Annotated in this window: 50 protein-coding genes (2 of these 50 cut by a window edge); 18 read left to right on the top strand and 32 right to left on the bottom strand. The window is 59.1% G+C overall.

Translation table 11 applies throughout. The features are described from left to right. The 5 genes from IEV54_RS05745 to IEV54_RS05725 form a co-directional block, all read right to left on the bottom strand. Positions 1–677, bottom strand: partial view of an LTA synthase family protein gene (locus IEV54_RS05745; RefSeq protein WP_150276376.1) — the 5' portion only. Its footprint begins 1,399 nt before the window's first position; only the first 677 of its 2,076 coding nucleotides appear in the window; it begins with the start codon at positions 675–677; its stop codon lies off the left edge, out of view. A 129-nt stretch (positions 678–806) separates the two neighbouring features. Beyond that, positions 807–1,715, bottom strand: coding sequence for an SdiA-regulated domain-containing protein (locus IEV54_RS05740; RefSeq protein ID WP_188434335.1), 909 nt, complete (start codon positions 1,713–1,715; stop codon positions 807–809). 160 nt (positions 1,716–1,875) lie between these two features. Continuing rightward, positions 1,876–2,835 (bottom strand): 5-oxoprolinase subunit C family protein, encoded by a 960-nt coding sequence (locus tag IEV54_RS05735; RefSeq protein ID WP_150276374.1) that lies wholly within the window; start codon positions 2,833–2,835, stop codon positions 1,876–1,878. Further along, complete coding sequence (pxpB, locus tag IEV54_RS05730) at positions 2,832–3,539, bottom strand: 5-oxoprolinase subunit PxpB (protein WP_150276373.1); 708 nt, start codon at positions 3,537–3,539, stop codon at positions 2,832–2,834. Before pxpB ends, IEV54_RS05735 begins: the two co-directional genes overlap by 4 nt. Then, positions 3,536–4,288: a 5-oxoprolinase subunit PxpA gene (locus tag IEV54_RS05725; protein ID WP_150276372.1), complete on the bottom strand. Its 753-nt coding sequence runs from the start codon at positions 4,286–4,288 to the stop codon at positions 3,536–3,538. The genes pxpB and IEV54_RS05725 overlap by 4 nt, the downstream gene beginning before the upstream one ends. Positions 4,289–4,370: 82 nt before the next feature. Here IEV54_RS05725 and IEV54_RS05720 point away from each other — a divergent pair, with 82 nt between their 5' ends. Further along, positions 4,371–5,045, top strand: a complete 675-nt coding sequence (locus IEV54_RS05720) for a type 1 glutamine amidotransferase domain-containing protein (RefSeq protein WP_150276371.1) — start codon at positions 4,371–4,373, stop codon at positions 5,043–5,045. On the opposite strand, the gene IEV54_RS05715 is transcribed toward IEV54_RS05720, so the two are convergent. The 5 genes from IEV54_RS05715 to IEV54_RS05695 form a co-directional block, all read right to left on the bottom strand. Further along, complete coding sequence (locus IEV54_RS05715; RefSeq protein ID WP_150276370.1) at positions 5,042–6,097, bottom strand: AbrB family transcriptional regulator; 1,056 nt, start codon at positions 6,095–6,097, stop codon at positions 5,042–5,044. The two genes, IEV54_RS05720 and IEV54_RS05715, sit on opposite strands and share 4 nt — an antisense overlap. Next, positions 6,090–7,598: a tripartite tricarboxylate transporter permease gene (locus IEV54_RS05710; protein WP_150276369.1), complete on the bottom strand. Its 1,509-nt coding sequence runs from the start codon at positions 7,596–7,598 to the stop codon at positions 6,090–6,092. The genes IEV54_RS05715 and IEV54_RS05710 overlap by 8 nt, the downstream gene beginning before the upstream one ends. 2 nt (positions 7,599–7,600) lie before the next feature. After that, a complete protein-coding gene (locus tag IEV54_RS05705) occupies positions 7,601–8,059 on the bottom strand; it encodes a tripartite tricarboxylate transporter TctB family protein (RefSeq protein ID WP_150276368.1) in 459 nt (152 codons plus the stop codon). A gap of 78 nt (positions 8,060–8,137) precedes the next feature. After that, positions 8,138–9,118, bottom strand: coding sequence for a Bug family tripartite tricarboxylate transporter substrate binding protein (locus IEV54_RS05700; protein ID WP_150276367.1), 981 nt, complete (start codon positions 9,116–9,118; stop codon positions 8,138–8,140). A gap of 60 nt (positions 9,119–9,178) precedes the next feature. Beyond that, positions 9,179–10,444 (bottom strand): OprD family porin, encoded by a 1,266-nt coding sequence (locus tag IEV54_RS05695; RefSeq protein WP_150276366.1) that lies wholly within the window; start codon positions 10,442–10,444, stop codon positions 9,179–9,181. 182 nt (positions 10,445–10,626) lie between these two features. Here IEV54_RS05695 and tctD point away from each other — a divergent pair, with 182 nt between their 5' ends. Both tctD and IEV54_RS05685 read left to right on the top strand, forming a co-directional pair. Next, the gene (gene tctD / locus IEV54_RS05690; RefSeq protein WP_150276365.1) at positions 10,627–11,295 is read left to right on the top strand and encodes a two-component system response regulator TctD; all 669 of its coding nucleotides are present in this window, start codon (positions 10,627–10,629) and stop codon (positions 11,293–11,295) included. A 47-nt stretch (positions 11,296–11,342) separates the two neighbouring features. After that, entirely contained in the window at positions 11,343–12,665 is a 1,323-nt protein-coding gene (locus IEV54_RS05685) for a sensor histidine kinase (RefSeq protein WP_373286429.1), read from the top strand. A gap of 35 nt (positions 12,666–12,700) precedes the next feature. Here IEV54_RS05685 and IEV54_RS05680 read toward each other — a convergent pair whose 3' ends face one another. After that, positions 12,701–13,633: an AraC family transcriptional regulator gene (locus tag IEV54_RS05680; protein WP_373286428.1), complete on the bottom strand. Its 933-nt coding sequence runs from the start codon at positions 13,631–13,633 to the stop codon at positions 12,701–12,703. 385 nt (positions 13,634–14,018) lie between these two features. On the opposite strand from IEV54_RS05680, the gene IEV54_RS05675 reads away from it, so the two are divergent. The 3 genes from IEV54_RS05675 (at position 14,019) to IEV54_RS05665 (ending at position 19,833) form a co-directional block, all read left to right on the top strand. Beyond that, positions 14,019–15,170, top strand: a complete 1,152-nt coding sequence (locus IEV54_RS05675; RefSeq protein WP_150276362.1) for an efflux RND transporter periplasmic adaptor subunit — start codon at positions 14,019–14,021, stop codon at positions 15,168–15,170. Between the two features lie 84 nt (positions 15,171–15,254). Beyond that, on the top strand, positions 15,255–18,431 hold the full coding sequence (locus tag IEV54_RS05670) for an efflux RND transporter permease subunit (protein WP_150276361.1): 3,177 nt from the start codon (positions 15,255–15,257) through the stop codon (positions 18,429–18,431). Further along, positions 18,424–19,833 (top strand): efflux transporter outer membrane subunit, encoded by a 1,410-nt coding sequence (locus IEV54_RS05665; protein WP_150276360.1) that lies wholly within the window; start codon positions 18,424–18,426, stop codon positions 19,831–19,833. Before IEV54_RS05670 ends, IEV54_RS05665 begins: the two co-directional genes overlap by 8 nt. Before the next feature lie 235 nt (positions 19,834–20,068). Here IEV54_RS05665 and IEV54_RS05660 read toward each other — a convergent pair whose 3' ends face one another. After that, a complete protein-coding gene (locus tag IEV54_RS05660) occupies positions 20,069–20,944 on the bottom strand; it encodes a BON domain-containing protein (RefSeq protein WP_150276359.1) in 876 nt (291 codons plus the stop codon). A 152-nt stretch (positions 20,945–21,096) separates the two neighbouring features. On the opposite strand from IEV54_RS05660, the gene algB reads away from it, so the two are divergent. The 3 genes from algB (at position 21,097) to IEV54_RS05645 (ending at position 24,904) form a co-directional block, all read left to right on the top strand. Next, a complete protein-coding gene (gene algB / locus IEV54_RS05655; protein WP_150276358.1) occupies positions 21,097–22,443 on the top strand; it encodes a sigma-54-dependent response regulator transcription factor AlgB in 1,347 nt (448 codons plus the stop codon). Further along, positions 22,440–24,215: an ATP-binding protein gene (locus tag IEV54_RS05650; protein WP_150276357.1), complete on the top strand. Its 1,776-nt coding sequence runs from the start codon at positions 22,440–22,442 to the stop codon at positions 24,213–24,215. Before algB ends, IEV54_RS05650 begins: the two co-directional genes overlap by 4 nt. A 92-nt stretch (positions 24,216–24,307) precedes the next feature. Then, entirely contained in the window at positions 24,308–24,904 is a 597-nt protein-coding gene (locus IEV54_RS05645; RefSeq protein WP_373286422.1) for a DUF4136 domain-containing protein, read from the top strand. Between the two features lie 9 nt (positions 24,905–24,913). On the opposite strand, the gene IEV54_RS05640 is transcribed toward IEV54_RS05645, so the two are convergent. Both IEV54_RS05640 and IEV54_RS05635 read right to left on the bottom strand, forming a co-directional pair. Beyond that, positions 24,914–26,404, bottom strand: a complete 1,491-nt coding sequence (locus IEV54_RS05640) for a helicase HerA-like domain-containing protein (RefSeq protein WP_150276356.1) — start codon at positions 26,402–26,404, stop codon at positions 24,914–24,916. Between the two features lie 80 nt (positions 26,405–26,484). Continuing rightward, positions 26,485–27,033 carry a cupin domain-containing protein gene (locus IEV54_RS05635; protein WP_150276714.1) on the bottom strand — a complete coding sequence of 183 codons (549 nt, stop codon included), beginning with the start codon at positions 27,031–27,033 and terminating at the stop codon, positions 26,485–26,487. A 142-nt stretch (positions 27,034–27,175) separates the two neighbouring features. Between IEV54_RS05635 and IEV54_RS05630 the strand changes: the two genes are divergently transcribed. Continuing rightward, positions 27,176–28,717 carry a bifunctional GNAT family N-acetyltransferase/carbon-nitrogen hydrolase family protein gene (locus tag IEV54_RS05630; RefSeq protein WP_150276355.1) on the top strand — a complete coding sequence of 514 codons (1,542 nt, stop codon included), beginning with the start codon at positions 27,176–27,178 and terminating at the stop codon, positions 28,715–28,717. Here the strand turns inward: IEV54_RS05630 and alr are convergent. The 3 genes from alr to IEV54_RS05615 form a co-directional block, all read right to left on the bottom strand. Beyond that, the gene (gene alr, locus IEV54_RS05625) at positions 28,686–29,777 is read right to left on the bottom strand and encodes an alanine racemase (RefSeq protein WP_150276354.1); all 1,092 of its coding nucleotides are present in this window, start codon (positions 29,775–29,777) and stop codon (positions 28,686–28,688) included. The genes IEV54_RS05630 and alr overlap by 32 nt on opposite strands. A gap of 72 nt (positions 29,778–29,849) precedes the next feature. Further along, positions 29,850–30,209 carry a RidA family protein gene (locus IEV54_RS05620; protein ID WP_150276353.1) on the bottom strand — a complete coding sequence of 120 codons (360 nt, stop codon included), beginning with the start codon at positions 30,207–30,209 and terminating at the stop codon, positions 29,850–29,852. Then, positions 30,184–31,482 carry a D-amino acid dehydrogenase gene (locus IEV54_RS05615; protein ID WP_150276352.1) on the bottom strand — a complete coding sequence of 433 codons (1,299 nt, stop codon included), beginning with the start codon at positions 31,480–31,482 and terminating at the stop codon, positions 30,184–30,186. Before IEV54_RS05615 ends, IEV54_RS05620 begins: the two co-directional genes overlap by 26 nt. Before the next feature lie 146 nt (positions 31,483–31,628). On the opposite strand from IEV54_RS05615, the gene IEV54_RS05610 reads away from it, so the two are divergent. Both IEV54_RS05610 and IEV54_RS05605 read left to right on the top strand, forming a co-directional pair. Then, complete coding sequence (locus IEV54_RS05610) at positions 31,629–32,123, top strand: Lrp/AsnC ligand binding domain-containing protein (protein WP_150276351.1); 495 nt, start codon at positions 31,629–31,631, stop codon at positions 32,121–32,123. 61 nt (positions 32,124–32,184) lie between these two features. Then, positions 32,185–33,486: an NAD(P)/FAD-dependent oxidoreductase gene (locus IEV54_RS05605; protein WP_150276350.1), complete on the top strand. Its 1,302-nt coding sequence runs from the start codon at positions 32,185–32,187 to the stop codon at positions 33,484–33,486. 171 nt (positions 33,487–33,657) lie between these two features. Here the strand turns inward: IEV54_RS05605 and IEV54_RS05600 are convergent, their stop codons facing one another. Then, positions 33,658–34,992, bottom strand: coding sequence for a ribonuclease J (locus IEV54_RS05600; protein WP_150276349.1), 1,335 nt, complete (start codon positions 34,990–34,992; stop codon positions 33,658–33,660). 213 nt (positions 34,993–35,205) lie between these two features. On the opposite strand from IEV54_RS05600, the gene IEV54_RS05595 reads away from it, so the two are divergent. Next, positions 35,206–35,481, top strand: a complete 276-nt coding sequence (locus IEV54_RS05595; protein ID WP_188434334.1) for a TIGR03643 family protein — start codon at positions 35,206–35,208, stop codon at positions 35,479–35,481. A gap of 40 nt (positions 35,482–35,521) precedes the next feature. Here IEV54_RS05595 and IEV54_RS05590 read toward each other — a convergent pair whose 3' ends face one another. Next, entirely contained in the window at positions 35,522–36,358 is an 837-nt protein-coding gene (locus IEV54_RS05590) for a PhzF family phenazine biosynthesis protein (protein WP_150276348.1), read from the bottom strand. Positions 36,359–36,460: 102 nt separating this feature from the next. Continuing rightward, complete coding sequence (gene ada, locus IEV54_RS05585; protein WP_150276347.1) at positions 36,461–37,573, bottom strand: bifunctional DNA-binding transcriptional regulator/O6-methylguanine-DNA methyltransferase Ada; 1,113 nt, start codon at positions 37,571–37,573, stop codon at positions 36,461–36,463. Between the two features lie 220 nt (positions 37,574–37,793). Between ada and arsH the strand changes: the two genes are divergently transcribed. Beyond that, positions 37,794–38,510: an arsenical resistance protein ArsH gene (arsH, locus tag IEV54_RS05580; protein WP_150276712.1), complete on the top strand. Its 717-nt coding sequence runs from the start codon at positions 37,794–37,796 to the stop codon at positions 38,508–38,510. Between the two features lie 56 nt (positions 38,511–38,566). Beyond that, positions 38,567–39,607, top strand: a complete 1,041-nt coding sequence (gene arsB, locus IEV54_RS05575; RefSeq protein ID WP_150276711.1) for an ACR3 family arsenite efflux transporter — start codon at positions 38,567–38,569, stop codon at positions 39,605–39,607. A gap of 65 nt (positions 39,608–39,672) precedes the next feature. Here the strand turns inward: arsB and phoU are convergent, their stop codons facing one another. The 7 genes from phoU to IEV54_RS05540 all read right to left on the bottom strand — a co-directional run bounded on the left by phoU (position 39,673) and on the right by IEV54_RS05540 (position 47,455). Beyond that, a complete protein-coding gene (gene phoU, locus IEV54_RS05570; protein ID WP_150276346.1) occupies positions 39,673–40,395 on the bottom strand; it encodes a phosphate signaling complex protein PhoU in 723 nt (240 codons plus the stop codon). A 30-nt stretch (positions 40,396–40,425) separates the two neighbouring features. Next, complete coding sequence (gene pstB, locus IEV54_RS05565) at positions 40,426–41,310, bottom strand: phosphate ABC transporter ATP-binding protein PstB (protein ID WP_373286427.1); 885 nt, start codon at positions 41,308–41,310, stop codon at positions 40,426–40,428. A gap of 19 nt (positions 41,311–41,329) precedes the next feature. After that, the gene (gene pstA / locus IEV54_RS05560) at positions 41,330–42,604 is read right to left on the bottom strand and encodes a phosphate ABC transporter permease PstA (RefSeq protein WP_150276344.1); all 1,275 of its coding nucleotides are present in this window, start codon (positions 42,602–42,604) and stop codon (positions 41,330–41,332) included. Then, positions 42,597–43,985 (bottom strand): phosphate ABC transporter permease subunit PstC, encoded by a 1,389-nt coding sequence (gene pstC, locus IEV54_RS05555; protein ID WP_150276343.1) that lies wholly within the window; start codon positions 43,983–43,985, stop codon positions 42,597–42,599. Before pstC ends, pstA begins: the two co-directional genes overlap by 8 nt. Before the next feature lie 149 nt (positions 43,986–44,134). After that, on the bottom strand, positions 44,135–45,178 hold the full coding sequence (locus tag IEV54_RS05550) for a substrate-binding domain-containing protein (RefSeq protein WP_150276342.1): 1,044 nt from the start codon (positions 45,176–45,178) through the stop codon (positions 44,135–44,137). A gap of 135 nt (positions 45,179–45,313) precedes the next feature. Beyond that, positions 45,314–46,543, bottom strand: a complete 1,230-nt coding sequence (locus IEV54_RS05545) for a spore maturation protein (RefSeq protein WP_150276341.1) — start codon at positions 46,541–46,543, stop codon at positions 45,314–45,316. Positions 46,544–46,570: 27 nt separating this feature from the next. Then, on the bottom strand, positions 46,571–47,455 hold the full coding sequence (locus IEV54_RS05540) for an N-acetylmuramoyl-L-alanine amidase (RefSeq protein ID WP_150276340.1): 885 nt from the start codon (positions 47,453–47,455) through the stop codon (positions 46,571–46,573). Positions 47,456–47,730: 275 nt separating this feature from the next. Here IEV54_RS05540 and IEV54_RS05535 point away from each other — a divergent pair, with 275 nt between their 5' ends. Beyond that, entirely contained in the window at positions 47,731–49,017 is a 1,287-nt protein-coding gene (locus IEV54_RS05535; protein WP_188434332.1) for a DASH family cryptochrome, read from the top strand. A 6-nt stretch (positions 49,018–49,023) separates the two neighbouring features. On the opposite strand, the gene IEV54_RS05530 is transcribed toward IEV54_RS05535, so the two are convergent. From IEV54_RS05530 to IEV54_RS05515, 4 genes are all read right to left on the bottom strand, one after another. Beyond that, the gene (locus IEV54_RS05530; protein WP_150276338.1) at positions 49,024–50,796 is read right to left on the bottom strand and encodes a GGDEF domain-containing protein; all 1,773 of its coding nucleotides are present in this window, start codon (positions 50,794–50,796) and stop codon (positions 49,024–49,026) included. A gap of 70 nt (positions 50,797–50,866) precedes the next feature. Next, entirely contained in the window at positions 50,867–51,697 is an 831-nt protein-coding gene (locus IEV54_RS05525) for an endonuclease/exonuclease/phosphatase family protein (RefSeq protein WP_150276710.1), read from the bottom strand. 57 nt (positions 51,698–51,754) lie between these two features. Next, positions 51,755–52,399: a thiol:disulfide interchange protein DsbA/DsbL gene (locus tag IEV54_RS05520; RefSeq protein WP_150276337.1), complete on the bottom strand. Its 645-nt coding sequence runs from the start codon at positions 52,397–52,399 to the stop codon at positions 51,755–51,757. Positions 52,400–52,554: 155 nt separating this feature from the next. Continuing rightward, complete coding sequence (locus IEV54_RS05515) at positions 52,555–53,163, bottom strand: c-type cytochrome (RefSeq protein WP_150276336.1); 609 nt, start codon at positions 53,161–53,163, stop codon at positions 52,555–52,557. Positions 53,164–53,437: 274 nt separating this feature from the next. Between IEV54_RS05515 and yihA the strand changes: the two genes are divergently transcribed. Further along, positions 53,438–54,103: a ribosome biogenesis GTP-binding protein YihA/YsxC gene (gene yihA / locus IEV54_RS05510; RefSeq protein WP_150276335.1), complete on the top strand. Its 666-nt coding sequence runs from the start codon at positions 53,438–53,440 to the stop codon at positions 54,101–54,103. A gap of 225 nt (positions 54,104–54,328) precedes the next feature. Here the strand turns inward: yihA and polA are convergent, their stop codons facing one another. Next, entirely contained in the window at positions 54,329–57,070 is a 2,742-nt protein-coding gene (polA, locus tag IEV54_RS05505; protein ID WP_150276334.1) for a DNA polymerase I, read from the bottom strand. 82 nt (positions 57,071–57,152) lie between these two features. On the opposite strand from polA, the gene IEV54_RS05500 reads away from it, so the two are divergent. After that, positions 57,153–57,399, top strand: partial view of a DUF2782 domain-containing protein gene (locus IEV54_RS05500; protein WP_150276709.1) — the 5' portion only. 35 nt of this gene lie beyond the right edge of the window; only the first 247 of its 282 coding nucleotides appear in the window; it begins with the start codon at positions 57,153–57,155; the stop codon falls past the right edge of the window.

The raw sequence follows: 57,399 nt of genomic DNA, 5'->3' as shown, positions 1-57,399 counted from the left end.
GTGGTGTAGGCATCACCCCAGCGTAGCGGTGGCCCCTGACGCAGCGTGCCACGCATGGCCACTACGGTCACCAATAAGCAGAGTACAAATACGCCCGCGCGCATGCCCCAGGTATTCAACCATTCCCTTTTGTGGAGCGTTGGACATTCACGTGTCGATCGGTCAATGACAGAAAAAAACCACCACCAGAGAAGGGTCAGCCCTGCCCAGGCCAGTAGCAGTTTGGCTACCGGGAATCCGTGCCAGAGCATACTGATGACAGTTGCGGGGTCCTCGCGTAGATACTGGAAGACCAGATTGTTCAGCCGTTGGTGAAACTCGCGGTAGAAGTCCAGTTCCAGGATACCCAGCAGTGCAATCAGTGACGCTGCGAACGTCAGCCAGATACGCTGCCATGTGCGCTGAGCCATCAGCCAGGGACTGAGGATGCTCAACAGCAGGGGTATCGCCACGTAGCCGGCAACGCGCAGATCAAAGCGCAAACCGTTCACAAACGCCTCTTGCCAGTCCGCCAAAGGCGTATCGCCGATCAGCTCGTGGTTGTAGGCAAGCAGGCTGATCCGGGACAGCAGCATCAGGAGCAGAATGAAAAAAATGCTGCCCGTCAGAAATGCCAGATGTTCCATCAGCCTGGGCTGGCTTGCGCTGCGGGCTGCAGAGATTGGATTGATGCTCATGAATGGGATACGTCTCGGAAAGATTAGGCGGAAAGCTTTGTTGGTTGGTGAACCGCTAGATGAGAATACGGGCGAGCCCTTTGCCGCCCTTGAGGGGGCTGGCGCTATTGCACTTATGGATGTGTGAATTCATGGGGTACCTGAAGTGGCTGATTGCGATTCGGTAGGCTTTGCAAAGGAATAAAACAGGTTGGGTTCACTCACCATGAACATATTTCCCTGGGCATCCAGGGTGATCCCCTCCGGGTGCGGTGCTGACTGATCAAGGTCGCTGGTCCAGCTGGAAAAACTGCGATAGCTGACAAGCTCTCCGGCGCTATCAAGCTCAATTGCTAACCTGGATTCCTCGCTGAGTAGCAGCAGATGTCCGGTTTGCTGGTCGAAATGCACCGAGGACAGATCGGTACCGAAAAAACCGTCAATCCAGGTACTCAGGTCAGTGATGTCAATTGCCAGCCCAGTGCCCAGGCTGGCAACCAGGCCGGTGATCACCAGGAGCTGCATCGGATCCCGCTCCTTCACAATGAATAGCCGATCGCTCGCCGGGTCAAAGGCGATACCCTCGTAGCCCTTGTTGCCGTTCAGGTTGATGCCAATGCTGAAGTGTTGCGCCTGGTCGGCGTTGATGGGGCCAGGGTTGTCAGGCAGCCGGACGATGTTCAGCCGGTGGGCTCGCTCCTCCACCAGAACCAGTAGCCCGGCACCGAGGTAGGTAATGGCCTCGATGTCGCCAAAACCCTGAAGGGGATAAGTCGCCAGGGTATTACCTGATTTATCCAGCGATATCAGGGATGCCGGGCCATTGGATACGGCCAGCAGGCTGTCCGCGTCCCAGTCATGCACGATCGACGACAGGTTCCGGCCTATACCTGCTACGGTTTTACCCTGCGTCACTACCTGATAGTAAGAGAGCCACACTCCCGGCGCCCTGGTTTCTGCCGCACTGATGGCAGCCTTGAAATGGAAATACAGCCTGCGGTCCCATTGTTTGTAATCGGCCAACACGATCAGCGCTAACAGCAGCAATAAACCTAGCACCGTACTTGCCCGCGGGCCGGGAAATCGCAGTCGCACAAATTTGAGGTTGCGAGGCCTGTGGCGGTATGAAATCTGATGCAACTGAATACCCTCGGACGTTCCCGGTCGCTTTTCAGGCGGGGAATCAAGCGGCTGAGGCCAGGAACATATCGGAGAAAACTTAACGGAAGCTTAAATGCTCAACACGATATGGCATTAGCGGTGCGCCGAATTGGTTGAGGAGCTCAAGATGTTGACGCTGGGCCTGCTCCACGCCAATGGCTCTAAACGTCAAGTACGCGCCCACCGGACATTGCGCGAGACGCGCTACGGACTCAGGTGTCAGGGTGCCAATGCACGGATAGCCGCCGATGGTCTGGCGGTCGTTGAGCAATATGATGGGCTGGCCATCAGGTGGCACTTGAATCGCGCCAAGGGGTATACCTTCGGACACTAAGCTTGCCCCCTGGTAGCGCAGTACCGGGCCCCTAAGGCGAACCCCCATGCGGTCGGCGCGGGGGTCGACCTGCCAGGGGCGGTTGAAAGCATCAAACAGGCTGCGGCCGGAAAAGCCGGCAAGCCGTGAACCGGGCAATAGCTCGAGAACAGCCGGCCGGGAATAATCCGGTAGCAGCGCTTCCGGCACCCTGACCAGCGGGCGAACATCCCCAGCGAACTCCAGACGATCGCCCGGCCTCAGCGGCTGACCTTCTCCGCCAAATCCGCCGAGCTTCTCACGGCCAACGGTGGATCGCGAGCCAAGCACTTGCGGTGCAGCAAAGCCACCCGGTGCCGCCAGATAGCCACGCACTCCGCTAAGCGGTGGATTGAATGTCAGCTGCTGGCCGCGCTGTACCGCAAAACTCTGCCAGGCATAAACGGGTATGCCATCGAGGGTCGCCGCCAGGTCCGCCCCGGTAATGGCCAGGGTGCTGTCCTGCTCGCAGCGCAGGGTCAGACCACCCAGGGGTATTTCCATTACCGCACAATCGGGGCTGTTCCCTAACAGGTGGTTGGCCCAGTGCGCTGCCACCCAGTCCAGCGCCCCGCCCTGGGTAACGCCAATATGCCGTACGCCGAAGCGGCCGCGGTCCTGCAGTTGTGCTAGCCCGAGCGTGTGTTCGACGAGTAGCCCGCTCATGCGTCAGCCTTCACGGGTGTGTCATCACCGCCTTGGCGAATAAACTCGCCGCGGTCTATCGGTACAAAGCGGACGGAGTCGCCCGGTTGCAGGAGGCTGTAGCCATCACGGTCCGGATCAAACAATCGGGTTGCGGTTCGCCCCAACAGATTCCAGCCACCCGGTGATACCAACGGGTAGATGGCTGTCTGCTGTTCGGCAATGCCGACGCTGCCCGCCGGCACGCGCTTGCGAGGGGTATTCAGACGTGGTGCCGCCAGTTCGGCATCAAGCAATCCCAGATAACCGAAGCCCGGAGCAAATCCGAGGGCGAATACCCGATAGTCGCGGCTGCAGTGGGCCTGGATCACAGCGGTTTCACTGATACCTTTGAGTGTGGCGATGCGAGGCAGATCCGGGCCGACGCTGGGGTCGTACCATACGGGCAGCTCATGCCGGGAGCCCTCGCCCTGCGCTTCCTGCGGCTGCAGGTCTTGCATCGCGCGGTGCACCCTTTGTCGTGCGGCGCGCTCGTCCAGTTGCTCCATGTTGTAGTGCAGCATCAGGGTGGTATAGGACGGCACCAGGTCGATCAGACAGGTACCGAACTCCCTGCGCAGATGGGTCGCAGCGCCAAGCAGCCAGGGTATGTTGGCTTCCTCAATTTTCTCGAAAAGGCGCAACAGCAGCACATCCAGCCCGACGGTCTCGAGACGATAATTCATCTGCCAGGGGCAGTCTGCATGGCGGCGCGGATCTGTTGTATCGCGGCGAGTGCGGCCGGGTTGTCGCCATGCACACAGAGCGTGTCGGCCTGCAGCACAAGCGGGCTGCCGTCGGCTGCAATTATGGGCCGCTCGGCAGCAATACTCAGTGCCTGGGCAACCACGGTTTCGTGTGTGAGATGGACTGAACCGGGCAGTTGGCGCGAAACAAGGTGACCCTGGGCGTCGTAGGCACGATCCGCAAAGGCTTCAAACAGCAGGCTCAGGCCGTATTCGTCGGCCATGGCCTGCGCTTCGCTATTGTCACGGCGGGCCAGCAACACCAGTTGCAGATCCCCTTCGTGTGCAGACACGACACGCATGATTGTTTGCAGCAGCTCGGCGTCACGCATCATGTCGTTGTAAAGCGCGCCGTGGGGTTTGACGTAGGTCACCCGCGCGCCCTGGGCGCGGCAGATGCCATCCAGCGCACCGATCTGGTAATGCAGCAGATCCGCTATTTCCTGCGGCGAGCAACTCATCGAGCGTCGGCCGAAGCCGGCCAGGTCGGGGTATGCCGGATGGGCGCCAATGCGCACGCCATGCTGGACCGCAAGCCTGACGGTGCGGCGCATTACGCCCGGGTCGCCGGCATGGAATCCGCAGGCGATGCTGGCGCAATCGATATGCGGCATGACCTCTTCGTCCATACCCATTTGCCATGCGCCAAAGCTCTCGCCCATGTCACAGTTGAGCAGTAACGTCTTCATACATGTGTCCTTGGTAGAGCTGAACAAACTACCCCAGAATGGGTCGAACAGCTACAGTCAACAAACCCGCGGAGGGAATGACATGAAGATACTTATGGTACTGACATCGCACGATCAACTGGGTGATACCGGTAACAAGACCGGCTTCTGGCTGGAAGAGTTTGTGGCGCCCTATTACGTGTTGCGCGATGCGGGTGCCGAGGTGGTGTTGGCTTCCCCGGCTGGTGGTCAGCCGCCGCTGGATCCCAAGAGCGACGAGCCCGATGCGCAAACCGATGCAACCCGTCGTTTTGCCCAGGATCAGGAGGCGCAGGCGCAACTGGCCAGCACTCACCGGCTGACCGAAATAGAGGCAGCGGATTACGATGCGGTTTTCTACCCCGGTGGCCACGGCCCCATGTGGGATCTGTATCGTGATATCCACTCGGTTGCGCTGCTGGAGTCTTTCCTCCAGGCGAACAAGCCGATTGGTGCGGTATGCCACGCCCCAGCGGCATTGCTGCAGGCCCGCACGGCCAGCGGCGAACCCTTGGTCAAGGGTCGTCAGGTAACTGGCTTTTCCAATTCGGAAGAAGAAGCTGTGGGTCTGACCAAGGTAGTGCCTTACCTCCTTGAAGACGTATTGCGCGAGCGCGGCGGGTCCTACAGCAAGGGTGACGATTGGGCTCCCTACGTTAAGGTCGATGGCAAGCTGGTTACCGGGCAGAATCCCGCTTCCTCGGAAGAGGCCGCCAAAGCGCTACTCAAGCTGCTTTAACTGAACGGCCCGTTCCAAGGCTGCAGCCGGTTCCATAAGCGGTAAACCGGCTCAGCCAGGAACATCACCATAAACAGCCGCAGGACCTGCAGGGCGGTCACCAGCGCCACCGATAGTTGCAGGGCTTCGGCGGTCAGGCACAGTTCGGTAATCCCTCCGGGCATCATGCCCAGCATCAGACTTGTGTCATCGACCTCGGCAAACCAGCTGAGTATTTCCGCGCCCAGTGCCGCAGCGATCATCGCCAGCAGGGTGAACAGCCCTACTCTGAGCATGAAGGCAGGCGCACTGCGGAAGAACTTGCGATCGAAATGACAGCCCAGCGCGCAGCCAATCAGCCATTGGCCCAGCTCGCCCCCGCCGGCTGGCAGTGCTATATCCAGATCAAACCACAGGCTGGCAGCAGCGCAAACGATCAATGGGCCGAGCATCCATGGATTGGGTTGACCGAGCCGGCGCCATAGCATGGCCAGGGCCGCGCCCAGGGGCATCAGCAGCGCCAACCAGCCCCAGCTTGTCGTCCCCGGCTCGGGGGCCTGGGTCTCCGGCAAGCTGAAGGTGAACAGCGCGGGGATGATCAGCACCACCATCAACAGACGCAGGCTGTGCGCAGCGGCAACTTTGGCCGGCTCTGCCTGGTGCCGCAGGGCGAGCACCACCATCTCGCTGGCGCCGCCCGGCATGCTGGCGAAATAGGCGGTAGCGCGATCCACACCACTGCGCCTGAGTACGCCAATGCCGATCAGGCAGAGCATCACGGTCAGACAAGAGCCGAGAATGATGACCCACCAGTAGCCGAGGATTTGCTCCAATACCGGGGCGGTAAAGTGCAGGCCAATGGAGCTGGCGACTATCCATTGCCCGGCCTGACGACCGCCCGGCATTTCTACCAGCATCCAGCCGGTGCAACGCACCAGAATGACCGCGAGTAGGGAGCCGACCATCCAGGGTAAGGGCCAGTCAGCCAGACTGGCCAACCAGCCTCCCACCAGACCTACCAGCGGCGTGGACCAGAGCTTTGCCCGGTCCAATAGCGTTGCCGTGTCAGGCATCGGGCAAGGGAACCGCGCGGCGTCCGCGGTAAGCGCGCCAGAAGGGTAGCGCCACCATGAAAACCACCAGAACCCACAGCCCCAGAGTGATCGGGCTATTCCAGAGAATGCCCAGATTGCCGTCGGATATGGACAGCGCGCGGCGCAGGTTGCTCTCCATCATGCCGCCCAGAATGAAGCCCAGCAGCAGTGCCGACAGCGGAAAGTCCAGTTTGCGCAGCACATATCCGAATACACCGATTGCGGTCATCAGAAACAGATCGAAGGTGGTGGCATGCACCGCGTAAACACCGATCGAGGTGATGATGGCAATCGCCGGTACCAGCGTCCAGTTGGGTACCGAGAGAATGCGGGTGAACACGTTGATCATCGGAATGTTCATGATGATCAGAATCACGTTGGCAACGAACAGCGACGCGATAAGGCCCCAGACGATCTCCGGCTGGTTCTGGAATAGCAACGGGCCCGGTGTGATGTTGTATAGCGTCAGCGCGCCAAGCATCACCGCCGTGGTGCCCGAGCCGGGAATACCCAGGGTCAGCATGGGAACCATGGAGCCACAGGCCGATGCGCTGTTGGCGGTTTCCGGCGCAGCCAGACCGCGCAGATCGCCATCGCCAAAACGCCCGTCGCTACCGGCAATGCGTTTTTCCGACATATAGGCGACCGCGCTGGCCAGGGTGGCGCCGGCGCCGGGCAGGATGCCGAAAATGAAGCCGAGCAGACCGCTGCGCAGGTTTGTAGCGAAGACCGAGGCACCTTCCTTGAAGTTGAACAGCATCCGCCCGCTGGCCTTCACCGCCGTCTGACCGTGGTGGGTGCGCTCCAGCAGCATCAGTATCTCACTGATGCTGAACAGACCCAGTACCAGCACGACAAACTGAATGCCGTCGGACAACCCGAGACTGCCGAAGGTAAAACGATAGACGCCGCTGTTGGCGTCGATACCTACACAGGACAGCAGCAGACCGATCAGCACAGCGATTGCGGTCTTGACCGGTTTGTCGCCGGCCATCCCGGCCAGACAGACAATCGCAAAGACCATCAACATGAAATATTCAGCCGGGCCAAACGACACCGCCCAACTGGCCAGCAAGGGTGCGAAGGCGACCACCCCGATGGTGGCTATCATGCCGCCGATAAACGAGCTCCAGGCGGAGATGGATAGCGCAATGCCGCCCTTGCCCTGGCGTGCCAACGGGTAGCCGTCCAGGGTGGTCATCACTGCCGAGGCCTCGCCGGGAATGTTGAGCAGAATCGAGGAAATACGACCGCCGTATTCGCAGCCCAGATAAACCGAGGCAAGCAGAATCAGTGCGGTTTCCGGTGGCAAGCCCAGCGCGAATGCCACTGGAATCAGCAAGGCGACCCCGTTGATCGGGCCCAGGCCGGGTAACAAGCCGACGATGGTGCCGAGTGTGGTCCCGGCCAGCGCGGTAATCAGATTGTTCGGGCTCAGGGCTACGCCAAAACCCTGTCCGAGATATTGCAGCGTTTCCATGATCAGTTCTCCAGTGCGGCCAGCACGCCCATGGGCAGCGGGACGTCAAGAATGCGGTCAAACAGGAAATACAGGCCGAGGGCCAATACGAGGGCGAGCACTGCACTGGGCAGCCAGCGGCCACCAAAGAGCCGCGCCATGCCGAAACCGAACAGAGCGGCAGTGACGATAAAGCCGACCCGTTCGAACAGCGCAGCCAGTGCCAGCAGCAGCGCCAGGCAAATCAGGATCTTGCGCAGCATTTCGGGGACTATCTTCGGCTCGGTTTCACCGCCAGTTTCCAGGTCGGGTTTGAACACCAGTAGCAACGCTCCGGCACCGAGCAGCATCAGCAGCATCAGCGGGTAGGCGCGGGGCCCGACCGGTTCGTAGGAGTAGGGCGCGTGATAGCCCCAGGCGGTGATGCCAAGGCCGATGCAGGCCAATAGCATGCACCCCGCAAACAGGCGGTGATACAACATGGTGGAGTCCTCGCAGGCGCAGGCCGGGGCATTGCGCCGCCGGCCATCGGGGTCAGATTGCTGTCAGGGTTGGTTGGTTTACTGCGTCAGGCCGAATTCGCTGGCCAGTTGCTTGTACTCGGCTACGCGTTGTTTCACGTAGGTATCGAGTTCATCACCGGTCATCGAGAAGGGAAAGAGTTCACGCTGTTCACGCAGGGTGGCGTATTGCTCGGAGGCGAGGATCTCTTCGAAGGTGCCTTTCCACCAGGCGTAATCTTCGTCGCTGACATCCGGCCCCATGTAGAAACCGCGAATCACCGGCCAGCTCACGTCGTAGCCTTGTTCTTTGGCTGTGGGAATGTGGGCCACCGCATCGCCTGGCAGGCGCTCGTCGGACAACACAGCCAGAATCCGGATGCCGCCGCTTTCAATATGCGGTACCGAGTCGGAAATGTCGGTGCTGGCTACATGAATATGACCACCGAGCAGTGAAGTGGCCAGCTCCCCACCCCCTTCCATGGCGACGTAACGCAGATCCCGCGGATCGATACCCGCGGTGCGGGCCACCAGGGCGGTTTGCATCCAGTCCTGGCTGCCGACAGTACCGGCGGAACCGATGACTACCTTGGACGGATCTTTCTTCATGGCCGCGATCAGATCATCCAGGGTCTTGAACTCTGAGTCGGCGCGCACCGCAATAGCGCCATAGCTGGAGCCTACCGCAGCCAGCCATTTCACCGCGCTCTCATCGAAGCGGCCGAACTTGCCCTGGGCCAGGTTGAGCAGCGAGCCGCTGGAAAAAGCAGTAATGGTCCCACCCTCCGATGCGCGCTGGGCAACAACGGAGTTGTAGGCGACGGCGCCAATGCCGCCGGGCATGTAGGTCACGCGCATCGGTCGACTGATCTTGTTGCTGTCGAGCAGCGCGCTCTGCGCCAGCTTGCAGGTCAGGTCGAAACCGCCACCAGGGGCAGCCGGGGCGATACATTCGGGCCGGCTGGGTTCGTCGGCCAGGGTGTAGGTGGCCAGGCCCAGACAGGCGATGACCAGCAGGGTAGAACGAAGTGCTGATTTCATGGGTAGATCCTCGTGTTCTTATTCTAGGCGATATCTTTATCGTGGCTGGCGCAAGCCCAATTACAGCAGGGGCAGGCTGTAGCTGACGATCAGACGGTTTTCATCTACATCACGGGCGTAACTGGAGCGGTAGGACGCATTGCGCCAGCGCAGACCGAGGTTTTTCATCGGGCCAGCCTGAACCACATACATCAGTTCCGTGTTGCGTTCCCAGTCAGAGCCTTCACCACCGGCTACCAGTTCGGCCTGATCGCCCTTGGTGTACCGGCTCATGAAGCTCAGGCCGGGTAGTCCCTGTTCGGCAAAGTTGTAGTCGTAACGCACCTGCGCAGAGCGCTGGCCGGCTTCGGCGAAATCGTTGATCTGTACAAAGTTGGCCAGGGTCGGGTTGCTGCCATTGATATACGGGAAGGCATTGTCGCCGCGCATTTTCTGCAGGTTGAAGCCGAAACGATGACCGCCGATGGCGTAGCTGAGCAGAGCCTGCCAGGCCTGGTTGTCGATGTCGCCAGCCTTGGCGGTGCCTTGCTCGCTTGAATCAGCGACACGTAGCTCGCTTTTCAGGCTGCCTTCGCCCAGTGCTAACTGATGGCTCAGGCCGATAAAGTGTTGGCGGTAGATATCATCCAGTTGTGCCAGATGGTAACTGCCCGCCAGGCTGGGCATGAACCTGTAGTCCAGCCCGACCCAATCGAAATGATCTGATGTGAACGAGCCGCCGAAGCGTCTGTTCTTGTTGTTCGAGGTCAGGTCCTCGGCGTCGGTGGAGTTGCGGTACTTGGTTTTGGTCAGACGGCCCATGCTGATGCTCAGGTCGTCAATTTCATTGATCGTGGCCATGCCGCCCTCAAACGTCTGCGGCAGAATGCGGCTGGTGTTCGGGTTCAGCGTGGGCAGCTTTGGCAGCAGGCTGCCGACCAGCAGTGTGGACTCAGAGACTCGTGCCTTGGCGGTCAGATTCAACTTGCTGTATTCGCTGGGTGCGCGGCCATCATCGTTTACTGGCAACAGGCCGGTACCGGTACGATCGGGGCTGGAATCCAGCTTGAGACCCAGCATGGCCATCGCGTCGATGCCGAAGCCAACAGTACCTGGGGTATAGCCGGATTTTACATTCAGGATGAAGCCGTGTGCCCATTCCTCGCGTTTGGATTGGCCTGCGCCGTCGCGGAAATCACGGTTGAAATAGATGTTGCTGGTGCTCAAGGTGGCAGTAGTATTATCGACGAATCCCGCCGCCGAGACACCTGGCGCTACGAAAACAGGTGATGAAGCCAGCAATAGTGCTGCCGGAATACGGCGCGTGAAGTGCAATCTTGTCTGCATCAGAGTAACTCCATTGTTGTTGTTCTACGGGCGATCTTTGCGCCCTGAGTCCTACTGCACCCGGGTGTTGGGTGAGCATGGACAGATCCTAGAACGTGAACCTTTCGCCAACCTTTCATGCTCATCGCAGCGTTTCGGCGGTGTACACTCTTCTAAAAAGCGGTCATTGAAGAGGCCCGGCATTGCGCATTCTGCTGGTAGAAGACGATCCTGAATTGGCTGATAGCCTGACTCGCACGCTCAAGTCGGGGGGTTGGACCGTGGACACCCTGCATGACGGGGTAGCCGCCGATCAGGCATTGCGTAACGAGGACTACGCGCTGGCGATACTGGACGTCGGCTTGCCGCGCATGGATGGATTCGAGGTGTTGAGGCACCTGCGCGAACGAGGCCAGAACCTGGCGGTACTGATGCTGACCGCCCGTGCTGAAGTAGCCGATCGGGTGCGCGGCCTCAATCTCGGCGCCGATGACTACCTGGCCAAGCCCTTTGAGCTGAGTGAATTGGAGGCGCGCGTCAATGCGCTCCTGCGCCGCAGCTTGATGGGTGGCGAGCGTCAACAGCATTGCGGCGTTCTGGTATATGACCTGAATGACCGGCGGTTCACGCTGGATAGCCAGCCGCTGCAATTGCCTTCAAGGGAGCATGCCGTACTGGAAAACCTGATCGCGCGTCCAGGCCGGTTGATGAGCAAGGAGCAGCTGGCCGGCAAGGTCTTCGGGCTGGACCAGGATGCCAATCCGGAAGCCATCGAGATCTACATATCCCGCCTGCGCCGCAAGCTCGAAGGAAGCTCGGTGCGTATTGTCACCTTCCGCGGCTTGGGCTACCTGCTGGAATCCAGCCCGTGAGCGCTGCTGGTAGTCTGCGCGGCCGCTTGCTGCGCAGATTGGCGCTGATGCTGGCTATCCTGCTGGTACTGGCCAGCACTGCAGCTTACTGGAATGCCCGCCGGGCGGCGGATACTGCCTATGACCGCTCCTTGCTGTCTTCGGCCAGGGCCATTGCCGAGCGGCTCCATGATGAAGATGGCAAGCTGGTTGTCGAGGTGCCTTACATAGCCCTGGACAACTTCGCCTATGACATCACCGGGCGCCTCTACTATCAGGTTCTCAATCTGCAGGGTGAGTCCATTTCCGGCTATGAAGATCTGCCCGCTCCCGATGAGTCCGTGCAGATGACCCTCGACTACCCTGCCCTGGCCCGCTTCTACGACGCTGATTATCGGGGTGCCGGTGTGCGCCTGGTAAGTCTTCTGCAGCCCATCAGCGGTGCGACCAGTCGCGGAATGGCCGAGATCCGTGTGGCGGAAACCCTGGAGGCGCGGGAGCGTATGGCCAATACCCTGCTGCGCCAGTCTTTGATCAATCTGGGGTTATTGGCCATCAGCGCCCTGCTTCTCGCCTGGCTGGCTGTTAGCGCGGCATTGCGGCCGCTGCGGCTTTTACGTGAAGAGGTGGCCGGCCGCGCCAATGATGATCTGCGGCCGATCAGCACCGATGGTCTGCAGCGTGAGGTGGCGCCATTGGTGGACTCCATCAATCATTTCACCGGCCGTCTGCGCGAGAATTTCGAGCGTCAGCGGGACTTTATTGCCGAAGCCTCCCATGAACTCCGCACCCCACTGGCAGCACTCAAGGCGCGGATCGAGCTGGGCCTGCGGTCCGCCGAACCGGATGCCTGGAAACGGGCACTGAATGAAGCGGAGCAAAGCACTGATCGCACCATCAAGCTGGCTAACCGCTTGCTCTCCATGGCGCGCATCGAGCGGGGCGCACGGGCCGTGGCTGAAGGCAGTGCCGAGCGCATTGCATTGCAACCGCTGGTCAAGGAGTTGGCTATCAGTATGGTGCCGCTGGCCTACGCGCAGGGTATCGAGCTGGTGCTGGAGGACGAGCAGCCCTTCGATGTATGGGGCGAGTCAACCCTGTTGCAGGAGTTGATCAGTAACCTGATTACCAACTCACTGCAGCACACGCCATCCGGTGGGCAGGTTGTATTGCGGCTCTGTGCGCCGCGCAGACTGGAAATTGAAGACACCGGAAGCGGCATCCCCGAAAGCGAGCGGCAACGGGTATTCGAGCGCTTTTATCACCGCGGTCAGGGAACCGGACTGGGATTGTCGATTGTGGGTGAAATCTGTCGCGCCCATCGTGCCGACATCAGCCTGCACCAAGGCTACCTGGGCGGGCTGTTGGTGAGGGTCGAGTTTCCCGCCTGACCCCGGATTATTTTTCCGGCCCACCCTGTGGAGTCTCAGGCGGGCACATGTATGCGAGTTTCCCCGCGCAACTTGATCACATCTGCCCGCGGTGAGGCGCCGAACATGCGGCTGTACTCGCGGCTGAAATGCGAGGGGCTTTCATAGCCGACGCGGTAGCTTGCGGTGGCCGCTTCCAGGCCCTCGCTGAGCATCAGTCGCCGTGCCTCGTGTAACCGAAGCTTCTTCTGGAACTGCACCGGTGACATGCGCGTTACCTGTTTGAAGCTGTGGTAGAGGGTCGACTCGCTCATGTTCACGTCTTCTGCCAGCTCGCGGACTCGAAGCGGCTCGGCGAATCTGTCCTTCAGCACTGAAATCACCCGGGAGATGCGGTGGGATTGACTGTCCGCGGACACGAACTCGCGCATGCGTGCGCCCATTTCACCAACCAGCGCGCGGTAGATTATTTCCCGTTGGATCAGCGGCGCCAGAATGCGCACGTCGGTTGGAGAGTCGAGAAGTCGCACCAGCCGCGTCATCGCATCTAGGATGCCCAGATCAACCTGGGCAACGTAGAGCCCGCAGGCTGAGTAGGGGCAGTCGATCGGCCCCCGGGGCGCAGTTTCGCCCAGTTGTAGCACCAGTTCAGCGACTTCGGCCGGGTCAATATTGATCTTCACTGCAAGAAACGGGTTGTCGGGGGATGCATCCACCACCTGACCATTTACCGGCAGGTCGACGCTGGAAACAATATAACTGAGCGCGCCATAAACGATTTCCCGGTCACCGAGTTGTACCACCTTGCGGCCCTGGGCAATAACGCAGAGCGACGGTTCATACACCGTGGACATACAGGGTGTGGGGGTGTCGACGCGAAACAGATCCAGACCCGGAATATCCGTTTCGTAGACGCCCTCCTGAGTCACTCTGGCAGACACCAGGTTCGCGAGCTCCAGGCATGCTGGTGCGCAGTAGTGCGGAGTCATGCAGTTCGGTTGAGCTTCAGATACGGGGGTAGATTGGTCGAGTGTATGCATGATTGACCTCCAGGGGCGTGCCAGCAGTATATACAGGATTAGGTAAGGAATATGACGCCCGCATGACGTTTGCAGGATTAGGCAATAAACCAGCAGAATCGCGCAAACCTTGCTATTACAGGTGCTTTAGGGGTGCGTTCGCTTGAACAAATGCCCTATATTGGTACGCAGTCTTACAGCTATTATTTCGGCGTTTACAGAATCAGGCAATCATGCGGCAGTAATACGCTACCGGATACGAGAGAGCTGGCCCTATCGTGCAGCATTGCCGAAGACGCCCCGCGACTTCGGCTGACCACCAGACCAGTGATCCTCAACGGAAAGCGAGAGCCACATGCATACACTCACATTCAAGGACGCCAAAGTGACCCTGCTTGGCGCCCTGCTGCTGGCCATGATGGTCGGTTGCGATGCTCAGGGGCAGGACAACACCGCTGCTCCCCCACCGCCAGAGGTTGAAGTTGCCGAAGTTCATGCTGAACCGGTAACCCTGTGGGGCGCCTTCAGCGGCCGCGTCGAGGCGCCGCAAACCGTGGAACTGCGGCCGCGCGTCAGCGGCTATATAGATAAGGTGGGGTTTGAAGAAGGCGAGCTGGTCAGCGAAGGCGATGTGCTTTTTGTCATCGACCCGCGTCCTTACAAAGCCCGTGAGCAGCTGGCCCAGGCCGAGCTGGCGCGTATGCGTAGCCAGTTGACGCTGGCCAGTAGCGAGGCCGCGCGGTCCGAGCAGTTGTGGGAGCGCCGGGCCATCTCCCGCGAGGAGTTCGAACAGCGCAACGCCGCCAGAACCATGGCTCAGGCAGCGGTCAATGCGGCGGCTGCGGCGCTGCAGAGCGCGCAATTGAATCTGGAATATACCCAGGTCAAGGCGCCGGTCAGTGGCCGTATCGGTCGTGCCCAGGTCACCCGCGGCAACCTGGCCACGGCAGACACTACCTTGCTTTCAACCCTGGTATCGGTCGACCCGCTCTACGTTTACTTCGAAAGCGACCAGCAGACCGTGCAGGACAACCCCCACGGCCAGAGCGTGCCGGTGCGTATCGGGCTGGCGGGTGAGGATGACTTTCCCTATCAGGGCAAGCTGGACTTTATCGACAACCAGTACAACCCCCGGACCGGCACCCTGCAGTACCGCGCTCAGGTGGCCAATCCCGACGGGGCTTTGCGCCCTGGCCAGTTTGCCCGGGTAGAAATGCCGGTGGCCGCAGCCAGTGCCGCGTTGCTGGTCGACCAGAAAGCGGTGATGACCGATCAGGATCGGCGCTATCTGTATGTGCTGACTGACGACAACCACGCCGAGCGGCGCATCGTCGAAACCGGACGCCGCGTCGATGGCTTGCTGGTGATTACCGATGGCCTGGCTGCAGGCGAGCGTGTGGTGGTCAACGGCTTGCAGAAGATCGCGTTCCCCGGCATTGAAGTGGTGCCGCAGCCGGTTGATATGCGCCGCACCCTGAAGCCGGTGGTCGTCGCGACGGCGCCGTGAGGCAGTAGCGCTTTTTATAGCTTTATTTCCTTTCTCTGACTGATACGGGCGCGTCTTCCGGACGCGTTCCGGGAGGCTGTTGCCGTGAACTTTTCGCGTTTCTTTGTAGACAGGCCGATCTTTGCGTCGGTGCTGTCGATCATTATCTTCGTCGTCGGGCTGATCAGTATTCCGATGCTGCCGGTCAGCGAGTATCCCGAAGTGGTGCCGCCCAGCGTGCTGGTCAGTGCCAGCTATCCGGGCGCCAACCCCAAGACCATATCTGAGACCGTGGCGACGCCATTGGAAGAAGCCATTAACGGCGTCGAGGACATGATCTTCATGAAGTCGGTCGCCGGGAGTGATGGCAGCCTGGCGCTGACCGTGACCTTTGCCCTGGGCACTGACCCGGATCAGGCCCAGGTGCAGGTACAGAATCGGGTCTCCCAGGCGCTGCCGCGTCTGCCCGAGGATGTGCGCCAACTTGGCGTGACCACCCAGAAGCAGTCGCCGAACCTGATGATGGCGGTGCACCTGACCTCGCCGGACGACAGCCTGGACGCCACCTATATCCGCAACTATGCGGTACTGCATATTCGTGACGAGCTGGCGCGCATTCCCGGTGTGGGTCAGGCTGGCCTGTTTGGCTCCGGTGACTACGCAATGCGGCTGTGGATAGATCCGCAGCGCGCTGCTGCGCTGGGCGTAACAGCGGGCGATATCAGCGCTGCAGTACGTGAGCAGAACATTCAGGTGTCGGCCGGTCAGATCGGTGCTCCGCCGATGCCGGAGGGCTCGGACATGTTGATTTCGATCAACGCCCAGGGCCGTCTGGAAAGTGTGGAGGAGTTCGAAAATATCGTCCTGAAGACCGGTGAACAGGGCGAGATGACACTGCTCAAGGACGTGGCTCGGGTCGAACTGGCGGCCTCGCAGGATGCCCTGCGCGCGCTGCTGAACAATCGCCAGGCGGTGGCATTGCCGATCTTTCAGGCCCCCGGCTCCAACTCCCTTGATGTGTCAGCCGCGGTACGGGCAAAAATGGCCGAGCTGGAAGCGGATTTTCCGAAAGGGTTGAGCTGGGAAGTGGCTTACGATCCTACCGTCTTTGTCAGCACGTCGATCAAGGCCGTGATCATCACCCTGCTGGAGGCGGTCGCTCTGGTGGTGCTGGTGGTGATCCTGTTCCTGCAGACCTGGCGTGCGTCGCTGATTCCGCTGTTGGCTGTGCCGGTGTCGATTGTCGGTACCTTTGCAGTCTTGCTGCTGATGGGCTTTTCGATCAATACCCTGACGTTGTTTGCCATGGTGCTGGCGATTGGCATTGTGGTGGACGATGCCATCGTCGTGGTGGAAAACGTCGAGCGCAATATCGAGCAAGGTCTGGCGCCACTGGCGGCAGCGCATCAGGCCATGCGTGAGGTGAGTGGGCCGATTGTGGCGATCAGTTTGGTGCTCTGCGCGGTCTTTGTGCCGATGGCGTTTCTGGATGGCATTACCGGTCAGTTCTACCGTCAGTTCGCTATGACCATCGCCATTGCGACGGTGATTTCGGCAATCAACTCGCTGACCCTGTCGCCCGCGCTGGCGGCGGCATTGTTGAAGCCGCACGGTGCAACACCGGATCTGCCGGCACGCATCATCAATCACCTGTTTGGCTGGATATTCCGGCCATTCAACCGTTTTTTCCTGCGCAATGCCCAGCGCTATGAATCTCTGGTCGGCCGCAGCCTGAGCCGGCGCGGGTTGGTGTTCGGGGTCTATCTTCTGCTGCTGGGCGGCACCGCGCTGATGTTCACCCAGGTGCCCGGCGGTTTTATTCCGACCCAGGACAAAACCTATCTGATCGGCAGCATCCGTTTGCCCGAGGGTGCATCGCTGGATCGCACCGAGGCAGTCGCGCGCAGGGTCAGTGAGCTGGCGCTGAACACCGAGGGGGTTTCCGATGCGCTGGCTTTTGTTGGTTTCAACGCCTTGCAGGGTACCAATACGCCGAACGTGGGTACGGTCTTCGTGGTTTTCGATGATTTCAACGAACGCGATCGTACGGCGCAGACGATTTCCGATGATCTCAATGCCCAGCTGGGCGGCATCAACGAAGGCTTCGCGATTACCTTCATGCCACCGCCGGTATTCGGTCTGGGGGCGGGATCGGGTTACTCGCTGTATATCCAGGATCGTCGCGGCGCTGGTTATGGCGAACTGCAGACCGCGACCAACGAGCTGGCCCAGGCCCTGAGCCAGACGCCAGGCATGTTCTACCCGTTCAGCTCCTACCAGGCCAACGTGCCACAACTGGATGCTGATGTGGATCGCATGCAGGCCAAGGCGCAGGGCGTGCAGCTGGATGATCTGTTCGCCAGCCTGCAGCTGTACTTCGGCTCGCAGTACATCAACGACTTCAATCTGTTCGGCCGTACCTATCGGGTCATGGCCCAGGCGGATGCGCAGTTCCGCGATAACCCCAGTGATATCGACCACCTGTATACGCGTAATGCGAATAACGAGATGGTCCCACTGAATACCATGGTCACGCTGCGCGAAAGTTTCGGGCCGGATCCGGTGATCCGCTACAACGGGTATCCGGCGGCCGACCTGATTGGGCAGTCCGATCCGTCCGTACTTTCTTCGGCGCAGACGCTGGCCTCGGTGATGGCCGTGGCGGATGAAGTGTTGCCGGCCGGCATGACGCTGGAATGGACGGATCTGAGCTTCCAGCAGGTGACCCAGGGCAATGCCGCGATGGTGGTATTCCCGCTGGCATTGCTGCTGGTATTCCTGGTGCTCGCTGCATTGTACGAAAGTTGGGTGATGCCGCTGGCGGTGATTCTGATCGTGCCGATGTGTCTGCTCGCCGCGCTATTTGGTGTGTGGATGGTCGGCGGCGACAACAATATCTTCGTGCAGGTCGGCTTGGTGGTGTTGATGGGCCTGGCGTGCAAGAACGCGATTCTGATCGTCGAGTTTGCCCGTGAGCTGGAGCAGCAAGGTCGCGACACCGTCAGCGCCGCGCTGGAAGCCAGCCGTCTGCGGCTGCGCCCGATCATCATGACGTCTGTGGCCTTTATTGCCGGCGTGGTGCCGCTGGTCATCGCCTCCGGGGCCGGCGCTGAAGTGCGCAACGCCATGGGTATCACGGTGTTTACCGGGATGATCGGCGTCACCCTGTTCGGCCTGCTGCTGACACCGGTGTTTTACGTTGCGTTGAGAACGCTGGCGAAACGCTTGGCAGCCAAGTCAGAAAAGTCCGAAGTAGAACTGAGTGGAGAGCCACATGAATAAGCTGGCGGGTATTTTTACCCTGGCGGCGCTGTTGAGTGCCTGCGCAGTAGGGCCGGATTACCAGGCGCCGGAGCCGGCGCCACTGGATCAATTCGTCCACGACCAGACGGCCACTGGCGCACAGGTCAAACGCGCTGCCGACAACGAGCAGCTGTTCTGGCACGGCTTCGAGGATCCGCTTCTGGCTGAGCTGATTGAACAAACCCTGGCCGAAAACCAGAGTTTGCAGGCGTCGCTGGCGCGTTATCAACAGGCCGAAGCACTGCTGCGCGGGGCTCGCCGCGACCAGCTACCGAGTGTGACAGCGGGCGCCGGGGTATCAGGACAACGGCTGGCGGAGGTCGAGCGCATTGATCCGGCCCAGGAGCGCGTCGAGTTTTACCAGGCGGGTCTGGGTTTGAGCTGGGAACTGGATCTGTTCGGGCGGTTGCAGCGGGCGGCCGAGGCAAGCGAAGCAGAGCTGCAGGCAGCCGGTGCGGACCGGGAGACATTGCAGGTTGCGCTGGCCGGCCAACTGGCCAGTAGCTACTTCCAGTTGCGCGGCCTGCAACAGCAATTGCGGGTAGTGGAAGAAAACGTCAGCTTGCAGCGGGCATCGCTGGACATTGTCAGCGCAAGGCTTGAGGCCGGCCGTGGTACGTTGTTTGATCAGGTTCGGGCGCGGGCCCAGGTGGACGCCACGCGAGCAGTGATTCCCCAGTTGAAAGCGGATATCGGGGCAGCCATGCACCGCATCGGTGTATTGACCGGTCAGCCACCCACGGCGTTGGTACCACTGCTTGGTGAGCCAGCTGAGTTGCCGCGAAGCCGTCCGTCAATTGCCGCGGGCAGTCCTGGCGATGTGTTGCGTCGACGGCCCGATATCCAGGCCGCGGAACGACGGTTGGCGGCCGCCAGCGCGCGTATTGGTGTGGCCACGGCGGATCTGTTCCCACACTTTACCCTGGAGGGTCTACTTGGCTCGCTGGCCGGTAGTGGCTCGGACCTGTTTACCGGCGGGGCGCAGACTGGACGGGTGGCGCTGGGAATCGACTGGAGTTTTCTCGACCGAGCGCAGGTAGAGGCGCGCATCGATGCGGCTGATGCCCAGTCTGCCGAGTTGCTGGCTGACTATCGGCAGACGGTGCTGCTGGCCCTGGAAGAGACTGAAACCTGGCTGCTGCGCTACCAGCAATCCCATGAGCGCGCGGCCTTGCTAAAAAGTGCCACCGATGCGGCTATCCAGGCAGTGGAACAGGCACGTGATCGTTATGATCAAGGGTTTATCGGCTATTTCGAGCTGCTTGCTGCAGAGCAGGAGTTGACCTCCATGCGTGACAACCTGGTGCAGAGCCGGACCGAAATGGCCCTCGCTATGGTTAATGTCTACCGTTCACTGGCAGGCGCACCGCCCATGGGCTGAGAGCAATGCGGAGCCCATCCACGCAAAAACCGCCACCGGAGGGCAGCGGTTTTCGTGGCGCGATTAGAGCTTCTAGTTCTTGGGTCGTCGGCCCATGACCAGTGCCTCCTCGAAGGCGTGCAAGATACGATCTTCGGTCTTCTCCAGCGTGCTCACGCGCACTTCTGCACCGGCTAGCTCGCTGAAATGCTGTTATTGACCAGTGATGGATGTTCACATCCTGTTTCCATGCATGTCACATCTGGCCCTCATTTGAGGATTCAGTTGCGCTGGTAACCTTGAGCGCCCCTGCGTCTACCGAGGAAACGCCGCGTATATTGCGCGCCGTCTCGATCGCCAGTTGTTTGCGCGCCTGGCTGTCTACCTGTCCGCTGAGTGTCACTTCGCCGTTTCGAGACATTACCGAAATATCCGTGCCATCGAGATTGCGACTGAATAACAGGCTGGATTTGACCTTGCTGGTGATCCAGACATCGCTGACCACATCTGCCGCCTCATCCGCAGCCTGGGCTGCGGCGTCCTGGGCCCGCTTGGCAGTCCCCGCCTCGCCCGTGACCGCTATTTGATTGAGAACTTCCCGTACGCCCTGGGTATTCTCGGCCAACCGTTCGGCCAGTTCCCGAGCGGCTTCGCTGTCGGCCTTGCCGCTCAAGGTGACGACGTTGTTCCTGGTATGAACGTCGATATCCAGCCCCTGGGTATGGCGGTTCCACAGCAGTTTGGATTTCACTGTCGCGGTGGTGGTGGCATCGTTGAGGCTGTTGGCAAGACTGGTACGCTCGGCATCGCTGTCACTGGCATCGGAGTCTACCGTCAACTGGTTATCGATCTCGTCAATGCCCTCAATGCTCAGTGCGACCTGTCCGGCGAGGTCGCGGTTGACTCCGTTCTCGACGCTACCGGTCAATATGGCGGTGCGGCCCTGAACCCTTACCTGGATGGGGTCGGAGTTGAGATGCCGATTCAGAGCGAAGGCGGTAGCGACCGAGCCCTCCATACGGGCGTTACTCACGTCCGATTGGGGTGTTTCCTGGGCCAGGGCGGGCATGGGTGCCAGGGCCAGCACTCCAGCGGCGGCAGTGGCGCACGCCAGCATCTTGAACTTGTTCATCAGGGGTCTCCATTGTGTACGTTTGGGCTTGAGCTTAGACCAGGGAGGTGAACATGGCTGTAACTGTTGTGTTTAATTGGATAAGGCGCAATACGTGCAATTTGCATGAGTGATACACTGATTCCGGCAATATTCATTCCGGAGCGGGCAGCATGGAAACGGCAGATCACAATAGTGGGCGCATTCTTCTGGTAGACGATGAAGCGGCGATTCTGCGCACTTTTCGTTATTGCCTGGAAGATGAGGGTTATGAGGTAGCGACGGCGAGCAACGCAGCCAATGCGGAAACCGTTCTACGCCAGCAGGTTTTTGATCTGTGTTTCCTCGATCTGCGTCTTGGCGAGGACAGCGGTCTGGAGCTGCTTGCCACCATGCGCACCCAGGCCCCATGGATGGTGGTGGTGATCGTCACTGCGCATTCGGCCATCGACACCGCCGTGGATGCTATCCAGGCGGGTGCGTCGGATTATCTGGTCAAGCCCTGTAGTCCCGATCAGTTACGCATGAGTGCGGCCAAGCAGCTCAAGGTACGGCACCTTGCTGCTCGTCTGGAGTTGCTCGAAGGCCAGATCGGCCAGCCAGAACATGTAATTGAATCTCACTGCCCGGCCATGATGACCGTGCTTGATACGGCGCGTCAGGTAGCCATGACGGATGCCAATATTCTCATTCTTGGTGAGTCCGGAACGGGTAAGGGTGAACTTGCGCGGGCGATGCATGGCTGGAGTAAACGGGCGAAAAAGAACTTCGTGACCATCAACTGCCCCTCTCTTAGTGCAGACCTGATGGAGAGTGAGCTGTTCGGTCACACCCGCGGCGCCTTTACCGGGGCGAGCGAAAATACCCTGGGGCGCGTCAATCAGGCCGATGGTGGAACGCTATTTCTGGACGAGATAGGGGACTTTCCCCTGGCACTGCAACCCAAACTGCTGCGCTTTATTCAGGACAAGGAGTACGAGCGGGTGGGTGATCCGGTGACCCGTCGCGCCGATGTGCGGATTCTGGCTGCGACCAACCGCAACCTGCCAGAGATGGTCAGCGCTGGCGAGTTTCGTGAGGATCTGATCTACCGGTTGAATGTCATCACCCTGACCCTTCCGCCTTTACGCGATCGTCAGGACGATATAGTGCCCCTGGCAGAACGTTTTCTGTCGCGCTTTGTCAAAGATTACAGCACGCCTGCCAAAGCGCTCAGCGATCAGGCCAAGGTGGCGCTGCGCGGCTATCCCTGGCCGGGCAATGTAAGGGAGCTGCGCAATGTCATGGAGCGGGCGAGCATCATCTGTCCGGAAAAGCTGGTCGGGGTCAATCATCTTGGCTTTACCGGGCAGTCTGTCACCAATGCGCCACGAATCGGGGCAGAAATGAGCCTGGAGGAACTGGAAAAGGCGCATATTGCCAACGTGCTGGCCAACAGTGAGACGCTGGACCAGGCCGCCAAAACCCTGGGCATCGATGCTTCGACGCTGTATAGAAAGCGTAAGCAGTTGGCTTTGTGAAATTACGCAGCCGGCTATTTCTCAGCATCAGTGGCCTGGTGGCCGTCGCGTTGCTGGGTCTTGTGCTGGGGCTCTACAGCGTGCTGCATCTGACTCAAACCCAGAATGACGAGATGACCAGAAATCTGGGGGTCATCGAGAACAGTCAGGGTCTGGGTCACGAGTTGAGCAAACAGGTGACCCTGTTGCTTGCCGAGACCCTCGACCGGTCGGCATTGACCGCATCGGATGAGGCCTTTCAGCGGTGGCTCGACACTGCCGCCAGCAGCGCGACGAATCAGAGCGATCAACAAGCTGTCGAGGCGATTCGGCGTGACTACAGCACGTTCAGACGAATTCTCGACAGACCTTTTACAGAACGTAGTGCGTTGCTGCGCGATGATGAGCTCAGTGCCGCGATTGCGGCCATGCGCAGTCACATCAGTTCGGTGCAGACGCGCTATGTAGAGGGATTCCACCGTGACACTACCAAAACTGAGGATCGCGCGACCCTGATTGCCACCTTGCTCGGCCTGGTCATTGTGGCGGTATTGCTCATCGGGCTGATTACCGCCAATAGCATTGCCCAGCGTGTCGGCCGTCCGATCGAGGCGCTGGCCAGGGCGGCGGACCGGATAGGGCGGGGTGATTTTCGGGTCATGCTGCCGATTTCTCCGATTGCCGAGCTGGGTATCCTGAGCAGGCGCTTCGGATTGATGGCTGACTCGCTGCAGGAGTTCAGGAACAGCGATGTGGCCGCATTACAGGCTGAGCGCAAGCGTCTGCAGGCAGTGCTCGACAGTATGGATGGCGGCCTGCTGATATTTAATTGCAACGCCGAGTTGGAGCACATCAATCCGGTGGCACGCCGGCAGCTGGGTTGTGATGAGTCGCATCTCGGTCAGCGCCTGGGTGCGGTACTCGAATATCCGGAACTCGACGAGCAGTTGTCACGGGTGGTTCAGGGTCAGACACGTGAGGAGGGGGAGCAGGATCTGCAGGTAGTGGCCGGGGGCGAAACCCGGGTGCTGAGTTACAGCCTGTCCTCGGTCAGCAACGATGAAAGCCAGGTGATCTGCGCGGTGATGGTATTGCGCGATGTCACTACGCAGCGGGCATTCGAGCGGGTACGTAGCGAGTTCGTACTGAGAGCCTCCCACGAGTTGCGGACTCCCGTGGCCGGCATGCATATGGCCTTCGCCCTGCTACGCGAGCGCCTGAAGCTGCCAGCCCAGGGCCGCGAGGCAGACCTTGCCCAGACGGTGGATGAAGAAATGCGCCGGCTGGTATGCCTGATCAACGATCTGCTGAATTTTTCGCGCTATCAGAGCGGCTTGCAGAAGATCGAGCCGGGTACCTGCGATATCGAATCCCTGCTCCTGCAGTCTCATCACCGCTTCGCTAGCCAGGCGCTCGATCAGGAGGTGGATTTGCAGGTAGAACTTAAGGGGCCATTACCCGAGCTGGAAATGGATCAATTGAAGATCAGCCGCGTGCTGGACAACCTGATCGGCAACGCGCTGCGGCATACCAGCCCTGATGGACATATCAAGTTGCAAGCCGTACGCAGGGGTGAGCGATTGCTGATCCATGTCGAAGATGACGGCGAAGGTATATCCTACAGTCAGCAGTCCCGGGTTTTCGAGCCCTTCGCCCAGGTAGGCAACAAGCGCGGCGGGGTTGGTCTGGGTCTGGCCCTGTGCAAGGAAATCGTGCAGCTGCACGGTGGCACCATTGGCATGGAGTCGACTCCGGGCAAGGGCACCAGATTCACCATCTCCCTGCCGATATAGGGCCATCACACCCAGCACCAGGGGTGTGGAGGCACGAACCAACCAGGGGAATCCGGGTCTAAAGATTTATTCCGTCAACCGAGGAAACGCTCATGCAGTCCATGCAAGTACCTGCTTTCCGCCCCCTGGCACATCTCTTTCGTCATGCCCTTCTGGCAGGCTCTGCGTTGCTGCTGATCGCCTGTCAAAGCACGCCGGTGGAGCGTGATTACGATACCAGCCGGGATTTCAACCAATATCGAACCTGGGACTGGGCGGAGCCGGCCGTGACCTTCACGCCGCAGAATGATCCCCGGGTCAGTAGTGACCTGACACGCCAGCGGATTCTTCAGGCGGTCAGCGAGGGGCTGGACGCCAGAGGGCTGCGTACGGCTGATGATGCTGACCTTGAGGTTCAGGTAGACGTCATCAGCGAGGAAGAAGAGGATGAGGTAACCACGACCTTCGGCGGCTCTATCGGTTATTGGGGCTGGGGTTGGGGTGGTGGGCCCGCCTACACCCAGTCACGCTCGGTGGATTATCAGGTGCTGACCTTGCAGGTGGATCTGCGCGATGCGCGGGATGGCCAACTGGTATGGCGTGGCAGCGATCAGCAGCAGCTGTGGGACACCGCCGTGCCTCCGGCTGAACGGGAGCAGCAGATCCGCGAGATGGTCAATCGCATCCTGTCTGCTTATCCCCCCTATTGATGCCGCGCGCTAGCGACCTTTGAACGAACCCAGCAGGCCGCGCACGATGGCCCTGCCCAGTTGACTGCCGAGCGTGCGCATCGCGCTGCGCCCTACCGTCCCGGCCATGCTCTCCAATCCCGACTTGCGTCGGGAACGGGCGGGACGCTGTTCTTCCCGGGCCTCCTGCTGGGTCCTGGTCCTGGCGGTTTTTTCCGATAACGCCTGCTCTGTCTGGCGTAGCAGGATTTCATAGGCCGAGTCGCGATCCAGCTCCTGATCATAGATCCCCGCCAGAAAGGATTCATTGAGCAGGCTGTTGCGCTGGGGGTCGGTAATGGGGCCCATCTGACTGGCTGGCGGCCTGACCATGACTTTTTCCACCGGAGTGGGCACACCCTTGTCGTCCAGAACCGACACCAGTGCCTCGCCGACACCGAGTTCAGTGATTACCTGTTCGGTATCCAGCCCTGGGTTGGCCCTGAAGGTTTGTGCTGCGCTGCGGACCGCCTTCTGGTCGCGGGGGGTGAACGCACGAAGCGCATGTTGCACACGGTTGCCAAGCTGACCAAGGATCGCCTCTGGCACATCCAGCGGACTCTGAGTAATGAAATACACGCCCACACCCTTGGAGCGGATCAGCCGGACTACCTGTTCGATCCGGTCTGTCAGGCTCTTTGGCGTGTCCTTGAATAGCAGATGCGCCTCGTCAAAAAACAGTACGAAGCGTGGCTTTTCGGCATCGCCCACCTCCGGCAACTGCTCGAAGAGTTCCGATAGCAGCCATAGCAGAATGCTCGAATAGGCGAGCGGCGTATCCCGGTAGAGCCTGGCAGCGTGCAGGATATTTACCACGCCGCGACCCTGGTCGTCGGTCTGCAGAAAATCCTCCAGCGTTACCGCCGGCTCGCCAAACAGGCGCTCTCCGCCCTGGCCTTCAAGATTGAGTAATGAGCGCTGGATCGCCCCGATGCTGGCGGGCGAGATGTTGCCGTAGCGTGGACCGATCTCTGCACGATGCTGGTTGAGATGCGACAGCATGGCACGCAGATCCTTGAGATCCAGCAGCAACCAGCCGTTATCGTCTGCGACCCTGAAGAGAATCTGCAGTACACCGCTCTGAGTCTCGTTGAGGTTTAGCAGGCGCGCCAGCATGATCGGCCCGAAGTCGGCCATGGTCAGGCGTAGCGGGTGGCCGTGCTCGCCATAGACATCCCAGAATACCGTGGGCGCGCCACGCATCTGCAGGTCATCAAGACCAACTCGGGCAGCGCGTTGAGCCAGTTTGTCGCTCATCTTGCCAGCCAGGGCGATACCGGAGAAGTCACCCTTGATGTCGGGTACCAGCACAGGCACACCGAGATCGGAAAACCCCTGGGCGAGAACCTGCAAGGTGATGGTTTTACCGGTACCGGTAGCGCCGGCGATCAAACCGTGGCGATTGGCCATTTTCGGGCTGATGGCAACCGGTCGCTCGGCACTGGCTCCAATGAGCAGTTCAGGTGTGGCATGCCCGGACATGATTCAGCCTCCGATGGCCAGGGTGAAGAAAAACCGGTGCGACACACTTTTTACAGCCGCGCCGGCTGACTGTTTGGCGGCTAGAAATTGGCCGGGGTAGTAGCACTGACCAGTACGCAGGGTACTTCGAAGGGGTTGCGAAAGCGATGCGGTTGGCTGCTGTCGAAGTAGTAGCTGTCACCTGTATCAAGCACAAAGATTTCGCTGCCCACGGTGACCTCCAGCTGGCCCGCCACTACCGTGCCAGCCTCTTCCCCTTCGTGGTTGAGCATGTCCGGGCCGGTATCCGAGCCGGGCGGGTAGATCTCGTTGAGGAATGAAAAGGCCCGATTGGGATGGCCCTTGCCTACCAGCTTCATGGTGACTTCGCCGGAACCGATATCCAGCAGCTCGTCTGCGCGGTAGATCACCTTGCGTGGGCTGTCCTCATCAACCTCGAGGGAAAAGAAATCCACCAGGGACATGGGGATACCTGACAACACTTTTTTCAGCGAGCTGACCGAGGGGCTGACGCTGTTTTTCTCGATCATTGAGATAGTGCTGTTGGTGACACCAGCGCGTTTGGCCAGCTCACGCTGCGACAGGCCCTTGAGCTTGCGAATTGTTTTCAGGCGCGCACCTACGTCCAATAGCGGATCCTCCGGATAATTATCGTGGCAATAAATGAACCAAATCATTGCATGACTGTTCAGAATTTACAACGGACCCAAAGGGATGGTTGAACACCTGTTATGCTTGACCCAATGACAAATGAAAAGAGAGGCACGCAATATGGATCTTGAAGACCTGCATTTGACCTTGCGGACCCTGAAACCCAGCGATTACCCGCAGCTCAAGGTTTTGATGGACAAGGTCTACGACGACATCGGCGGTGCCTGGCCGAAAAAGACCATTAACCGCTTGATCAAGGACTTTCCCGATGGCCAATTGGCCATTGCCGATGGCAAGAAGCTCATTGGTGTGGCACTCAGTGTCATGGTCGATTACGACGTGTTTTCCGATCCGCACAAGTACGCCGATCTGATTGGTCAGACCGAGATCATTCCGAACAAGGAGGACGGCGATGCGATCTATGGTCTGGATGTGCTGATTGATCCGGAGTATCGCGGCCACCGTCTGGGCCGCCGACTTTACGAGGCGCGCAAGGAGCTGTGTCGGTCGCGTAATTTGCAGGCGATTCTGGCTGGCGGGCGTATACCGGGCTACCACGAGCATGCCGACGAGCTCAAACCGACCGAGTACATCGAGGCCGTGGACCGCAAGGAAATTCATGATCCGATTCTGTCCTTCCAGTTGGCCAACGATTTTCAGGTCAAGCGTCTGATGCGTCGTTATCTGCCCGAGGACAAGAAATCCATGGGCTACGCGACCTTGCTGGAGTGGAGCAACATTCTTTACGAACCCGAGGAACGGCTGCTCCAGACCAACCGTAACCAGGTACGAGTGGGTGCGGTGCAGTGGCAAATGCGTCGGTTCTCTTCGGTGGAAGCTGTACTCGAACAGGTCGAGTACTTTGTCGATGCGCTGTCGGACTACCAGAGTGATTTTGCGGTATTTCCGGAGCTGTTCAATGCCCCGCTGATGGGCCTGCGCGATCAGTCCGACGATATCGAAGCCATTCGCTACCTGAGCAGCTTTACCGAGCGTTTTCGCACGGAAATGCTGCGCATGGCGGTCAGTTACAATATCAACATCATTGCCGGCTCGATGATCGAGGAAGGTGAAGATGGCCGTCTGTACAACGTGGCCTATCTGCTGCGCCGTGACGGTACGGAAGAGCGTCAGGCCAAGCTGCACATAACACCCCAGGAGCGTCGTGACTGGGTCATCGAAGGGGGCGATGATCTCGCCGTGTTCGAGACAGACGCCGGGCGTATTGGGGTCCTGATCTGTTATGACGTGGAATTCCCCGAGCTTGGCCGTCTGCTGGCCGATCAGGATATGGATTTGCTGTTCGTGCCCTTCTGGACCGATACCAAGAACGGTTATCTGCGGGTGCGCCACTGCGCCCACGCAAGGGCAATCGAGAATGAATGCTACGTGGTGCTTTGCGGCAGTGTCGGCAACGTGCCCTCGATCGAGAACCTGGGGATCCAGTACGCGCAGTCAGCGGTATTCTCGCCCTCTGACTTCCCCTTCCCCCACGATGCGGTGCTCAACGAAACCACGCCGAATACGGAGATGATCTTCTTTTCGGACCTGGACTACACCCGGTTGAAGCTGGTGCGCAACGAGGGTTCGGTGACCAATCTCAAGGACCGTCGTACCGACCTGTTCAGCCTCAAGTGGCGGAAGCAGAAAAAGAAGAAGTGAAGCGCCGCGGTACACGGTTGAGATTGCAGAAAAGCTGATAGGCGATGGTGCCGGCCTGAGCCGCCACTTCGCTCGCATTCAATCCCGTGCCCCAAAGCCGCACCGCGCTTCCCAGTCCGCTGCCTGGCAGGTCAGTCAGATCCACGGTGAGCATGTCCATGGATACCCGGCCGATCAGTTGGCTGCGCTGGCCATCGATGAGTACTGGTGTGCCGTCCGGCGCGTGTCGCGGATAGCCGTCGGCATAACCCATGGCAACTACACCCATGCGCGTCGGCCTCGCCGTTATAAAGCGCGAGCCATATCCGATAGGCTCGCCCGGGGGCAGCTCTCTCACAGCAATGACCCTGGACTCCAACTGCATGACTGGCTGTAGCCGGTCCGCGTACTCCTGCGGAAAACCGAAGGGCGTGGCCCCGTAAAGCATGATGCCTGGGCGCAGCCAGTCATTGTGTGCCTGGGGCCAGGCCAGTACGCCCGGAGAATTGCACAGGCTGGCGGGCCCTTTGAGGCCTTCAGTGGCACGCATGAAGGTCGCCAGCTGTTCTTCGGTGCGACCGGTGTCCGGCTCGTCGGCCCGGGAAAAGTGGCTGATCCTGGTCAGGCTTGCAACCTGGGCGCTCGACGCTAGCTGGCGCCAGACCTTCGGATACTCTTCAGGTGCAAAACCAACTCTATGCATCCCACTGTCGAGCTTCAGCCAGATATGCAGCGGCTCAGTCAGCGTTGTGGTTAACAGGTTCTCTATCTGCCATTGGTCGTGAACCACCGCCCAGAGGCGATGCTCGGCGATCAGCGGTAGCTCACTGGCTTCAAACCAGCCCTCGAGCAGCAGAATGGGTTGGCTGATGCCGGCGGCCCGCAGCTCCAGCGCCTCCTCGATGCAGGCCACGGCGAACGCGTCAGCCTCGGGGGCCAGAGCCTGGGCACACTCCAGCGCGCCGTGGCCATAGGCGTTGGCCTTGATCACAGCAAAAACACGGGCATCTGACAGGCCCTTGGCGAGTCGGTAGTTATGCCGCAGGGCGTCAAGATCGATGAGAGCGTGGGCAGGGCGCATAGGGAGCTTCTTGTCGGCAGTCGCGGGGCTGGCCAGCCCCGCCAAAGGTGTAGATTATCAGACCCGGGTAGCTTACGGCACGGCGGCAATAACGGACATTTCGACGAGTATCTCCGGCTCACACAGCTTGGCCTCGACGGTGGCCCGTGCCGGCGCTGTGCCTGCGGGTAACCACTGGTCCCACTCGGTGTTCATGGCCTCGAAGTCAGCATCGATGTCTTTCAGGTAGATGGTGACTGACAGAATTCGGGTCTTGTCAGTACCTGCCGCGTCCAGCAGCTTCTCGATTTCGCCGAGTGTGCTCCGGGTCTGGGCGCCGGCATCCCTGTCCAGATAATCGTCGGCAGCTACCTGGCCTGCCAGATAGAGGGTGTTCTGATGAATGACAATCTGGCTCATGCGCTTGTTAGTGTGCTGACGCTGTATCGACATGCCGGCGAATCTCTCTGTTGGGTGTGTAACGGAAAAGGCCCAGCCCTTCAGTGCTGATGGCCGGTGTGCGTGCGCTGACCAGGTCTGCCAGTAATTGGCCGGAGCCGCAGGACATGGTCCAACCCAGTGTGCCATGTCCGCTGTTGAGAAACAGGTTGCGCCGCGGTGCGGCGCCGATTACTGGGGTGCCATCGGGTGTCATCGGTCGGAAACCAGTCCAGAACGTGGCCTCCTCGAGGTGGCCGCCGCCGGGGAACAGGTCACTTACCACCATCTCCAATGTGGCCCGACGCTTGCCTTGCAGGCTGGCGTCAAAGCCGGTCAGTTCGGCCATTCCACCCACGCGAATGCGGTCGGCAAAGCGGGTCATGGCTACCTTGTAGGTTTCATCCATCACGGTGGAAACGGGTGCCTTGTCGGCGTCGGCTACCGGCAAGGTCAGGGAATAGCCTTTGACCGGATAGACCGGTAGGGCAATGTTCAGCGGCTTGAGCAGCTGGGGCGCATAGCTGCCAAGGGCCAACACATAGCTGTCGGCGCGCATGATGCCGTGGCCCGTTGCCACACCGGTGATGCACTCACCATCGTCGAGTAATCGGTTGATCGTGCAGTCGAAGTGAAACACCACGCCCAGCTCCCGGCATTTGTCGGCCAGCCGTGTGGTGAACAGATGGCAGTCACCAGTCTCGTCGTTGGGTAGCAGCAACCCACCGACGATCTTGTGGGCGCTGTTTGCCAGTCCGGGCTCATGGGCTACACAGCCAGCCCGGTCGAGCAGTTGATAGGGTACGCCGCAGTTCTCCAGCACCTGAATATCCTTGCTCACCGCATCCAGTTGCTGTTGAGTGCGAAACAGCTGGAGTGTGCCCTGCTCCCGGTGCTCGTATTCCACGCCGGTATCACGGCGCAGTTGCACCAGGCAGTCGCGGCTGTATTCGGCCAGGCGCATCATCCGGCTTTTGTTGACCGCATAGCGCGCCTGGGTGCAGTTGCCCAGCATCTGCATCATCCAGCGGTACTGGTGTGGGTCTGCAGTCGGATTGATGGCAAGGGGCGCGTGTTTGGCGATCATCCATTTCAAGGCCTTGACCGGGACGCCGGGCGCCGCCCAGGGGGACGAATAACCAGGGGAGATCATGCCCGCGTTGCCGAAGCTGGTTTCCAGGCCGGCGCCGGGCTGGCGATCGATCACCGTGACCTGATGCCCGGCGCGCGCCAGATACCAGGCGCTGGTAACCCCGATTACGCCGCTACCCAGAACCATTACGTGCATGTCCGCCTCCTGTCCCACCGTCAAATAGTCATTGTCCACATGGACGATATTGCTATTCTAGGGGCATCAACCTGCAGGCTTGGTTCGAATAATCATGAGTTTGCAGAGTAATATTCTGTCTGACACCTCAATAACAGGAATTAATCTTGAAAACACGCAGAGCCTCCAGCCGGGAGCTGGACAAGATCGATCGGCATATCCTGCGTTTGCTGCAAAACGAGGGGCGTATGTCCTATGTGGATCTTGGTGAGCGTGTGGGTTTGTCCACCACGCCATGCATGGAGCGGGTAAAGCGGCTTGAGCGGGAGAAATTCATTCTCGGTTACGGCGCTCGTCTTAATCCGCAAAAGCTCGAAGCGAGCCTGCTGGTGTTTGTCGAGATCAGCCTGTCTTCGAAGTCGGCGGATATTTTCGATGAGTTTCGCCGGGCGGCTATCAAACTGCCCCACGTGCTGGAATGCCATCTGGTGTCAGGCGACTTTGACTATCTGATCAAGGCCCGGATTTCCGAGATGGCGTCCTATCGCAAGCTGCTGGGTGACATTCTGCTCAAGCTGCCAGGGGTGCGCGAGTCCAAGAGTTATATTGTCATGGAAGAGCTTAAGGAGAGCCTGGCGATCCCTGTACCTGACGCCGATTAGTGTTTATGCTAGTGTCAATTTTAATTTACATTATTTCGTAATATATCAAACGGACGCCGCCATGCTCTCCCAATCGCCGCAACTCACTCCAGTCCCTTCCTGGTATCGCGCCACTACCAATGTCGACCTGACCTGCCCGCCACTCGCCGGTGCGGTAGAGGCCGACGTCTGTATCGTGGGTGGCGGCTTTACCGGGGTCAACACTGCAATCGAGCTGGCCGAGCGCGGGCTCAGCGTGGTGCTGTTGGAAGCCAGCCACATCGGTTGGGGCGCCAGTGGTCGCAATGGTGGGCAGCTGATCCGCGGCGTGGGCCACGGGCTTGACCAGTTCACCAATGTGATCGGCGCCCAGGGCGTGCGCGACCTCAAGCTGATGGGCCTGGAGGCGGTGCAACTGGTCAAGGGCCGGGTCGAGCAGTACGCCATCGACTGCAATCTGGTCTGGGGTTATTGCGATCTGGCCAACAAGGCCCAGCATATGGATGACTTTCAGGCCGACAAGGAGGAACTCAGGTCCCTGGGCTACCAGCATGAGATGCGCCTCATTGCCCGTGAGGATATTCGCCAGGTGGTAAATTCGGATTTCTATGTCGGTGGCATGACCGACATGGGCTCGGGGCATCTGCACCCGCTCAATCTGCTATTAGGTGAGGCCGCGGCTGCCCAGCAACTGGGCGTGCAACTGTGCGAAAACTCTCGGGTCACGCGCATCGAGCATGGATCGCGGGTCAAGGTACACACCGCGGGCGGGACGGTAACAGCCGGCCAACTGGTGCTTGCCGGCAATGCCTACCTGGGTGATCTGCAGCCGCAACTCAGTGGCAAGGTGTTGCCTGCGGGCAGCTACGTGATCGCCACCGAACCCCTGGGCGAAGACTTGGCCCGCAGTCTGATCCCGCAGAATATGGCGCTGTGCGACCAGCGTGTCGCACTGGATTATTACCGGTTGTCTGCAGATAACCGGCTGATCTTTGGCGGCGCCTGCCACTATTCGGGGCGCGACCCCAAGGACATAGCCGGCTATATGCGGCCCAAGATGCTGCGGGTCTTCCCTCAGTTGGCGCAGACAAGAATCGAATACCAGTGGGGCGGCATGATCGGCATCGGTGCCAACCGCTTGCCACAGGTCGGCAAACTCGCTGATCACCCCAACGTTTTCTACGCCCAGGCCTATGCAGGCCATGGTATCAACGCCACCCACCTGGCTGCCAAACTGCTTGGCGAAGCAGTGAGCGGGCAGGCCAGTCATGGCTTCGAGCTGTTTGATCGGGTGCCGCACATGACCTTTCCCGGTGGCAAGCATTTGCGCGCACCCTTGCTGGCGCTGGGTATGGCGTGGGAGCAGATGAAAGAGGTGTTCTAGAGCAGCGGCAAGCGGCAAGCGGCAAGCCTCAAGCTAAAAGCTGGAAGCTTAAAGCAGTCCGAGTCCATCCGATTTTTTTGTAGCCGTAGTGGGGCAAGTTCTTGACGGCCATGCCCCCAACGCGATCCTGTTAACACTTGCAGCTTGCAGCTTGCAGCTTGCAGCTTGCAGCTAGCGCTGTATTTCCACCAGCCCCCAAGGCAGGGTTCCGATCTTGCGCGGCTGTCCGCTCAGGTCGATCAAATCGCCATTGGAGGGCAGCAGGCCCTGCAGGCCCAGGCTGCGGCCGAAATCCAGATGCGCCTGTTGGTGATAATTCTCACCATGCACAGGCAGCAGATACCTTGCCTTCAGCCAACCGTATAACTGACGCAGATCTTCCTGGGGCGGATGGCCGGAGGCATGGATCGGCGCCATATCGTCGTCGATTACGTTCACGCCCTGGGCTTTCAGGCCCGCCTTGATGCGTGCCAGGGCTTCCTCGTTGCCGGGAATCAGACGCGAGGAAAACAGCACGGTGTCGCCGGGATCGAGGGTCAGGTGCGGGTGGTTACCGCTGGCCAGCCTGGCGAGTGCGGCGGCGGGTTCGCCCTGACTGCCGGTGCAGATCCAGAGCTGTTGCTCACGGGGCAGATAACCAAGCTCCCAGGGTGAGATGAAACCCGGGCGGGTTTCCAGGTATCGTTCTGCACGCCCGGCCGCTTGCATCGTGAGCAGGCTGCGGCCCAGCAAGGCGGCATAGCGTCCGGCGTCGAAAGCAATATGGGTGAGACTTTGCAGGCGGGCGAGATTGCTGGCGAAACAGGTGACAATTACACGCTGGCTGCAGGGGCGGATCGCATCCTGAAGTCCGTTCTGCACCTCGGCCTCGGAGCGGCTGGCACCCCTGTTGGGCGCGTTGGTAGAGTCACCGATGATCACATCCACCCCTTCACGGCCCAGGGCCTGGAGCCGGGCCTGGGCCGTGAGCTCGCCAACCAGCGGCTTGGAGTCGAGCTTCCAGTCGCCACTGTGATAGAGGCGCTTGCCGGCCACATCCAGAACGATGGCGTTAGATTCGGGAATCGAGTGTGTGACCGGAATCCACTCTGCCTGGAAGGCACCAATACCGACAGGTTCCAGAGGCTTGATTTCATGCAGGCGCGGCCATTGCTGCTTCGGGTCGAGCTTGTTACGAATCAGTCGGGCGGTAAATCGGGTGGCGTAAAGGGGGCAGTCGAGTTTTTGCCAGAGGTGCGCGATAGCGCCAATGTGATCTTCGTGACCGTGGGTAATCAGCAGTGCAGATAACGTGATGTCGTACTGCTCCAGCGCTGCCAGGCTGGGCACTGAAACCATGTTGTTGCCCCCGGGTGCAGCTGAGAGAGCAAAACCGCAATCTACGGCAATCCACTGGCCTGCAGAGCCGAAAAGGTAGAAGTTGGCGCCAAACATTCCGGCCCCACCCAGTGCCAGAAAGAATGGACCGGGCTGACGGTGCAGTTGGTCAAAGGTGGGGCTGGGCATTGAGTCCTCCGCTGGGGCATGTGCATTGAGCTTAACAGCCTCGGGCGATGGCAGGCCAGCGAAGGGCGGCACGATTGCGGCAGGATTTTTCACTGCCAACAATCGACAGGTTTCAGCGCTTGGGTATGTAGCCTTTTGACATATCTTGGCGTGGCGTATCTGGGCCTTTGGTGATTCAATCCTACGTAGTCAATCCGTGCCTTGAGAGCCACAATGTCGCAGTCTGCAGAACCAATTACCAGATCATTCGAGCCCGCTGATTCTTCCCGCATCATCGAAATGGCCTGGGAAGACCGCACACCCTTTGAAGCCATTGAAACCCTCTACGGGCTCAACGAGTCGGGCGTCATACGTCTGATGCGACGCGAGCTCAAGCCCGCCTCATTCCGACTCTGGCGAGCCCGCGTTGGTGGCCGTGTCACCAAGCATGCGGCGTTGCGTGACCCCTCCGTCAGCCGCGCTTATTGTCCTACGCAATACAAGCGCTGATTCATCCACGCCTGTTGCAAGGTGGCTTGCGTGGCGACTATCAGATGCACACCGCGCCGCTAATGATCGGCTGAACCTGCCCGCCTACCCAGGTGACTTCCGCTTCGCGCTCTATCCAGACTCGGCCGCGCCGCCCAATGACCGTTCCCTGGCTGGCGCTATAACGTGCCGGTAGTATCCCCTCGGGGATCAACCACTGGGCGAGACTGGCGTTGAGGCTTCCAGTGACCGGGTCTTCGGCGTATTCGCCGCCCATGAATGCACGTACTTCGACGTCGGCTTCTGCATCCGCGCCGCCCCAGGGTCCTATGACGCCGAGATTGAGCCCGTCCAGTGTAGGGTAATCTGCGCGCAGACTCAGTACCTCGTCCCGTGACGAAAGCATTATGGCGACCCAGCCAGGGCCATTGTCTACCCAGTTGCTGGCAATAATGCGTGCCTCGTCGATACCCAGCCCCCGGGCGATCTGCTGCAAAGTGGAGCTATCGACAGCCCCGCTACGGACCAGCGGCGGGGCGGCGAACGCCAGGCGATGATAGTTATCGCGGATCTCTACCAGCCCGGCAGCGCACTCCTGAATGATCCGGTCTCCGTGCGGTTTGCCGCCGTCACTCAGCCACACATGGCAGGAACCCAGGGTTGGATGGCCCGCGAAGGGCAGCTCGCGTTGAGGAGTGAAGATCCGTACTCGATAGTCAGCCTGCGTTGTGGTTGGGCGCAGCAAAAAAGTCGTTTCACTCAGGTTGGTCCAGCGTGCGAAGGCCGCCATCTGGGCGTCGGTCAGATCATCGGCATTGCTGACAACAGCCAGGGCGTTGCCTTCCAGCGGCTTTTCAGCGAAGACATCGACCTGTTGGAAAGGAAAAGAGCGGGGCATGCAAGTCACCTGGTTGGTTTGCTTCTGGCCTGCGATCATAGCCAGGCCGGGCGCGCCACGTACAGGTACAGATCACCGATAAAACACCGAGCGCTGGGGTCTTCAGGTCCCTGATGGCGCCTCTGGAGCACCGGATGAGGAGGCATAATCTGTCTCGCGTTCCAGCAGCACGCGCTTGCGCTCAATACCCCAGCGGTAGCCTGATAAACCACCGTCCTGGCGGACCACGCGGTGACAGGGTATGGCAAGAGCGATAGCGTTGGCACCGCAGGCCCGGGCGACCGCCCGTGCCGAGGTGGGCTGGCCGATATCGCGGGCCACCTCCGCATAGCTCATTGTCTGGCCACATGGAATGGCGCGCAGAGCCTGCCAAACGCGCTGCTGAAAGGCGGTGCCGCGCACGTCCAGGGGCAGATCCAGGCCTTTTGCCGGGGCTTCTACCAAACCCACTACCTGGGCCACAACGCGTTCATAGTCTTCGTCCGCACCAATCAGGCTGGCTGCGGGGAAGCGATCCTGCAGATCGCGGATCAGTTGCTCGGGGTCATCACCCAGCGTCACGCAAACAATACCTCTGGCACTGGAAGCCACCAGAATCGCTCCGAGGGAGGTGTCACCGACCGCAAAGTGCAGTTGTTCACGGGGGCCACCGGCGCGATAGGTCATGGGGGTCATGCCAAGAGCTCTGGTTGATTGTTGGTAGAAGCCACTGAAGGAATTGAAGCCCGCAGCAAACATTGCTTCGGTGACGGATGGAGCCTGTTCGAGCTTCTGTCGCAAGCGGGCTTCACGCCAAGCCCGGGCATAAGCCTTGGGTGTAATGCCGGTGACGGCCTTGAAGGTGCGATGAAGATGGCTGGCACTCATTCTCAACTCGCATGCCAGCTGATCCAGGGTCAATGAAGCCCCACTGCCCTCAAGGAGACGACAAGCTGCGGTGACCAGGGCGCTATCCTGTTGGCGCCGTGTGGGGGCGTCAGGGCTGCAGCGCAGGCATGGGCGACAACCGGTGGCCTTGGCGGCTGCAAGGGAATCATGGATACGCACATTCTGCGGGTTGGCCATCCGTGATGGGCATGATGGCCGGCAGTAGATACCGGTAGTAATTACCGAGTACCAGAACAGGGAGTCAGCCGCGGAATCCCGCGCGAGCACTTGTTGCCATCTGGGGTCGTCGGCGGTGCTGATGGGCCCGCCTGGATGGGGTTCGTTCATTGCGTGAGCAGCCGGTTGCCTGGTGTCAGTTTCATTCTAGCGACCGGGCGAGCAGGAGACATGCCGTTTCTTGCTTTCAAATTGAAAGTGGCATACTGCTGCCCGGTGGCGAGCGTTCGGCAATAGGCAGTTGATGAGTACAATGAAGATCCTCGCCATTGTCCCTGATGAAGTCTTCCGGCTGGCGCAGACGCATATTTATCTGAAAAGTGACCAGAACATGAAAGATCAAAGCTTACCGAACATTGATGCGGAGCATTTCTCGGCGCCCTCGTCAGAGTCTGTATTCGCAGACCGGCCCTCAACGCATCGGCCGCGTATCCTGCTGCTGTATGGATCACTGAGAGCCCGTTCGTTCAGCCGGCTAGCGGTAGAAGAAGCCGCCAGACTGCTGCAAGCCATGGGCGCCGAGACACGTATTTTCGATCCGCGCGGCTTGCCACTTCCAGACGCCGAAGAAGCAACCCACCCCAAGGTGCAGGAGCTTCGCGATCTGGCTCAATGGTCCGAGGGCATGGTCTGGTGCTCGCCGGAGCGGCATGGAGCCATGACCGGTATCATGAAGGTGCAGATTGACTGGATACCCTTGTCCGTGGGCGCGGTGCGACCGACACAGGGCAAGACGCTTGCCCTGATGCAGGTTTCCGGTGGGTCCCAGTCCTTCAATGCGGTGAACCAGATGCGCGTGCTGGGTCGCTGGATGAGAATGGTGACTATCCCCAACCAGTCGTCGGTACCCAAAGCGTTTCTGGAATTTGATGACAACGATCGAATGAAGCCTTCAGCGCTATATGACCGTGTGGTTGATGTGATGGAGGAGCTGGTCAAGTTTACCCTGTTGGTGCGTGATCGAAGTGCCTACCTGACCGACAGGTACTCCGAGCGCAAGGAAAGCGCGGAAGAGCTATCCAGCCGGGTCAACCAGAAAGCCATCTGAGGAGTCATCACGTGGGTAACAATACCGTCACGGAACACGAAAACCCCTCTGCGAGCATGGGGTTCTTTGAGCGTTATTTAACCATCTGGGTGGCACTGGCCATCATGGCGGGCGTGGCGCTGGGGCAGCTTGCGCCGGTAGTGCCGGAAACGCTGTCGCGCTTCGAATATGCGCAGGTGTCGATTCCCGTCGCCATTCTGATCTGGGCGATGATCTTTCCGATGATGGCTCAAGTGGACTTCAGCGCCGTCAAAGGCGTTGGAAGGCAGCCCAAGGGGCTGGTCATCACGACCAGCGTCAACTGGCTGATCAAGCCGTTTTCCATGTTCCTGATTGCCTGGTTCTTCTTCACCATTGTTTTCGCACCATGGATATCCAGCGATTTGGCGAGCCAGTATCTGGCTGGCGCGATTCTGCTGGGCGCTGCGCCGTGCACAGCCATGGTGTTCGTGTGGAGTTATCTGACGAGGGGAGACGCGGCTTACACCCTGGTTCAGGTGGCAGTGAATGATCTGATCATGCTGGTGGCCTTCGCGCCGATTGTGGTGCTGTTGCTGGGTATATCGAACATCAGCGTGCCATGGGACACCGTTATTCTCTCGGTGGTGTTGTACATCGTGATCCCCCTTTCGGCCGGATATATAACGCGGCGAACGCTGATCAAGCGCAGGGGCAAGGACTGGTACGACGGTGTATTCATGAAGCGTCTTGCGCCGATGACGCCTATCGGGTTGATCATTACCCTGGTCCTGTTGTTCGCGTTCCAGGGCGAGGTTATCGTGAACAATCCCCTGCATATTCTGCTCATTGCCATACCCTTGACGCTACAGACCTTTCTGATTTTCTTCATCGCTTACGGGTGGGCGAAGGCCTGGCGTGTGCCACACAAGGTCGCAGCTCCGGGAGCCATGATTGGCGCCAGTAATTTCTTTGAGCTTGCGGTAGCCGCCGCTATCGGCCTTTTTGGGCTTCAATCGGGCGCAGCCTTGGTGACGGTGGTCGGGGTATTGGTAGAAGTGCCGGTGATGCTGATGTTGGTAAGAATTGCGAATGGAACGCGCAATTACTTTCCAGGCGCTACAACAAACGGGGAGTGATCTGGTGGCTACCAACATACCGGCGAGGTCCGCCGGTATGTTGATGCTTCAGGCTATTGCGTTGCTCAACGACCTACGACTTTCTCTGCTTCTTCCACTGGGGTATGGCGTACGTCTTCGCCCTTGACCATGAAGATCACATTCTCGGCGATATTGCAGGCATGGTCACCGACGCGCTCGAGGGCGCGCAGAACCCACATCACCGACATGCAGCGGGATATATTACGGGTATCTTCCATCATGAAGGTAAGCAGGGTGCGGGTAGCAGCCTGGTACTCCTCGTCCACGCGCTTGTCTTCCTTCATGATTCGCAGTGCCTGATTCGAGTCCAGGCGGGCAAAGGCGTCCAGTGCATCACGCAACATGCTCAGCACATGATCGCCTATGTGCCGCACTTCCAGATAGCCCCGGGGTGCCTGGCCTTCGTCAGCCAGCTTGATTGCGAACTTGGCAATTTTCTTCGCTTCGTCACCTACCCTCTCCAGATCGGCGACCATCTTGATAACAGCAATAACCAGACGCAAGTCCCGTGCGGTGGGCTGTCGACGGGCGATGATCAGCGTCGCCTCCTCGTCGATATCCATTTCCATGCGGTCGACGCGCTTGTCACCGGCGCGCACTTCTTCGCCTAACGGTCCATCACCGTTGATAAGTGCCTGGATGGCCTGGTCGACCTGGGACTCGACCAGGCCGCCCATTCTCAGAAACTCGGTTTTCAACTCCATCAGTTCATCATTGAACTTGTTCGAGATGTGATCGCCGTAAACATCGTCTTTTTTATCTGTCATAACGCTCTCCAATGTTTAATCAGCTCAAGCTTAGCCGAAGCGACCAGTGATGTAGGATTCAGTCAGTTGATGCTCGGGAGCAGTGAACACCTTGGTGGTCTCGTTGACTTCCACCAGGTGCCCCAGGTGGAAAAATGCAGTCCGATTCGACACCCGGGCAGCCTGCTGCATGGAGTGGGTAACGATTACGATAGTGAAGCTTTCCGACATCTCGGCGATGAGCTCTTCCACCTTGGCAGTGGCGATCGGGTCGAGGGCCGAACAGGGTTCATCCATCAGGATGACCTCAGGGCTCACAGCGATGGCGCGAGCGATACACAGGCGTTGCTGCTGACCGCCCGACATGCCGGTAGCCATGCCATGCAGACGATCCTTGGCTTCGTTCCACAGGCCTGCCTTGCGCAGGCTGCTCTCGACAATTTCATCCAGATCGGCCTTGCGATTGGCCAGGCCGTGAATGCGTGGGCCGTAGGCGACATTGTCATAGATCGACTTGGGAAACGGGTTGGGCTTCTGGAATACCATGCCCACACGCGCCCGCAGCTCTACAACATCGTTCTTGGAGCGATAGATATCCTCGCCGTCCAGCAGCAGCTCGCCCTTTACCCGGCAAATGTCGATGCTGTCGTTCATCCGGTTAAGGCAGCGCAGGAAGGTCGACTTACCGCAACCCGAGGGCCCGATAAACGAAATCACCTCGTTGCGACCAATGTCCAGGCTGATGTTCTTGATGGCCCGTGCGTCATCGTAGAAAACTTCCACGTTCCGCAGCTTGTACTTCGGGTCATCAGCAAAGGGAGCGCCGACGGTTTTGCCGTCTTCGATAATCGTATCCTGGGGGTTGCTCTTGTCCACTGCGTGTTCCTGTTCGTGTTCCTGTAGAGCAAGTTCGTCAGCTGCAATGCTTGGGTTCATAGTGGTCATGTCTATCTCCTTACCAGCGACGCTCGAGCCGCTTACGCAGCCAGATTGCCATTGCATTCATACTCATCAGGAAGGCCAACAGCACCATGATGGCTGCAGACGCGCGTTCAATAAAGGCCAGCTCGGGGCTGCCTGCCCACAGAAATACCTGAACCGGTAGTACCGTGGATGCATCGAAGAAACCCTCGGGGACTTCCACGATAAAGGCCACCATGCCAATCAGCAGTAGCGGCGCGGTCTCACCAAGCGCCTGGGCCATGCCGATGATCGAACCTGTCAGCATGCCTGGCATGGCCAGTGGCAAAACGTGGTGCAAGGTCACCTGCATCTTGGAGGCACCAATACCTTCTGCCGCTTCCTTGACCGAGGGCGGAACGCTCTTGATTGCCGCGCGGCTGGAAATGATGATGGTTGGCAGTGTCATCAGTGTCAGCACCAGGCCCCCGACAAAGGGTACAGACCGGGGCATGCCGAACAGGTTGATGAATACCGCCAGGCCGAGCAGACCGAAGATGATCGAGGGCACGGCCGCCAGGTTGTTGATGTTGACCTCGATAAAGTCAGTCAGCTTGTTCTGTGGAGCAAACTCTTCCAGATAGATTGCTGCTGCAACCCCAATCGGGAAGGACAGCACCAGAACAATGAACATGGTCAGCAAGGAACCGACGATGGCACTGAGTACACCGGCCCGGGCAGGATCACGTGAGTCGCCACTGGTAAAGAACACGTCATTGAAGCTGCTTTCGATCATGCCCCGTTCCTGCAGGTCATCCACCCAGCCTTGCTGCTCCTCGGTGAGTTTGATCGAGTAGGCACTGTCACCCTGGTGCTTCACGTAAACATCGACGTCGCTGTGGGCCAGAAAGGTGATGGTCTGCGTAGTGCCCATCCACTCGGGATTCTCGGTCAACTCATCACGCAGCTGGTTCGAGGCGTAGGGGTTGACCAGCTTTCGCAGAGCGTTGCGATCTTCGGTGGTCGCCTGGGGAAGTGTTTCGGCCAGAGCCGCAACCAATGGCGCCACGAAATCCGCCATTTGCACCTGCGTAGGATCAGTCGGGTCGTCAAGGAACAACACCTCCGAATCCATGGTGACATCCAGGGTAATGGTGGTTTTCATGAAACCGGTATAGCCCTTGCCGATGATGTCAGCGAACAGGATGAAGAGAAAGGTCAGGGCTATGGCAATCGCGAGGATGCCATAGGCACGGAAACGCATCTCCTTGCGATACCGACGCTTCAACGATTTGCGGACAATGTCCGCCTGGGAGGTTTGATTAGTCATACTGTTCCCGGTATTTGCGGACAATTTTCAGTGCAATGACATTCAGCACCAGTGTCGTGAGGAAGAGCATTGCGCCAAGGGCGAACGCGGCCAGTGTCTTGGCACTGTCGAATTCCTGGTCGCCGATCAGCAGGGTGACGATCTGCACTGTCACGGTGGTTACGGTTTCCAGTGGATTGGCTGTCAGGTTGGCAGCCAGGCCCGCGGCCATGACCACAATCATGGTTTCACCGATCGCCCGTGACACAGCCAGCAGAATGCCGCCCATGATCCCCGGTAGTGCGGCGGGGAAGATCACCTTTTTCATTGTCTCGGACTGGGTAGCACCTAGTGCCAGGGAGCCATCACGCAGGGTTTGTGGTACTGCGTTGATGACGTCGTCCGACAATGAGGATACGAAGGGGATGATCATGATGCCCATTACCAGTCCCGCTGCCAGGGCACTCTGGGATGAGGCTTCAAGCCCGACGGAGGTGGCTACATCGCGAATGAAGGGAGCCACAGTCAATGCCGCAAAAAAGCCGTAGACCACCGTTGGCACACCCGCGAGCATCTCGAGCATCGGCTTGATCACGTTGCGGACATTCTTGTTGGCGTACTCGGACAGATAGATAGCCGACAGCAGGCCCACGGGCACCGCTACCAGCATGGCGATCAGGGAGATAAGCAAGGTACCGGTAAATAGCGGGATCATCCCGAAAGCACCTGCTGAGCCGACCTGGTCCGCGCGCAGCGCTAATTGCGGGCTCCAGGAAGTACCAAGGAAAAACTCCCAGAAGGGTACGCGGTTGAAGAAACGCACCGTTTCGAAGATCACCGAAAATACAATGCCCATGGTGGTCAGAATGGCCACGCCGGCACAGCTGAAAAAGAACCAGCGTAGTGCTGTTTCTACCTGCTCGCGGGCATTCAGCAGCGGGCGAATTCGTACCCAGCCGAGAAAGCCGGCCAGTGCCGCAATCGAGATTACCAGTGCGTTCATATACAGGGTGCTGTTTGCACGCATCTGCAGCAGGACTTCGGCAGCTTCAGCCAGCTCCGGATCGACAAATCCGGCTGGCAGGGCGCCACTGGCCACGTTACTGATCTGGCTCATCATCAGACTGGCCTGGCCCAGGGAATCCGGAATCATTTCCGGGGGCAGGGTGCCGATGACGATCAGTTGGATGACCTTGCCTTCGAAGCCGGCCCAGAGTGCCAATATGATCAGTGCAGGTACGCCGCACCATATGGCTGCCCTGGCGCCGTAGTAAGTAGGCAGGGACTTGAGATGTTTGATACCGCCCAGTGGCTTGGCCAGGGCGCGTGACCTCGTGTAGCCGAGCCAATACGCAATCAGCGCCAGCACACAGGTGAGAATTAGCAGGTTACCGGGTTGCATATCGTTTCCTGTCGACCGTACATGAGTCTGTAAATGCTACCGGCTAACCGGCTTTACAGCACGTGTTTCGTCTTGCATTCAGAACGCAAAAAAGTGCGAGGCCAGCGGCCCCGCACTTGTTCATCGCCAGCAGGCGCCAGCGAGGCCCTTTACTTCAGCTCTTCAAGCTTCAGATTAGGCATGTTTTGCGACTTCTTGTTGAGTTCCACCAGAGCATCACGGGTAGGAACGATCAGACCTACGTCCTTCAGGTAGCCGTTCGGGCCCATGGCGCCGGCACTGACGAACTCGGCAGTGTATTCCTGGATACCGGGAACAACACCAACGTGATCCTTCTTGACGTAGAAGAACAACGAGCGGGCTACCGGATACTTGTCTTCTGCAATGTTGTCCTGAGTCGGCTCGACACCGTTCAGCTTGGCAGCTTGCAGGCGATCGGCATTCTCTTCCAGGAAGCTGTAACCGAACACGCCGTACATGTTCTGGTCGCTGACCAGACGCTGAACGATCAGGTTGTCGTTTTCACCGGCTTCGATGAACGCGCCGTCTTCACGAATGCTCATGCATGTAGCTTCCATTTCGGACTCTTCCATGGCCTTGGCTTCTGGGAGTTCGGCGCAGCCGCCCATCAGGGCCAGTTCGTTGAAGGAGTCACGGGTACCGGAAGTGGGCGGTGGGCCCATTACCTGGATTGCCTTGTTCGGCAGGCTGGAATCAACATCGCTCCAGGTCTTGTTGGGGTTCATGACCCACTTGCCATCAACCGGCACTTTCTCGCCCAAGGCCAGGAACAGTTGCTCCAGGGTCAGGTCCATGTGCTCGGCTTCTTTGGAGCTGGCGATTACGATACCGTCAGAACCGATGCGGAATTCAGTGATGTTGTTCACGCCGTTGCTGGCGCACAGCTCGAATTCGCTGGTCTTCATGCGACGTGAAGCGTTAGTGATGTCGGGGTGCTGAGTACCAACGCCCTGGCAGAAAATTTTCAGACCGCCGCCGGAACCGGTAGATTCCATACGGGGAGTCGGGAAGTCGCTGTTGGCACCAAAACGCTCGGCAACCACGGTAGCGAACGGGTAAACAGTGGAAGAGCCAACGATGCTGATGGTGTCGCGGGCCATTGCAGGGGCAGATACGGCGGCGATGCTAACTGCCAGTGCCGCAGTAGTAAGAGCTGTCTTCAATTTCATCACGTGTTCTCCATTATGACGTTATGTACCGGGTTTGCTTTGCCGATGTGAGAACAGTAATGGCTCTGTGTGACAACTTTGTTACACGGGATAAAATAGTGATTCGTGTTGTCCCGCTGGATAACGCCGGCGCGCGGACTAACCGAAGAACCAGTAGCAGACAGCAATGGCGGTGAGCATCCCGGCCAGATCGGCCAGCAAGGCGCAGCCTAGGCCGTGGCGTATACGGGTAATGCCGACTGCGCCGAAATACACGGCAATCACATAGAAGGTGGTTTCCGTGCTGCCCTGAAACGTGGCGGCCAGCAGCGCCGGGAAGCTGTCGACGCCAAAGTTGTCCATGGTCTCGATCATCATCGCGCGCGCCCCGCTGCCTGACAGAGGTTTGATAAAGGCGGTGGGCAATGCATCGATAAACCGGGTGTCCCAACCCAGGCCTTCGATCATCCAGCGCATACCATCAAGCCCGGCATCCAGAACGCCGCTGGCGCGCAGTGCGCCCACGGCAACCAGCATGGCGACCAGGTAGGGTAGCAGCGAGATGGTAAAGCTGAAACCTTCCTTGGCGCCTTCTATGAATGTGTCGTAGACGTTGACCTTGCGCAGTGCGCCAATGGCCAGAAACGCAATCACGATGCCGAACAGGGTGAGATTTCCAACTAGGCTGGAGGTGGCGGCCAGTGCCTGTGCGGACATGCCCGCCAGCGTGGTCAGCAAGAGCCCGAGTGCCAGCCCGCCACCCAATAGATAGGCCAATACCACCGGATGCCAGAGTTTCAGCCTTTGCATGAAGGCGACGCTGAACAGCCCGACCAGACTGGACGCGGTTGTTGCCAGCAGTATGGGCAGAAAGACGGCTGTCGGCTCCGCTGCGCCTTGCTGGGCGCGGTACATGAAAATGGTCACCGGCAGCAGGGTCAAGGACGATGAGTTGAGCACCAGAAACAGAATCTGGGCGTTGCTGGCGGTGTTCGGGCTGGGGTTGAGACTCTGTAGCGAGTGCATGGCCTTGATGCCGATTGGCGTGGCAGCGTTGTCCAGACCGAGAATATTGGCGGCAAAGTTCATGCTGATATGCCCCAGGGCGGGATGCCCACTGGGTACTTCAGGCATGAGGCGGCGAAACAACGGGTCAAGCACCCGGGCCAGCACACGGATCAGCCCGGCCTTTTCTGCAATCGCGAGAAAGCCCAGCCACAGGGTCATGGTGCCGACCAGCACCAGGATGATCTCGACGCTGAGACGCGCCATGTCGAACATGGAGCCTACCAGCCGGCTGAATACCTCGGCGTCGCCCATGCCGAGCCATTGCCAGAGCGCTGCGGCAAAGGCGGCCAGAAAGAACCCCAGCCAGATTCCGTTAAGCATCTTGCCGCCTGTTGATGCGTCGACCGATCATGGCTGAACAGCTCCGAAGGGGGCGTCGGTGTCACTGCAAAGGGGTAGTTGGTTAGTGGTTGAAGCTGTGAGCGGACGGCACCATAGGGGCGACTGCGTAGCTTCAGGTACCAGTGTGGCGAGAATGGCTGCTGTCTCCGCGTCAGGCTGGCCATTGAACTGGCTCGGCCTGAAGCGCATCTGGAAGGCAGCCAGAACATTGGTTGTGGCTTTGGAAGGCTGGGAGTCGGGCTTGAGCTCATAGCCAAAACGGATGAGGGTTTCAACAAACCACATCAGGGGTGGGGCCTGGCCCGCAAGCGCTGTTTGAGTTCGGGCGACTTTGCTGGGGTCTGGCCAGGTAGCTACACCAGCGGCCGCTAGACGTTGCCACGGAAACAGGGGGCCCGGATCCACCTTGCGTTGCGGTGCGATATCACTGTGGCCCAGAACCCGGTCCGGGGTCAGTTGATGACGCTTCAGCAGATCTTGCAGCAGGGGTATCAGCGCGTCGATCTGCTCCGCAGGCCATGGGTGCCAGATTCGGCCCTCCGGGGTGTCGGTATAGCCCGGATGCACAATTTCAATACCGATCGAGCTGGCGTTCAACCAGGTGCGGCCCTGCCAGGTACTGTCGCCGGCATGCCAGGCGCGACGGTTTTCGTCGACCAGTCGGTAAATGGTGGGTTTCTTGCTGATCAGATAATGACTGCTCACCGAGCCATGGGTCAGGTGTTGCAGGGCTCGGTCAAAGCCTGAAGAGGTGTAGTGCACGACGATGTACTGCACCCGGCTGTCGTGATTTGTAGAAGTGTAACGGGTATCAATATCCAGACTGCGGGTACAGCCTCCCAGCGTTACCAGCAGGCACAGACACAAAAGAGCAATAACGCGGCGCGGCATGGTGACAGGCTCTGCTAGTTAAAAGCAGCAGCCTAGCATGCCGCCTTACCGGTTGCAGCGTATCAATGTCGCGGGGTCTGGGGCTGACGGGTCTGGCCCTTAAAATCGCTTCGCCAGGGTTTGCCCTGACAGTGTCCCCGGTTGGGGCAGTCGGCCTGACAGCCGCGGCAGGGCAATGTGTGGGGAGTTGGCTGATTCACGTTGATGTCCCATGGCAATTAATAGTTATGCAGATTATCATCCTTGTATCGAATTTGTATAGGCGCTGCCCGCATATGACCAACCTGCTGTGGTTCAAACAGGATTTACGTGTAGACGATAACCCGGTGCTGGCTGCTGCCATGCGGGGCACTGATTGCCTCCCGGTGTACTGCCTGGATCCCCGCTGGTTCGAGCCTGATCACCTTGGATTGTTGCCCTGTGGTCCGAGGCGAGCGCAGTTCATCCTGGAGAGTCTCGCCGACCTGAGACGTTCCCTGCGCACGCTAGGCTCGGATTTGCTGGTGTTGCAGGGCAAGCCCGAAGAGCTACTGCCAGCGCTATGCATTGATATGGGCATTCAGGCTGTGTACACCCACGCTGAGCATGCTCCGGATGAACAGGCACTAATGGACAGGCTTCACAGTGCTTTGCCCAACGGCGTTGATCTGCAAGTATTGGAGAGCAACGGGCTCTTTGAGCCTACCGAACTGCCCTTCTCTCTGGAAGCCATGCCAGGCGTATTTACCCGTTTCCGTAACAAGATAGAGAAGCACCCGCCGGCCCATTTGCCAATCTCTGAGACCACCGTCATGGCGCCGCTCCCGGTCGGCGCGCTGGATCTGATCAGGGGCATACCCGGTCCTGCCGATCTGGGTCTGCAGCCCTGCCGCGCGGACCACAGATCTGCTCTCCCCGCTGGCGGTGGCGAGCTGGCGGGTCGCGAATGGCTGGATGACTATTTATGGGGGAGCCAGTCCGTACGACATTACAAGGAAACCCGTAATGAGCTGCTGGGCAAACACTTTTCGTCAAAGCTGTCGACCTGGCTCAGCCATGGTTGCCTTTCGCCACGGCGGGTGGTGCAGGAGCTCAGAGCCCATGAGGTCGAGCACGGCGCCAATGATTCGACCTACTGGCTATGGTTCGAGCTGCTCTGGCGGGAGTTTTTCCGTCTCAGCCTGCGGGTACAGGGCTCAGCCTTTTTCCGTTTTGGCGGTTTGCAGAACGGCACGCCGCCGCGTGGTGCTGATCAGCGTTGGCTGGACTGGCGTGAGGGCAACACCGGTCAGCCCTTTGTAGACGCTTGCCTGCGCGAGCTTAACGCCAGCGGCTTTCTCTCCAATCGAGGGCGTCAGATCGCTGCCAGTTATCTCATACACGATCTGAAACAGGACTGGCGCCTGGGCGCAGCCTGGTTTGAGCAGCAGTTGATTGATTACGACGTTGCCAGTAACTGGGGAAATTGGGCATATATTGCCGGGGTCGGACACGATCCGCGAGGCGGCAGGGCGTTTAACGTCGCGATGCAGGCCGAGCGGCATGATCCGCAGGGAGCTTACGTGGCGACGTGGGCGGAGTGATCCTGCTCAGTCAGCCCGGACCAGGCTGTTGCGACCACTGTCCTTGGCACGGTACATCGCCTGGTCTGCGCGCTCGAAGATCTCCTCCAGGCTGTCACTCTGCCGGAAGTCGGTGTAACCAATCGATATGGTGATGGTTACGCGTTCTTTCTTGAAATGAAACGGGCTTTCCTCGATGCCGGCGCGGAGCTCTTCCAGCACCACCGCGGCGTGTTCGATACTGGTACCCGGCATCAGTATGACGAATTCCTCGCCTCCGAAACGTCCGATAAAGTCGGACTTGCGCAACCGACGCGACAACTGCTGAGCAATCAGCCTCAATACTTTGTCGCCTGCCAGGTGGCCAAATTGATCATTCACGCGCTTGAAGTGGTCCACATCCAGAACCACCAGCAGCAGTTGACCGCCATAGCGTTGCCAGCGCTCGTACTCTTCATTCATCCGCTTTTGCAGTCCGGCCCGGTTGGGTAGCCCGGTCAGGGTGTCGATCATTGCCTGTTTGCGCTGCTCTTCCAGGTGGTTGCGGAACGTGGTCGCTTCTACCTCCATGGTCGCGATACGGTCGACCATGGACTTCAATCGCCCTGCCACTTGCTGCTCGCGATCCAAATGCAAGGTGCGCGATTGCTCGACATTTACCAGCAAAGCGTCCAACTGGCTCTGCACGTTGGCCTTCAGGGTGTCCAGGTCAGTGGCGGAACTCACCTCCCCGTGCAGGTCCTGGACCTGATCGCGAATGGTGCCTTCCAGAGCCCTCCCGACTTCCAGAGACCCGGTGTAGGCATCATGGGCTTCTTCGAGGTTGCCCTGGAACTGGGCAAGCCGGCTGTTGAGCTGCTTGAGGTAGAGCTCGAAATCCTGCTGGCGGTTCTGCTGTGCGCCAAGCACCAGGAGGGCCAGCTCATCGAGAGCTGCCGCCAGCTCATACCAATTCAGCCCGCCGGCAATACGTTCACGAAGTTGTTCGGTCTGGATACGCTGGCTGTCCAGTACCTGAAGTTCCGAGATCAGGTTAAGCAGGACGGTTTCAATGTGAGCTGCGGCCTTGGAGTATTGCTGTTCTTCGCCCCCCAGATTGCCTACCACTGCATCCTCGTCAGGCTTCTCAGCGCTACTGTCAATGCTGTGTTCTTGTTTTGCAGGAAGCTCGGGTATCAGGGCATCAGGTTCTGACTTTACTGTCGAGGTTGCCGGTTGCTCGATAATGATCGGTTCTGGTGTTTCTGGTGTTTCTGGTGTTTCTTGCTCTTCGGCCGTCTTTTTGACACCGGGCGTGCTGCCCGAGCCGAACAGCCGGGCCAGCAAACCGGATGGTGCTTCGCCTGGTGCCGCGTTCAGTACCTGGGCCTGGGAGCTGGCAATGTCGGCAATCAATCTCTCTACGGTCGAGGCGTATTCGATGGGGGCGTTCAGACGCTGGGCGAGTTCCTTGAGCGAGGTGCCAACCTCGCCCGACAACCTGCGCTGCTGCAATTGCTTCACGAGGGTGCGCAGGGAGGCGCCTATGTTGCGCATGCGTTCTTCGCGGGCGCTGTCAGCGGCCAGTACTGCCCTTTCAAGCTCGGGCATCAGCTCGGTCAGTAAGTGAGGCGGGGCATCGTTGCGTAGGGCACTGCGTAGCTCTTTGAGGCGTTTGTCGAGCAGAGGGTCGAGTCCGTCTGCTGCAATACTTACGCGAACCAACCCGCGCCTGAGCAGCTCCTGCTGGTCAGAGGCCCCGGCAGGCGACTTCGTGTCTGCGCTGTCGGTTGGCCGGGAGGTGTTACGAGTATCGATCATGAGTGCTCCTGCACACGGTGATACAGAAGATTATATGGAAAAGGGGGCTTCTGGCCAGAGCCCTATTGAATCAGTTGTCCAGGGGTTTGCGCGATGATGTGCAAATCCCGGGAGGCAAACGGATATGCATTGCTACGGGCAGATGGTCCGAGATGGGGTGGGCAAGTACATCTACCTTTTCGATGCTGAGACTGGAGCTGATAAGAATGTGGTCCAGGACCCTGGCGGGCTTCCAGCTGGGGTAGGTGCCGGGCAGCGTGGCAGTATGCAGCTTGCTGCCTTTGAGCGGCGAGTGATCGAGCAGATCCTCGGCATGGGTATTCATGTCGCCCATGAGCACCACGTGCTTGTGATCGGCGATGCGGTCACGTATGTAGGCCAGTTGATTGGCCCTGCCCTTGGTACTCAGTGCCAGGTGCATCATGACCACAAGCAGAGAATTTTGTCCCTCACCAAAGCTGGTCAGTATCGCGCCGCGGCCAGGCAGAATGCCGGGCAGCTTGTGATCTTCAAGGTAGTCGGGGGCAAAGCGGCTAAGCAAACCGTTGGAGTGTTGAGCAAAGCGCCCCAGGTTGCGATTGAGCTGTTGATACCAGAAGGGGAACTGACCCTCGCGGGCCAGATGTTCGACCTGATTGACGTAGCCGGAGCGAATGCTGCCACCGTCAACTTCCTGCAGGGCGACCAGATCAAAGTCACTCAGCACCCGGCTGATCTGCCCGAGTACATTGTGCCGGCCGGTCGCTGGTAGCAGGTGTTGCCAGCTGCGAGTCAGATAGTGGTGATATTTCTGCGTGTTGATGCCCACCTGAATATTGAAACTCAGGAGCTTGAGCACCTCCGGCAGCCCTATCGCCCCGGCTGGGCATAAGTCATTGGTCTGCAGGTTTCCCGGCAGCATCTGGCCGTGCAGCGAACGCCGGCGAGTCTGGATGACTGGCTTGGCCTCAGGCATGCTTCAGCGTGCCTGACGCTCTTGGGCGATCAGGTAGTCTGCCACCTCGAGCATGCCATCAAAGCCACCTACCATGCCGCCTTCAATCCGGTATTTACCGTTCACGATCAGCGTTGGAACCCCTGTTGCCCGGTAGGCTTTGGCCAGACGGCCCGCCTCGGATATCTTGCTGCGTACGCCAAATGAAGACCAGGCCTTCTCGAACTGCTCTTCGCTGATGCCGTATGGCTCAAGGAACTCGATCATCTCGGCTTCGTTGGCCAGCCGGAGTTTCTCCACATGGATCGCATTGAAGATGGCCTTATGCGTTTCTTCCAGCTTGCCCAGGCTCTGTACGGTGTAGAAAAGTTGCGCGTGGGTATTCCAGACGCCACCGAAGAGGGCGGGTACTTCACGGAAGCTGACATCTTCAGGTAGCGTTTTTTTCCAATCCTGAAGCACCGGCTCGAACTGGAAGCAATGGCCGCAGCCATACCAGAACAGCTCGGCTACCTCGATCTTGTCGGGATCCTGGGTAGGGGCTGGTGTTGTGAGCTCTATGTAATGTTCTCCGGCCTTGAAGTCTGCCGATGGAATGGCCTCCTGGGCCTGAGCAGCATTCAGGCTGCCAAGCAGCCATACCAGGGTTGCAGTCATCAATACGCGCATGTTTTTTCCCTAATGAATTTAGTGTGTAGCCAACCCACTTGGAACAGGTAAGCTGGTTAAAAGTTCCCTGAGCGGCAACATGTGCCAACCAATAAAAAGGGTGACCTAAGTCACCCTTGAAATGAAGCTCGAGAAATGCCTGGCAACATAATGACCTAACGCAGGCCCTGAATATAGTTGGAAACGGCCTCGATGTCCTTGTTGCTCAAACGTCCGGCGATAGTACGCATGATCATGCCTTCGCCATCATTGTCGCGCACGCCCTCACGGAAGTTCGTCAGCTGCTTGGCAGTATAGGCAGCATGTTGACCAGCCAGACGTGGATAGCCTGCCGGATCGTTGCCCTTGCCTGTTGGCGAATGGCAGCCGGTACATGCCGGCAGGCCGGTAGCCAGGTTGCCGCCGCGGTAGATTTCCTCGCCACGGGCAGCAAGATCTGCATCGGCTACGCCCATCGAGGGAACCTGAGCGTCGTAGTAGGCGGCGATGTCCAGCAGATCCTGATCGCTCAGCGGATCCAGGATGCCAGTCATTTCGACAATCACACGGCGGCCTTCCTTGACGTCGAGCAGCTGCTTGTACAGATATTTCTCACCCAGGCCGGCCAGCTTGGGAAAACTGGGCTGCGCGCTGTTACCATCGCCACCATGGCATGCGGCACAGGTTGCAACTTTGCCAGCACCGGCTTCAGCATCACCCTGCGCTGCATGGACCGAACCGGCCATGCCGAGAGATAACACCAGACTAATGAGTAATTTATTCATCGGCTAATCCAATTACGGCTGAAAGAGGGGCCTGGTCTGTCCTTCCGGCGTTATCGCCGTGTTATGCGGAACAGCCTGCCTCGTTTATCCCGAAGACAACACCTGGAGATCGCACTTCGGACCTGGTGGCCCATGCTAGCCGTCGCCTCGGGGCGATGCAATGTCCAAAATGTCGCAGTAAGCTTTCGCGATATAAAACCGCAGCAGTATATACTAAGGTGACGGTCAAGGTGAATGTCATCGGCCAATCGACAGTAGCATAACGGATCTTCCCATGCCCTCAGCAACACCCCTTGTATCTCTTTGTCAGCAAGCCACCTTTATCAAAAGCGCCAGCCAGGTCGAACAGTGTCCACTCGACCGTGGCTATGAAGTCGCTTTCGCCGGTCGCTCGAACGCTGGCAAATCCAGCGCGCTGAATACACTGACCCATGCACGGCTGGCGCGAACCTCGAAAACGCCCGGCCGTACGCAACTGATCAACTTCTTTGCTCTGGATGAGCAGCGCCGCCTGGTGGATCTGCCGGGTTATGGTTATGCCAAGGTGCCTCTGGCACTGAAAGAGCACTGGAAAGAGCATTTGGACGCCTATCTGACCGGGCGTGACTCCCTGGCCGGGTTGGTGCTGGTAATGGACATCCGCCATCCGCTTTCGGATTTTGACCGGATGATGCTCGAGTGGAGTGATGTGACCGGCCTGCCTGCGCATATTCTGCTCAGCAAGGCGGACAAGCTTGCCTATGGTGCGGCCAAGAACGTGCTGCTCAAGGTCCAGACCATCGTGCGCAAGGAGTACGGCAACCGCGCCACGGTGCAGCTGTTTTCTGCGCCCAAGCGTCAGGGTCTGGAGGAAGCCTATGGGATTCTCGAGAGCTGGTTGTTTGCCGAAGAGGAGCCCGAGGATGATCAGGCCCCGGATTTGAGCGAAGGCGAAGACTAAGCCCCAGAGCTTGAATGGCAGGCAAAAAAAATCCCGGACCTCATATGGGGAGGGAAGATCCGGGATTCAAGCATCGGGCTGTGCTAGGGAAGGACTGCCCGACGTTCTGCCAACACTAAATCACATCTAGGAACATGAAAGGCTTGACTGGCCATTCACACATTCTGACTAGGCCCGTGTTTGTTTAGTTCCAGTTTCTTTCACGAATATCACCATTATTTTTGCTCAATGCGCCTCGTCCCAGTTATTCCCCACGCCGACATCAACAACCAGGGGCACCTCCAGTGATGCGGCGCCGGCCATATGCTGCTTCAATCCGGCACTTACCTGCTCGACAAGGTCCTCACGAACCTCCAGAACCAGTTCGTCGTGTACCTGCATGACAACGCGGGCATCCAGACCCGTTTCGCGGAGCCAGTTATCCACGGTGACCATTGCACGCTTGATGATATCGGCGGCAGTACCCTGCATGGGCGCGTTGATCGCGGTGCGTTCCGCACCCTTGCGCATGGCCTGATTCTTGGCATGTATTTCCGGGAGATACAGGCGGCGGCCAAACAGGGTTTCCACATAGCCCTGCTCGCCGGCCTGGGCCCGGGTGCGCTCCATGTACGCAAGTACGCCGGGGTAGCGGGTGAAATAGCGATCGATATAGGCCTGGGCCTGCTTGCGGTCGACATCGATCTGCTTGGCCAGGCCGAATGCGCTCATCCCATAGATCAGGCCGAAGTTGATGGCCTTTGCGCTACGTCGCTGGTCTGCTGAAACATCGTCAAGTTCCACACCGAATACTTCAGCTGCAGTGGCCTTGTGTACATCCAGGCCATGACGAAATGCGTGCAGCAGGCCCTCGTCCTTTGCCAGATGGGCCATGATGCGCAATTCGATCTGCGAGTAGTCGGCGGCCATCAGCTTGTAGCCCTTGGGCGCGATGAATGCCTGACGGATGCGACGTCCCTCGGCGCTGCGGATCGGAATGTTCTGCAGGTTCGGGTCCGATGAGGACAGCCGTCCAGTGGCGGTAACTGCCTGGTGGTAACTGGTATGGATACGCCCGGTGCGCGGATTGATCTGCTCTGGGAGTCGATCGGTATAGGTGCTCTTGAGCTTGCTTACCGTGCGGTACTGCATGATCACCTGGGGCAGCGGATAACCTTGCTCGGCCAATTCGGCCAGCACCGCCTCGGCGGTTGATGGCTGGCCCTTGGCGGTCTTGGAGATAACCGGGATGCCCTGCTTCTCGTACAGAATGACGCCAAGCTGCTTGGGCGAGCCGAGGTTGAACTCTTCGCCGGCCAGCTCGAATGCCTCGCGCTCCAGTGCAACCATTTTCTCGCCCAGCTCGCGGCTCTGAATACCCAGCAGCTGTGCATCCACAAGTGTGCCACAGCGTTCAATGTCAGCCAGCACGGGTACCAGGGGCATCTCGATATCCTGGAGAACACTGGCAAGCGATGGCTGCTCGGCCAGTCTGGCCCACAGAGTCTGATGCAATCGCAGTGTCACGTCGGCGTCTTCGGCGGCGTAGGGAGCTGCCTGCTCAAGGGCAATCTGGTCGAAGGTCAGCTGCTTGGCGCCCTTGCCGGCAATGTCTTCAAACCGGGTGGTGCCCTGGCCCAGGTATTTCAGCGCCAGGCTGTCCATGTCATGGCGCGTGGCGGTGGAGTCGAGCACATAGGACTCGAGCATGGTGTCAAAGGCGACGCCGCGTACGCTGATACCGTAATGAGCCAGTACATTGATATCGTACTTGGCGTGTTGCGCAACCTTGGGTTTTTCTGCATCTTCGAGCAGCGGCTTGAGCGCGGCCAACACCTGATCGCGATCCAGTTGCTCTGGCACGCCCATATAGCTGTGACGCAGCGGAATATACGCGGCTTCATGGGGGCTGACTGCCAGCGAAACCCCCACAAGCTCGGCAAGCTGGGCGTGTACGCTGGTTGTTTCGGTGTCAAAGGCAAACAGCGGCGCGGCCTTGAGTTTATCCAGCCAGCTTTCAAAGTCATCCCAGGCAAGGACGGTTGCATAGCGTGTTTCGAGGGTTTCGGCCTGGTCAGGCGCAGCTCGCGCGACTCCGGCGGCTTTTTCCTCGCGCACCAGATCATCCAGCCAGTTCTTGAATTCCAGTTCCTGGTAGAGCTTTTTCAATGCATCACGGTCGGGCTCGCCCGGCATCAGCGCGTCGGCGCGCAACTCCAGCTCGACGTCGATCTTGATAGTCGCCAGTTGATAGGAGAGATACGCCATCTCCTTATGTTCCAGCAGCTTCTCCGGCAGCTTCTTGGCGCCGCGGATTGGCAGCTCCGGCACCTTGTCGAGGTTGGCATAGATCAGGTCCAGGCCGCCGCCGATGCCAGCTACGAGGCCAACCGCGGTCTTCTCGCCAACCCCGGGGACACCCGGAATATTGTCCGACTTGTCGCCCATCAGCGCGAGAAAATCGATGATGCACTCGGGGCCCACACCGAACTTTTCCTTCACCCCGGCAATGTCCAGCACGGTGCCGCTCATGGTGTTGACCAGAGTAATGTGTTCATCCACCAGCTGCGCCATGTCCTTGTCGCCGGTGGAAATGACTACCGGGCAGCCTGCTGCTGCGCTCTGGCGGGCCAACGTGCCGATAACATCGTCTGCTTCGACACCATCCACGCAAAGTAGCGGCAGGCCCAGGGCCCTCACGCTGGCGTGCAAGGGTTCGATCTGAACGCGCAGATCATCAGGCATCGGCGGGCGCTGGGACTTGTAGTCCTCGAACAGCTCATCGCGGAAGGTCTTGCCCTTGGCGTCGAACACTACCGCGAAAGGGCTGTCCGGATACTGCCGGCGCAAGCTGTTGAGCATGTTCAGCACGCCCTTGACCGCTCCTGTGGGTTTTCCGGTCGAGGTCATCAATGGTGGTAGCGCGTGGAATGCCCGGTATAGGTACGAGGAACCATCCACCAGAACGAGGGGGGCTTGATCAGTCATGCTTCAGGTCAACTTCCCATGGCTAAAAAGAGGCTAGAATGATGGGGTCATATCATCAAGGGACTAGACTATCATGATACGCATGCTTGGCCGTGCATTGGCCGTTACCGGGTTGGTACTTACTATTGGCTCGGCTGCTCTGGCTCAGGAAGAGCTGACGGGCGAGCCTGAAGTCGTTATTCGTCAGGAGGGTAATCGCACCGTCGAGGAATACCGGGTCAACGGTTTTCTCTACGCCATCAAGGTGATACCCAACAACGGACCGCCCTACTTCCTGGTTGCGGTGGATGACGAAGGCAATTTCATGCGCTCGGATCAACCCGAAGGCA

This window comes from Halopseudomonas salina, from assembly GCF_014637955.1.
GTDB classification, from domain to species: domain Bacteria; phylum Pseudomonadota; class Gammaproteobacteria; order Pseudomonadales; family Pseudomonadaceae; genus Halopseudomonas; species Halopseudomonas salina.
This window is presented reverse-complemented; position numbering and strand designations above follow the sequence as displayed.

What these genes read in the sequence shown, in the direction of transcription:
- IEV54_RS05705 (WP_150276368.1), bottom strand. Translation starts at nt 8,059, where the DNA reads ATGTTGTATCACCGCCTGTTTGCGGGGTGCATGCTATTGGCCTGCATC.
- ada (WP_150276347.1), bottom strand. Translation starts at nt 37,573, where the DNA reads ATGAACGAACCCCATCCAGGCGGGCCCATCAGCACCGCCGACGACCCC.
- IEV54_RS05680 (WP_373286428.1), bottom strand. Translation starts at nt 13,633, where the DNA reads ATGACTCCGCACTACTGCGCACCAGCATGCCTGGAGCTCGCGAACCTG.
- pstB (WP_373286427.1), bottom strand. Translation starts at nt 41,310, where the DNA reads ATGAACCCAAGCATTGCAGCTGACGAACTTGCTCTACAGGAACACGAA.
- IEV54_RS05520 (WP_150276337.1), bottom strand. Translation starts at nt 52,399, where the DNA reads ATGCGCGTATTGATGACTGCAACCCTGGTATGGCTGCTTGGCAGCCTG.
- alr (WP_150276354.1), bottom strand. Translation starts at nt 29,777, where the DNA reads ATGCGCCCTGCCCACGCTCTCATCGATCTTGACGCCCTGCGGCATAAC.
- pxpB (WP_150276373.1), bottom strand. Translation starts at nt 3,539, where the DNA reads ATGAATTATCGTCTCGAGACCGTCGGGCTGGATGTGCTGCTGTTGCGC.
- algB (WP_150276358.1), top strand. Translation starts at nt 21,097, where the DNA reads ATGGAAACGGCAGATCACAATAGTGGGCGCATTCTTCTGGTAGACGAT.
- pstC (WP_150276343.1), bottom strand. Translation starts at nt 43,985, where the DNA reads ATGCAACCCGGTAACCTGCTAATTCTCACCTGTGTGCTGGCGCTGATT.
- IEV54_RS05525 (WP_150276710.1), bottom strand. Translation starts at nt 51,697, where the DNA reads ATGCTGCCGGGAAACCTGCAGACCAATGACTTATGCCCAGCCGGGGCG.
- IEV54_RS05630 (WP_150276355.1), top strand. Translation starts at nt 27,176, where the DNA reads ATGGATCTTGAAGACCTGCATTTGACCTTGCGGACCCTGAAACCCAGC.
- IEV54_RS05595 (WP_188434334.1), top strand. Translation starts at nt 35,206, where the DNA reads ATGTCGCAGTCTGCAGAACCAATTACCAGATCATTCGAGCCCGCTGAT.
- IEV54_RS05735 (WP_150276374.1), bottom strand. Translation starts at nt 2,835, where the DNA reads ATGAGCGGGCTACTCGTCGAACACACGCTCGGGCTAGCACAACTGCAG.
- IEV54_RS05645 (WP_373286422.1), top strand. Translation starts at nt 24,308, where the DNA reads ATGCAGTCCATGCAAGTACCTGCTTTCCGCCCCCTGGCACATCTCTTT.
- IEV54_RS05615 (WP_150276352.1), bottom strand. Translation starts at nt 31,482, where the DNA reads ATGCACGTAATGGTTCTGGGTAGCGGCGTAATCGGGGTTACCAGCGCC.
- IEV54_RS05665 (WP_150276360.1), top strand. Translation starts at nt 18,424, where the DNA reads ATGAATAAGCTGGCGGGTATTTTTACCCTGGCGGCGCTGTTGAGTGCC.
- phoU (WP_150276346.1), bottom strand. Translation starts at nt 40,395, where the DNA reads ATGACAGATAAAAAAGACGATGTTTACGGCGATCACATCTCGAACAAG.
- arsH (WP_150276712.1), top strand. Translation starts at nt 37,794, where the DNA reads ATGAAAGATCAAAGCTTACCGAACATTGATGCGGAGCATTTCTCGGCG.
- IEV54_RS05600 (WP_150276349.1), bottom strand. Translation starts at nt 34,992, where the DNA reads ATGCCCAGCCCCACCTTTGACCAACTGCACCGTCAGCCCGGTCCATTC.
- IEV54_RS05530 (WP_150276338.1), bottom strand. Translation starts at nt 50,796, where the DNA reads ATGATCGATACTCGTAACACCTCCCGGCCAACCGACAGCGCAGACACG.
- polA (WP_150276334.1), bottom strand. Translation starts at nt 57,070, where the DNA reads ATGACTGATCAAGCCCCCCTCGTTCTGGTGGATGGTTCCTCGTACCTA.
- IEV54_RS05660 (WP_150276359.1), bottom strand. Translation starts at nt 20,944, where the DNA reads ATGAACAAGTTCAAGATGCTGGCGTGCGCCACTGCCGCCGCTGGAGTG.
- IEV54_RS05715 (WP_150276370.1), bottom strand. Translation starts at nt 6,097, where the DNA reads ATGCCTGACACGGCAACGCTATTGGACCGGGCAAAGCTCTGGTCCACG.
- IEV54_RS05605 (WP_150276350.1), top strand. Translation starts at nt 32,185, where the DNA reads ATGCTCTCCCAATCGCCGCAACTCACTCCAGTCCCTTCCTGGTATCGC.
- IEV54_RS05540 (WP_150276340.1), bottom strand. Translation starts at nt 47,455, where the DNA reads ATGCCGCGCCGCGTTATTGCTCTTTTGTGTCTGTGCCTGCTGGTAACG.
- pstA (WP_150276344.1), bottom strand. Translation starts at nt 42,604, where the DNA reads ATGACTAATCAAACCTCCCAGGCGGACATTGTCCGCAAATCGTTGAAG.
- IEV54_RS05695 (WP_150276366.1), bottom strand. Translation starts at nt 10,444, where the DNA reads ATGCAGACAAGATTGCACTTCACGCGCCGTATTCCGGCAGCACTATTG.
- IEV54_RS05710 (WP_150276369.1), bottom strand. Translation starts at nt 7,598, where the DNA reads ATGGAAACGCTGCAATATCTCGGACAGGGTTTTGGCGTAGCCCTGAGC.
- IEV54_RS05700 (WP_150276367.1), bottom strand. Translation starts at nt 9,118, where the DNA reads ATGAAATCAGCACTTCGTTCTACCCTGCTGGTCATCGCCTGTCTGGGC.
- IEV54_RS05725 (WP_150276372.1), bottom strand. Translation starts at nt 4,288, where the DNA reads ATGAAGACGTTACTGCTCAACTGTGACATGGGCGAGAGCTTTGGCGCA.
- IEV54_RS05675 (WP_150276362.1), top strand. Translation starts at nt 14,019, where the DNA reads ATGCATACACTCACATTCAAGGACGCCAAAGTGACCCTGCTTGGCGCC.
- IEV54_RS05545 (WP_150276341.1), bottom strand. Translation starts at nt 46,543, where the DNA reads ATGCTTAACGGAATCTGGCTGGGGTTCTTTCTGGCCGCCTTTGCCGCA.
- IEV54_RS05590 (WP_150276348.1), bottom strand. Translation starts at nt 36,358, where the DNA reads ATGCCCCGCTCTTTTCCTTTCCAACAGGTCGATGTCTTCGCTGAAAAG.
- IEV54_RS05535 (WP_188434332.1), top strand. Translation starts at nt 47,731, where the DNA reads ATGACCAACCTGCTGTGGTTCAAACAGGATTTACGTGTAGACGATAAC.
- arsB (WP_150276711.1), top strand. Translation starts at nt 38,567, where the DNA reads ATGGGGTTCTTTGAGCGTTATTTAACCATCTGGGTGGCACTGGCCATC.
- IEV54_RS05640 (WP_150276356.1), bottom strand. Translation starts at nt 26,404, where the DNA reads ATGTCCGGGCATGCCACACCTGAACTGCTCATTGGAGCCAGTGCCGAG.
- yihA (WP_150276335.1), top strand. Translation starts at nt 53,438, where the DNA reads ATGCCCTCAGCAACACCCCTTGTATCTCTTTGTCAGCAAGCCACCTTT.
- IEV54_RS05515 (WP_150276336.1), bottom strand. Translation starts at nt 53,163, where the DNA reads ATGAATAAATTACTCATTAGTCTGGTGTTATCTCTCGGCATGGCCGGT.
- IEV54_RS05620 (WP_150276353.1), bottom strand. Translation starts at nt 30,209, where the DNA reads ATGTCGATACAGCGTCAGCACACTAACAAGCGCATGAGCCAGATTGTC.
- IEV54_RS05685 (WP_373286429.1), top strand. Translation starts at nt 11,343, where the DNA reads ATGCTGGCTATCCTGCTGGTACTGGCCAGCACTGCAGCTTACTGGAAT.
- IEV54_RS05720 (WP_150276371.1), top strand. Translation starts at nt 4,371, where the DNA reads ATGAAGATACTTATGGTACTGACATCGCACGATCAACTGGGTGATACC.